Here is a 57,671-nt window from a genome sequence, read left to right on the forward strand (position 1 = left end):
GCCGACAAGTCCGTCCCCGAGGCCGCGCCCGTCTCGTAGCGCGCCTGCACAACCCGAGACACCGCCCCGCGCGGTGCTCCCCGAACGCGACGCCCTGGCCGCAATTCCCCCGCCGGCCAGGGCGTCGCTTTTTCATGTCCGGCTCCGGTACGGGACCGCTGTGCCCGGCGCCAATTGGTGCGCGATTGGCAGTGGATTGGGCGTGGATTGGGCGAGGATTGGCGAAGACTTACTGATTACCGGTAGGAGACCGCGCCTCCGAGAGAATGTCGGTGCGCGCCGGAATCGAGGTCGATTGCTTTCGGTTGCTTCCGCCCAGTTGCGTTGCGGTCTGAACCGCGCGGCGCGTATTGACCCATTCGCATAAACGGTCCAGGGCCGCTGCCCGGCGGCGGTCCGGGCCCCTCCCACCTCCCCCGGGTGGGACGAGACTGCTCAGGAGGCAGAATGACTACGACGGACAGCGCCGTCGCCGCGGTTCTCGACGAGGTGACCGGTCTGGCCGCGACGCTTCGGGAGAGCGGTCCCGAGGCCGAGGAGCGCCGTTGGATCCCGGAAGCCAATATCGAACTGCTCGACAAGGCCGGCGTGTTCCGCCTGTCGGTGCCGCGCCGCTTCGGCGGACTCGAGGCGCCGCTCGCCGACCAGATCAGGATCCTGACCGAGATTTCCCGCGCCGACACGGCGACCGGCTGGGTGGCGATGATCTGGGTGTCCAGTTCATGGGTTCCCAGCCAGTTCTCCGACCAGGCGCAGGAGGAGGTGTACGCGGGCGGCTCCGCCCGGGTCTCCACCGGCTTCACCCCCACGGGCACCCTCACCCCCACCGAGGGCGGTTACACCCTCAACGGCTCCTGGAAGTGGATCTCCGGTTCCCGGGGTGCCAACTGGGCGCTTCTGTCGGCCCTGCTCACCGGCCCGGACGGGACCCCGGCCCCGTTCGCGGCCCTGGTGCCGTTCTCCGAGCTGAGCATCGCCGACGACTGGCACACCTCGTCCGCGGCCGGCACCGGCAGCTCCACCGTCACCGCCGAGAACGTGACCGTGCCCGCCCACCGGGTGGCGTTCCTGATCGACATCCTCAACGGCGCGACCGGTGACCGTTCCAACACCGGTGCCACCGGCCGTAATTACCCGTTCATTCCCTTCTTCATGGCCCAGGGCGCCTCGGCGTACATCGGGATCGCCAAGGGTGCCTTCGACCTGTTCCTGGACCGGCTGCCGGGCCGCGGTATCACGTACACCTCGTGGACCGACCAGAGCCAGTCGCCGGTCACCCAGATCCAGGTCGCCACGGCCGCCAACAAGATCGCGGCGGCCGAGGGGCTCCAGGAGGGCTGGCTGAGCCTGATCCAGCGGCACGCCGACGCCGGCACCCAGCCGTCGGTCGAGGAGCGGGCCGCCGTGCGCGGCAAGGCGGCGTACGCCATCCAGCTCGCCAAGGAGGCCGTGGACGAGCTGTTCGAGGCCAGCGGCGCCTCGGTCATCATGCGCGATGTGCCGTTCCAGCGCTTCCACCGGGACATCCGGGGGCTCGCGCTGCACGCGCTGTTCGCGTTCAACTCCAACCAGGAAGTGCACGGGCGCTCCATTCTGGGCCTCGCCCCCGACACGCCCTTCCTGTGAGCCGCTGACCCGCGCCGCGGGCCGGTTTTCCGGCAGAACCACGTCGTCCAGGCCACCCGCCGAGCAGGCGGGCGGGTGGCCCGGACGTGCGTATCTCTGTCATGCCCACAACAAGTTTCCGATCCTCGTACATCCACGGCTGGGAAGGACTCCGCTGCTATGACCGACAAGACCGTTCTCGTCCTGGGAGGGACCGGCAAGACCGGCCGCCGTCTGGTGAGCCGGCTCCAGGAGCGCGGCGCGCACGTCCGTGCCGCGAGCAGGTCCGGCCAGGTACGTTTCGACTGGGACGACCGGAACACCTGGGAACCCGCGCTCCAGGGCGCCGACGCCGCCTATCTGGTCGACATGCAGGACAAGCCCGGCGCCTGGGACGCGGAGACCAACATCCGTGAGCTCGCCAAGTTCGCCGTGGAGTCCAAGGTGCGCCGGCTGGTGCTGCTCCAGGCGCGGGTGACCGAGCCGGTGGGCGGCAAGTCCCTGATCGCCGGCGAGGAGGCGGTCAAGGCGTCCGGCGCCGAGTGGACCGTGCTGCGCCCCAACTGGTTCAACCAGAACTTCGACGAGGGCGTCCTGCTGGACGGCGTCAAGGACGGTGAGCTGCGGCTTCCCGCGGGCGACGGTCTGGAGCCCTTCGTGGACGCGGGCGATGTCGCCGCGGTCGCCGCCGTCGCGCTCCTGGACGACGGGCACGCCGGGGAGACCTACGAGCTGAGCGGTCCGCGCGCGATCGGTCTCGGCGAGGCGGCCGACGCGATCAGCGCCGCCATCGGCCGGACCGTCCGCTATGTCCATGTCGACCACAAGGACTACGTCGACGAACTCGTCCAGTACGAGGTCCCCGCCGACTACGCCCTCTTCGTCGCCGATCTCGTCGCGCAGATCCGCGACAACAAGAACGCCGTCCCCACCGACACCGTGCGCCGGGTCCTGGGGCGTGAACCGCGCGACTTCGCCGACTTCGTGGCCGACGCGGCGGCCCGCGGCGCCTGGAACGTCTGAGCCCGGGCAGTCAGTTCCCGTCCGCGGGGTGGAATCTTTCGCATTCCACGGTATGGCGAGGGTGAGTAGGTGACTTCAAAGTGCCCTCTTCCAGGACCCTTGTGGCCGATGCATGCTGGTTTCGGTGTGACCTTCTACGGATCACCTTTCAGTTCAGGTTAATTGCTAGCGGACAGGAGCCCGCATGGCCGCCAAGGTCGACTCGTTTTCCGAGCTCGCGGACAAATTCTTCGAATACATCAAAGACATTCGCTACTGCACGATGATTACGGTGGACAAGAAGTCCCGCCCGCGTGCCCGGGTGCTGCTGCCGATCTGGGAGGTCGTGGACGGTAATCCGGTCGGCTGGCTCGCCGCCTACAAGACCCCGGTGAAGGTCGCCCACCTGGCCAACAACCCGCACACCACCTACGCGTACTGGAGCCCGCGCCAGAACGCGGTCTATGTCGACAGTGTCTCCACCTGGGCGGAGGACATGGAGACCAAGACATACGCCTGGGAGCTGTACCAGAAGGGCAGCCCGCCCGGTGTGGGATACGACCCGTACAACTTCTGGCGCGGCGGCCCCGCCGACCCGCAGTACCACGTCCTGCGGATCGACCCCTGGCGCGTACAGGTGCTCCGGGGCACCGACCTGAGCAGCCGTATCTGGACGAAGCCGGAGGACGAGAAGAGCTGACCGCTCAGGCCGCCGGGCAGGTGTGGTTCTCCAGCCGGGTCGCGGCGGCCTGATACTGCTTCTCGACGAAACCCTTGCGGTACTGGCTGCCCCACGGGTACTCCTCGCGGTGGCCGCACCGTTCGCAGACCAGTTCCGGCATGCCCTCGGGGCGGGGCTCGACGAGCTCCACCGCGTGCTTGGTGGCTCCCGGCCAGCCCGCGCCGTGCCCGGTGACACCTGTGTCGTACATGGTGGCCAGCATGCAGACCCAGCCGACGACGGCGCCCGCCAGGATGCCCGTCACCGTGAGGGCGATCCGCACGGGACCGGCGTCCGTCACGTTGATCAGGCCGGTCAGGCTGACGAGCAGAACCACGAGCCCGGCATACGCACCGGCCCGCCGGCGGGCCTGCCTGCGGCGGGTCGCCTCCACACTGTGAATGGCGTAGCGCAGCGACTGGTTGCACACCTCGCACCGGACCGTGCGGTGAAGGGCCGGGCTCCCGTCGTCCGGCCTCTTCACCACCCACTTCTGGCTCTTGTAGTCCCAGGAGACGGTGCTGTTGCCCGAGGGTCGGCCCCAGAAGTTCATCCGGTGTGAGACCGTCGCCTCCTGTCTCTGTCCGATCGCCTTCGGCATTCCGAACTCCCCCAGATCCATTGGCAGTTGGTTCAGGCTCAGGGAGGCATTTTGGACAGGCGAACGAGAGGCGGTCAAGGAGAGGCGCTCATGGCGACCCCGGGACCGTGTACGGCTTCGAACCGCTGCCCCGGCCGGCGGCTCACCCCTTGACGACCTCCGCGTACTGTCCCAGGAAACGCGGGCCGTCCTTGTCCACGCGGTACAGGAACAGCCCCCGCTCCGGTTCGAACTCCTGTGACGGGGGCCGGAATTCCACCGTTTTGGCGAGCCCGCGGTACGTGACCGACCGCAGCCCCCGGACCAGCGCGCCACGCTCCGCCGTCCGCTCCCCGTCCCCGGCGAGCCCCTCGGCGAGGAAGAACACGGCGTCGTACGCCTCCATGGCGTACCGCTCGACCCGGCGCACACGGAAGCGCTTGAGATACGACGTCACGAAGGCGTCCGCGCCCGGCAGTTCGGCCGGGTCGACATACGTCGCGCTGAACACCCACCCTTCGGCCGCGTCGCCCGCCTCGCTCAGAAACGCCTTCTCAAGCACCGGCTGAGTGGCGAGACAGATCCCCGTGAAGCCCGCCGCACGCAGGGCCCGGGCGCACCGCGCCGCGCGACGGGGCGACGTACCCCCGTACACCACGGCCTCCGCCCGCCCCGCGAGCACCGCCGCCGCGAGAGGTGCAAAATCCTCCGAGCCGGCCGGGACGGCATGTGTGCTGACCGAGCCCTGCGACGGCGGATTGGCCGCGACGTTCTTCGCCGTCATCCAGCTCCCCATCGGGGTCGCCCGGTCATCGACGACCGCTGTTCTGCGCACCGCGCCGACGTCGGTGAGATAGCGGACCAGCGGCGCCCAGAGGATGTTGTCGGCGGGCCTGAGCTGGAAGAGGACCCGATTGCCGGCCGTGGTGAAGGCATCCGTCCCCGGCGACAGCGCCAGCATCGGCAACAGAGCCTTCTCGTACACCGGCGCGGCCGACTCGGTCTCGGCGTCACCGGTCGGGCCGATGACCGCGTACACCGTCCGGTCGGCGGCGAAGGCGGCCGCAACTTCGCGTGCCCTCCTGGTGTCCCCGCGGTCGTCCCGTACCGTCAGGGCGAGGTCGAAACCCCGGTCCGCGCGCGCGTTGAACGCGTCCACCGCGAGCCGGGCGCCGCGCTCCTGCGCCGTACCGTCCGGACCGCGCCGTCCGGACAGATCCCCGTGCAGACCGATGACATAACGCGGCCGGTTGCCGGAGGGCGGTGCGGAGCCCACGGTGCCGCCGTCCCGGAGGGCGTTCCAGACGGCGAGTCCGCCGCCGACGGCGACAACTCCCGCCGCCGACCCCAGCGTCAGCAGCCGACGGCGCGAGAGGGAGGACCGCTCCGGTGCGATCTCCTGTGCGGGCGCGGTCGCGGGCGCAGGAGCGGGCAGCGGCTCGGGATCCGGCATTGTCAGCACCCGCGCGGAGTGTTCGGCGATCAGCCTCGGCAGTTCCGCGGGCAGCCAGGGCCCGTCGTCCACCGGAGCCAGCGCCCCGCGCAGTTCGTCGGCAGTCGGCCGGTCCGCCGGATCCTTCGCGAGGCACGCGGTGAGCAACTCCACGAGTACGAGCGGGACTTTGGCCAGATCCGGTGCCTCGTGAACCGTACGGAACAGTACGGCCGGCGCCGAGCCCGTACCGAACGGACGGGCGCCCGTTGCCGCATATACCAGAACACAGCCCAGCGAGAAGACATCGCTCGGCGGCCCGATGTCCGCCCGGCTCTGCGCCTGCTCCGGCGAGAGGAAGCCGGGGGAGCCGATCACCACCCCGCTCGCGGTCAGCGCGGTCGAGCCCGACGAGCGCGCGATCCCGAAGTCGATCAGCCGGGGGCCGTCCAGCGCGAGCAGGACATTGCCCGGCTTGACATCCCGGTGCACCAGACCGGCGCTGTGCACCTCCGTCAGCGCCTCGGCCAGCCGCGCGCCCAGGACCCGTACACCGCGCACCGGCAGCGGGCCATGGAGCCGGACGGCGTCGGCCAGTGAGGGCCCCGGTACGAAGGCCGTCGCCAGCCAGGGTTCGGGCGCCTCGGGAGCGGCGTCCCTGACCGGCACCAGCCAGGGCCCACCGAGCCGGGCCGCGGCCTCCGCCTCGCGCCGGAACCGTACACGGAAGTCCGCGTCGTCCGCGTACTCCGCGCGGATCACCTTCAGCGCGACCAGCGTGCCGCCCGTGGAACGCGCCAGATACACCACGCCCATACCGCCCGCCCCGAGCCGCCCGAGCAGCAGGAAACCACCGACGGACCGCGGATCGTCCCTGCGGAGCGGCTGCACCGCGCCCATGAGGTGGCGGATCCTACGCGGGGGGCGCGGGCGCGCGCCCGAGGAAGCGGAAGGCGCCGTTCTCGACCGTGTGGAAGAAGACGCCCTGCCCGGCGAACGAGCCGTCCTCCGGCTTGAACGAGAAGCGTTTGGTGACCCCTTGGTGCGTGCTCCTCCGCAGCAGTCCGACCAGCTCCTGGCGGCTGGGCCGGCCGCCCTTCTTCGCCTTCGCGGCCTTCACCAGCTCCCCGATCACCAGGTTCGCGGTGTCGTAGGCCTCGGCGGCGTAGTAGCCGGGCGGCGAACCGTACCGCTCTCGGAAGGCTGTGGTGAACGCCTTGGCCGCGGGCAGCGCGGCGGGGTCCGTGAACGACGCGGCCACCACCCAGCCGTCCGCCGCGGCCCCCGCCTCCCGGGTGAAGACCGGATCGAGCACGGCCTGCGGAGCGAGGCGCGGCTTGCTGAAGCCCGTGGCCGCCAGTTCCTTCGCGACCCGGGCGGCGCCCGCCGGATCCCCGGCGTACACGAAGGAGCCGACACCGGCACGCAGCATGTCCGCGACCACCGGCCGTAGATTCTCGGTCCCCGCGGGGACGACCCTCGGATAGAGCGGCAGTTCGTACAGCCGCAGCATGGACGCGGTGATCTGTGCCGACTCCCACGCGTACTGCTCGCCGGTACGGTCCTGGAGCACGCCGACGGGTCCGGCGGCCCCGCTCGCCGCCAGATACACGGCCAGCGGGACGGAGACGGCCGCGTCACTGGGACGGCAGTGCAGGAACGAACGGTATTCCTGCGCGGCGAGATTGAGACCGCCCGCCGAAACGCACAGCAGCGGCAGCAGCGCCTCGTCATAGCTGCCGAGCACGGCGAGGGCCGTGTCGTCGGTGGTGGGGCCGAGGACGGCCAGGACATCGCGGTCGGCGGCCATCCTCTTGGCACCCGCCGCCGCGCGCGCGGGAACACCGCCGTCGTCGGCGGTCCTCAGCGCGAGTTCGAAAGGCCTGCCGGCGCGGCGGTTGAACTGCTCGACCGCCAGCCGCGCGCCCTGCTCCTGGGCCCGTCCCGCCGCGCCGCTCCCACCCGACAGGTCCGCCTGCACACCGATCGCCCACGGGCGCGGGCCTGCCGTACGGTCGTCCTCCCCGCCGCCGCGCAGCGCGGCCCAGGTGGCGGTCCCCGCCCCCGCGGCCAGCAGGACGGCGCCGCCGGTGAGGGCGAGCAGCCGTCTGCGGCTGGGCCTCTCCTCCTGCCGCGCGGACTCCGTGGGGCCGGTGGCGTCGGACGGCTCCGCCACCGTGGGCTCGATGTCCGGCAGCGCCAGCAGCTCGGCGGACCGGTCGGCGATCAGCCGTACGACCTCCTCCGGCAGCCAGTCGACCGAACCCCTGGGAGCGTCCTCGACCAACTCCGCCGCGAGTCGCTCCGGTACGGGACGCCGCGCCGGGTCCTTGGCCAGACACGAGCGCAGCACGTCCAGCAGTCCCGGGCCGACGCCGTCCAGATCGGGTTCGTCATGAACGGTGCGGTAGAGCAGGGCGTCCGCGGTGCCCGTACCGAACGGCGGCCGTCCCGTGGCCGCGTACGCGAGAAGACAGCCGAGGGAGAAGACATCACTGGCCGGTCCCGGCGGCCCGCCGGCGGTCTGGGCCTGCTCGGGGGAGAGGAACCCCGGAGTGCCGACGACGACATCCGCCGACGTGATCACCGTGTCGTCGGCCGAGCGTGAGATCCCGAAGTCGATCAGCCGCGGGCCGTCGACGGCGAGCAGCACATTGCCGGGTTTGACATCGCGGTGGACCAGCCCCTGCGCGTGGACCTCGCGCAGTGCCTCCGCCAGCATCCGGCCCAGCACGCGCACACTGCGGACGGGCAGCGGACCGCACCGGCCGACCGCTTCGGCGAGCGACGGGCCTGGGACGAACGCGGTGGCGAGCCACGGCTCGTCCGCCTCCGGATCGGCTCCGGTGACCGCGACCGCCCACGGGCTGGACACCCGGCGGGCGGCCTGCACCTCGCGCCGGAAGCGGGTACGGAAGTCGGAGTCGGCCGCGAAGTCCGCCTGGATGACCTTGACGGCGACCAGGCCGCCGGACTCCGTACGCCCCAGATAGACCACGCCCATACCGCCCGCGCCCAGCCGGCCGAGCAGCCGGTGGCCGCCGATGGACGAGGGATCGGAGGGAAGCAGCGGGCCGGTCATCGCGGTGCCTGCAATTCGGGTGCCTGCAATTCGTCAGTCGTGCGCAGGAGCATCTCGCTGATGCCCTGGGTCAGGCCGCCGTCGATCTCGTCCCTCGTCCGCCCCTTCGACCCCTTGCCGACGACGGCCACGGTGACCTGCCCGAGGCGTGCCTGGGACCAGAAGTAGTAGTGGGGGCCGCCGAGTTCGTCGCTGTAGTACTCGCCGGACTCGGCGAGCCGGTCCTCGGCGTCGTAGTTGCTGAGATCGCCATAGGTGTTGCCCGTGGAGATCAGCCCGCTGATGCGCTCGCCCGAGCGGAGCCGCTGATCGGGACAGCGCAGCGCTTCCTCCAGCATCCCGGCCATCTCCCAGTCGGCCGCTTCGGCGTCGCGGTGGACGGTGACGACGGCGGAGACCCGGACGGGGCCCTTGCCGCCCTCGGCGGGAAGTTCGCTGGAGCGGGTCACACTGGCGAGCACGTCGGAGGGGACCGGCTGGAGCTGCCAGACGCAGTTTCCGTCCAGTACGGGCCAGGAGGCGACGGCGCTCTCGAAGGGGGTACGGGGCACATACCCGGGGCCCCACAGCCCGGGCGACCCCGCTATGGCGCGGGCCAGCCGCAACGCCTCGGCGCGGGTGCCGGGCGTACGGGCGGGATCCGGGGTGAAGCCGAGGCCGGTGGCAGAGGGACCCGGACGGGTACCACGTCCGTCTTCGGTATCCGGTCTGTCGTCGGGATCCGGGCCGGAGTCCGTCGCGCCGGCCGCCGGACTCCGCACCGGTGTCTTCACCTCCCCGGGCTCCCCACCGCCCGAGCAGGCCACCAGCAGCAGCCCTCCCGCGAGCGCTCCGTACCAACGGAGCCGCACCGCCGTACCGGCCATCACCACACTCCCCCCACAGACCCTGTGCACCCCGGTCACAGTCTGACGAGTGCTCACCCCCCGCTTCAAGGCATCCGGCGCCTCAACCTCCCCAAGTACAAAGGCAGTTCGGTCCAGGTGCCGCGACGACAGGGCCTAGCCGTCGCTCTTCGCACGCCGCCGCTTCGCCGGGAACGGCACATGGGACAGCAGGGCGGCCGCGGTGATCAGCAGGGCGAGGCCCGTGAGCATGCCGTACAGCGGCGGTCCCGGCCGGGCGATCCCCGAAGTGATCAGCAGCGCGGTCGCCGCGGCCGGCGGATGATGGGCGTTCAGCAGGACGAGCAGAAAGAGCGTCAGCCCCACCGACAGCGCCTCGGCGCTGATCTGCCGCCAGGTGTCGGTCCGCTGCTCGGCGATGGACGGATAGCGCCACAGCCCGAAGACCGCCAGGCAGAGCAGCCCGGAGGCGGCGGCACAGGTGTGTCCGAGGACGGAGCTGCGGACCTGGGCGGCCTCCGTGTGCGGGTGCGCCAGCAGGATGTACGCCGTGGGGCCGAGGGTCGTGGTGAGCAGCACCCACTCCAGCGAGCGGCCGATCGCCCCCACCACCACGAGCGCGACGGCGGCCAGGACGAACAGCCGGACTCCCGTACGCAGCCGCGCGGGCACACGGGTTGTTTGACGCACCGGCACGCGGGTTATCTCCGTACCTCCGCGGTCGCGCCGCTCAGCCCCGGTGCGCCTTCATGTCCCGGTGCGCCTTCATCAGGAACAGCCAGACCTCGCTGATCGAGGGGAAGCAGGGGACGGCGTGCCAGAGCCGTTCGACGGGGATCCGGCCGGAGACGGCGACGGTGGCGGAGTGGAGGAGTTCGCTGACGCCGGGGCCGACGAAGGTCACACCGAGCAGATGGCCCTGGTCGAGGTCGACGACCATCCGGGCCCGGCCCTGGTAGCCGTCGGCGTACAGATACGCCCCGGGGACCTCGCCGAGGTCGACATCGACCACCTGCACCCGGTGCCCCGCCTGCTCGGCCTGAGCCGCGGAGAGACCGACGGCGGCCGCCTCCGGGTCGGAGAAGAAGACCTGCGGTACGGCGTGGATGTCGGCGGTGGTGGCATGGGCGCCCCATGGCGCGGTGTCCAGCGGCTGCCCGGCGGCGCGGGCGCCGATGGCATCGCCGGCGATACGGGCCTGGTACTTCCCCTGATGGGTGAGGAGGGCATGGTGGTTGACATCGCCCATCGCGTACAGCCAGCCCGCCTCGACGCCCCGTACCCGGCAGGTCTCGTCGGTCTCCAGCCAGGCCCCGGGGGTGAGGCCCACCGTCTCCAGCCCGATGTCATCGGTGCGCGGGCTCCGGCCGGTGGCGAACAGCACCTCGTCGGCCTCCAGCCGGCCGCCGTCGCTCAGCGTCAGGGTGACCGGTCCGCCGGAGTCGGGACGGCTCAGCCCGGTGACGGAGACATTGACGCGTACGTCGACTCCCGCCTCCGTGAGCCCCTTGGCGACCACTTCGCCGACGAAGGGCTCCATCCGGGGGAGCAGGCCGGAGCGGCGGACCAGCAGCGTGACCGAGGACCCCAGGCCCTGCCAGGCGCTGGCCATCTCCACCCCGACACCTCCGGCGCCGACGATGGCGAGTCGTCCGGGCACGGTGCTGGAATCGGTGGCCTCGCGATTGGTCCAGGGCCGGGCCTCGGCGATACCGGGCAGCTCGGGCAGTACGGCGTCGCTGCCGGTGGCCACGGCCACGGCGTGCCGGGCGGTGAGAACGACGGGCGGGCCCTCGGCGGGGGTGACGGCGACCCGGCGCGGCCCGTCCAGCCGTCCGTGCCCGCGCACCAGCTCGGCGCCCATGCCCGCCAGCCGGTCGGCCTGTCCGCCGTCGTCCCAGCTCGCCACGGAACGGTCGCGGCGGCCGAACGCCCCCGGGGCACTGACCGAACCGCCGACCGCCTGCCGCGCACCGTCGACCCGGCAGGCATCCGCGACGGCGACGACCGGCCGCAGCAGGGCCTTGCTGGGGATGCACGCCCAGTACGAACACTCGCCGCCGACCAGCTCCTTCTCCACCACGGCCACACTCAGCCCGGCGGCCCGCACCCGCTCGGCGGCGGTCTGCCCGACGGGCCCCGCGCCGATGACGACGACGTCATACGTGTTCTCCGCGGAGGATCCCACTGCGTCACTCACGATCCGCTCCCGTCTTCCACGATCGGTGCCCGTCGTCCGCGTCTTCCGGCGCGTGGAGGGCACACGCCCAGACCAGAAAATACCTTTTGTGTAATTTGCTCACAGTTTTCGGCGGCACCTTACCAAGCCAGGACGACGGGGCCGCGCCTCCTGCCGGACCGGTGCGGCTCCGGCAGGACCGCGCCTGGGACGGCGGCGGCCGGAGAGAGGCAGCCCCCTCATGAACCCGTTGCTGAACCGCGTCGTCGACGCGAGCGGAGGCCTGGACCTGTGGTCCAGGACCTCGACCATCACCGCGGACGTGTCCGTCGGCGGCCCGATCTGGGCGGTCAAGGGCTGGTCGGACGCCGCCCTGCGCGATCTGACCGTCACCGTGGACATCGGACGGCAGCACACCGTCATCACACCGTTCACCACGCCCCACCGCAGTGTGGCGTTCGACAACACACGTAACACCGCGCTCGACGGTGTGTCGGCCACCGGCGCGCCGGAACGTGTGGTGCTGCGCGACACGGCCGGCGAGATCGTGCAGGAGCGCACCGACCCGCGCGCGGCCTTCGCGGGCGTGCCGCGCTCCGCACCGTGGGACGCGCTGCAACTGGGGTACTTCCTCGGCTACGCGCTGTGGAACTACTTCACCGCTCCCGCTCTCCTCCTCCGTCCCGATGTACGGACACGGGAGATCGAGCCGTGGCGCGAGGCCGGCCGGACCTGGCGCCGCCTGCGCGTGCGCTTTCCCGCCACCCTGGCCACGCACAGCCTTGAGCAGACCTTCTACTACGACGCCGACGGCCTGCAACGGCGCATGGACTACGTCAACGGTGTTTGTCAGCGCGAAGACGACCGTCTTGGCGATGTCGTCCGTTGTGCCGATACGGCGCGAGGTGTTCTCCTTCGACAGACGCGCGAAATCTCCGCCTCAGTGCGTGCCGGCCTCGGCGGTGTCCAGATCACGGTCGACCCCGTGCGGAACGACATGCTGCCCCGGTTCCAGCTCCAGGCGCTTTCCGTCCAGCAGGACTTCTAGGCTGTCCGGCTCGAAGGAGACCATGTCGTTGACCCGGCCGACCTCGGGGTACGCGTTGCGGTAGGTCCATGCCGCGCGGTGCGCGCCATCGATGTCGTAGTAGTCGCACACGCCCTTGTACGGGCAGAACGTCTGCCCTTCCACGGGGCGCAGCCGGCTTTCGTCGATGTCGGAACGCGGTACGTACCAGCGCGGCGCGAATCCCGACTCGTACAGCACCATCGGGTGCGCGGAACGGGCCACCACATCGCCTTCGGAGCGGACCTCCAGCGTGCGTGAGGTGCCGCGGATGTCGATGCGGTGGTACGCGTCGGCGGCGTGCCCCAGGATCCGGTCGTCCTCCTCGTAGAAGGCGTCCATCGCCCGCCAGGCGAAGGCGATCCGCCCCCTCAGCTCGCCCGCGTACCCCGGCGGGCCGGTCAGCTCCCAGGCCGCGCGCTCGGCGGTGCGGTCACCGGCCCGTACGGCATACCAGGCGATGTCGCCCAGCTCCTTGTGCGAGGTGATCCGGTCGCTCGCCGTCAGTGCGTCCAAGCGCACATTGCCGCGCGGGAAGTACGCCACCGGGTAGCGACCGGCCTCGTGCAGCAGGACCACGTCCTCGCTGTCGGCGATCCACTCGCCGTTGAAGAGCACCCGCATCCGCCGGCGCAGCGGCTCGGCGAACAGCAGCCGCTCGGGCAGCGGATCGGGCGTCAAGAAGTGTCCTATCCGGCCGGTGGACAGCGGGCCTTGCTGCCATGACAGTCCCATGACCGTTCCTTCCCGTCGCCGGGTCCGAGGCTGCCCCCTGTCCACGATGCACCCCGGTGAACCACCGCGCGACCCGGACTGCTCTAATGCGTATCTTGACGCTATAGCCATTAATCGTGATGGGCAAGGCGGTCATGCTGGCTGATCCATCAGTGGGTCACGCGAGTTGATGGCTCGCTGGACGCTTCGTAATCTAATGGGTACGATCCGGATGTGAGCATTAAGGTGACGGTCGAGGAGTTGCAGGCGGCGGGCTTCCCCATGGGTGGGGAGCCGCTGGTGGCGCTGGATCTTGTGGACACGGTGATGACGGTCAGGGATCCGCCGGTGGATCTGATCGGGGATCCCGCTGCCGGGGCGGTGTGGTGGGGTATTCAGGCGCGTCGTCTGCCGCCCGGTCCGGTTCCCGCTCCCGCCGCGGTGCGGCGGCTGCGGGCGGCCGTCCGTGATGTGCTCGACGCGCGGGTGGAGGGGCGTGCGGCGGACCCGGCGTCGGTGGAGGACATCAACGCGGCCGCGTCGTCGGTTCCGCGCAGCCCGCGCCTGGTCACGGCCGGGCCGGAGATGCGTGAGGAGACCCGCTGGCATGTCGAACACGGCGGGAACGCGGCGCTCGCGGCCATCGCCGGCGAGGTGATCGGACTCCTGGCCAGTCCCGGGCGGCTGGAGCTCCTGCGCAGATGCGGCAGCCCGGACTGCTCGATGCTGTTCCTCGCCGAGAACAGGCGCCGCAAGTGGTGCGTGGGCAATGTCTGCGGCAACCGCACCCGCGTCGCCCGCCACTACGGACGCACCCACCCCAGGGACACCTGACCACACCCGACCACACCCGACCGCACACAAAAGCTGCCTGAATCAACTGAATTCAGTGCAAGGCTGGGCATATAGACCTAAGTGTGTAACCGGACAGACCCATCGAACGAAAGGACCAGTCCCATGACGTATCCCGTGCACTACCGAACCGCCACCGTCAACGGCCTGGACGTGTTCTACCGGGAGGCGGGCAACCCGCAGGCACCCGCCCTGGTGCTGCTCCACGGCTTCCCGACCAGCTCGCACATGTTCCGCAATCTGATCCCGGCCCTCTCGGACCGCTACCGGATCATCGCCCCCGACCACATCGGCTTCGGCCAGTCGGCGATGCCGGGCCTGGACGAGTTCCCGTACACGTTCGACGCGCTCACCGACATCACCGCCGGGCTGCTCGACCACCTGAACGTCAACCGGTTCGCCATGTACGTACAGGACTACGGCGCCCCCGTCGGATGGGGGCTCGCCCTGCGGGACCCGCAGCGCATCACCGCGATCATCAGCCAGAACGGCAACGCCTACACCGACGGCTTCGTCAAAACCTTCTGGGACGGCCTGTTCGCCTACGCCCAGTCACCCGGCCCCCAGACCGAAGAGCCGGTGCGCGCCGCGCTGACCGCCGAGATCACGCGCTGGCAGTACGTGAACGGCGTGGCCGACCCCAGCCTTGTGAGCCCCGACAACTGGGTCCACGACCAGGCGCTGCTGGACCGGCCAGGCAACGACGAGATCCAGCTCAAGCTGTTCCGCGACTATCCCACCAACGTGGACCGCTATCCGGCCGTCCACCAGTACTTCCGTGAGTCCCAGGTCCCGCTGCTCGCCGTCTGGGGCGCGAATGACGAGATCTTCGGCCCCGACGGAGCCCGCGCGTTCCAGCGGGACCTGCCCAAGGCCGAGATCCACCTGCTCGAATCCGGGCACTTCGCCCTGGAAAGCCATCTGGAGACCATCACCGAGCACATCCGCGACTTCCTCGGCCGCGTCATCGTCTGACGGGGTCCGACGGGCCGCGTCATTCGACCCGCCCACCTGCGATCCGGCCACCTTCGATCCGCCCACCTGCGATCCGGTCACCTTTGATCCGCCCACTCAGGAGAAGCGTGATGGCGACGCTGCTTTCGGTGAATGTCGGTATGCCCAAGGACGTTTCCTGGCAAGGCAGGACCGTCCACACCGGGGCGTGGAAAGTACCTGTCCAGGGCCCCCGGATGGTGCGGCGTCTGAATATCGACGGCGACGGCCAGGGAGATCTGGAAGGGCACGGCGGGGAGTACCGGGCCGTGCTCGTATACCAACTGGATTCCTACCGGTACTGGCGAAAACAGCTCGAACGCGATGACTTGCGGTTCGGTCATTTCGGTGAGAATTTCACCGTCGACGGGCTCGCCGACGACGAGGTGTGCATCGGCGACCGCTACCGGATGGGCGAAGCCGAATTCGAGGTCACCCAGCCACGCGTCACGTGCTACCGGGTCGGAATGCGTCTCGGAGTGCCCGCCATGGCCTCCCTGCTCGTCGCCCACCACCGCCCCGGCTTCTATCTGCGCGTCATCGAAGAAGGCCGGGTCCAAGCGGGCGACGAGATCATCCGTACCCGTACCGGGCCGGGAGCGCTCAGCGTCGCCGATATCGACGCGCTGCTCTATCTGCCGGGCCGCGATCCGGCGAAGCTCCGTACCGCACGGTCCATCCCGGCCCTGAGCCCCGGCTGGCGGCAGTCCTTCGACGAACTGGCGGAAGCCGCCGATCAGGCCGAGGCCGCGGCCCAGCCGGACAAGGGGACCGCCCGGTGGCCGGGGTTCAAACCGCTGCGCGTCGCCCGCGTCGTCCCCGAGACCCCCACCGTGTCCTCGATCCACCTCGAACCCACCGACCGTCAGCCACTGCCCGCGGCGCGGCCGGGCCAGTACCTGGCGATCCGCATCACCGACGGCCCTCAGCCCGCTCCGGTACGCAGCTACTCGCTGTCCTCCGCGCCGGGAAGGAGCGACGCGGGTACGGGCAACTCGGATACGGGCGACGCGGGAAAAGGCGACGCGGGTACGGACAGCTACCGCATCAGCGTCAAGCGTGAGCCCCACGGCCTGGTGAGCACGTACCTCCACACCAAAGTGCGCCCCGGGACGCTCCTGGATGTCGCGAGCCCCCGAGGCGACTTCGTACTCGGGGAGGGCACCAGCCCCGTCGTACTGCTCTCCGCCGGCATCGGTGTCACCCCCGTGCTCGCCATGCTGTACCGACTGGCCTCCGAACGTGACCCGGGGCCCGTGTGGTGGATCCACACCGCACGGAACCGTGAACAGCACGCCTTCGCCGACGAGGCCCGCCGCCTCCTGGCCCGACTGCCCGACGCGCACCAGCACATCTTCTACACGGCACCACCCGACGAGACCCGGGCCGGGCGGCAAACACATGTCACATACGGGCACTTGACCCCCGAGGCTCTGGCCGCCCTGGGGATTCCGACCGATGCCGACGTCTATCTGTGCGGGCCGGAATCCTTCATGACCGACATCGGCAAGGCCCTGGGGGATCTCGGCTTCCCGCGTGACCGCGTCCACACCGAACTGTTCGGCGCCCGGACCCCCATCAACCCGGGCATCGCGGCCGCGGCGGCCGCAGCCGCACGCCCCCACCAGCCCCCGGGCCCGCCCGGCTCCGGCCCCCTCGTCACATTCACCCGCAGCGGCATCTCCGCGCCCTGGTCGGCGGTCTACAACTCCCTGCTGGAACTCGCCGAAGCGTGCGACATCCCCACCCGCTGGTCCTGCCGCACCGGCGTCTGCCACACCTGCGTCACTCCTCTCGTCTCCGGCGAGGTCGACTACACCACCCCACCCCTGGAACCCCCGGCCCCCGGCAACACCCTCATCTGCTGCGCCACCCCGACCACCGAGGTCCTCGTCGACCTGTGAACAAGCGCGCCGGCCTGATCAATCGCGTCGGCGACGGCGAGGACCGCCACCCGGTGCGGCCGGCCGCTCGTTCAGCGGCGGGCTGGCGTTTCATCGTCAACTTGCCGGCCCTGGTTGCCGGCTCACGCAACCCGGACGCCAGTGGTGGAATGGGCCTGAAGCCAGACCTCGGACCAGTACCGCGCCGCCGTCCACACCGATGATCGTGCCGGTGGCGTAGGTCTGCTCCATGCAGTAGAGGTAGGCGAGCGCGATCTCCTCCACCCGACCGGTGTGCCCGACCGGCGTCGTCTTCGCGGTGGCCTCGTACAGCGCGTCGCGGTCCGTCTCGCCCATGGCCGACCACAACGGGCTCTCGACCACGCCCGGACGCACGAGATTGACCCGGACCGGGGCGAGTTCGAGAGCGAGTTCGCGGGTCAGGGCCTCCATCGCGCCGCAGATACTGGCGGCCACCGCCCAGCCCGGAGCCGGACGCGGGCCCGCCGAGCCACCGGTGAGCGTTACCGACCCGTCCCGGCTCAGCCGCGGCATCGCCGCCCGCACCGCGGCCAGTACCCCGAAGTACCGGATCTCGAAGAACCGGCGGGCGGTATCCACGTCAAGATCCGCGATCGGCGCGAGCGTCAGCGCCTCTCCCGAGGTGTACACCAGGTGATCGAATGCGCCGATCCGTTCGAAAACCGCGTCGAGCGCGTCGGCGTCACGTACGTCGACCGCATGGCCGGTCGCGCCGGGCGGCAGTTCCCTCAGGGCGCGCTCCACACTCGCCTGCCGCGCGGAGACGACCACGACCTGAGCACCGCGCTCGGCCGCCGCCCGAGCGGTGGCCTGCCCGATACCCGACGTCCCGCCGATCACCACGACCCGCTGTCCGCTGACGTTCATGGCGGTGGCTCCTCTCTTCAGCTCTTCCGTAGCTCTTCGGTGTTCCGACCTCAACGATCCGTTCCGCACCCGGTCGGTGTCCAAGACCCTCCGTGACCGCTGTGATACCTTCAAGGCATCACAGATGGCCAGGAGGCATGCATGGACCTGGACCTTCGCAAGATCCGGTACTTCATGGCCGTCGCGCGGGAGCTGAACTTCGGACGCGCGGCCCGGGAACTGCACATCGCCCAGCCCGTGCTCTCGCGCCAGATCCGGGCGCTTGAGGCCGAACTCGGCGTCCAGTTGTTCATGCGCGACAGGCGCCGTACGGAACTGACCCCGGCCGGCGAGGCCCTGTACGCGGACGCGGCACCGCTGCTGGCCGGCGCCGAGGCGCTGCGCCGCCGCGTAGGACGGGCCGCCCGCGGAGCCGACAGCTTCACCGTCGCATTCATGCCCGGACTGATCGTCACCGGCGCCGTCCGCGCGCTGACGGCCGCTCACCCGCGGATGGCGGTCGACGTACTGCGGACGAGCTGGGCGGACCAGGTGGAAGTCCTGCGTGACGGGCGGGCGGACGTGAGCTGCGTACGCCTGCCGATCGACCAGCGCGGACTGAAGGTCAGGGCGTTGTTCGACGAACCCCGCGTCGCCGTGCTGCCCACCGGGCATCGCCTCGCGAGCAAGAGCGAACTGCACCTGAGCGACCTCGCCGGTGAAACACTCCTCCAGCCCCACGCCGCGGTCCCCGAATGGCAAGCGATGACCGGCGACACCGCGCCGAGTGAGCCTCCGGCCGCGCTCGCCGTCGAGGAGAAGCTGGAGCACGTCGCCGCCGAGCGCGGCGTCGTGATCCTGCCGCAGTCGGCCGCCGGCTTCTACCACCGCCCCGACGTCACCGCGATCGCGATTGCCGACATCGGCCCGAGCCGTGTCGCCCTGGCCTGGGACGCCACCCGTCGCAGCCGTCTGATCAGCGAGTTCGCCGACCTCGCGGCGACGCATCTGCGGGCTCCGTAAGACGTCCGAGGCAGGTCGATCGGCGCATCGGCGACGCATCGGCCCGACGAACGGACACAGGTCCCCTGGCCACGCGCCGACGGCACAGGCAAAGTGTGGATCTTCCGGAGCGCGATCTTGCTTCCTATGCTCTGGCCATGACTTCACAGAAGGACCAGCAGCGCCACGCGCTCGCCGAGTTGCGGGAGTTGGCTGGTCTGCCGCTGGGCGCCGGGCAGATCTTCCGGAGGGCCGACGAGGTGCTGCGCGGGGCTCTGGGGTACGACGCGGTGTGCTGGCACGGCACCGACCCCGCGACCGGTCTGGTCACCTCGGTGCTCACCGATGATCTGCGGCTGGAGGATTTCCGGCAGGCGGTGGAGCTGGAGATCTGGACCGAGGACGTTTCCCAGTTCGCCGGTCTGAGGCGCAGCGGCCGCATGGCCGAATCCCTCAGCCGGGCGACGATGGGCCGCCCGGCCACCAGCCGGCGCTTCCGCGAGCAGATAGCCCCGGCCGGGTTCGGTGACGAACTGCGGGCCCTGTTCGACGCCGCGGGCGCCTCCTGGGGCTGCGCCGCCTTCATGCGCGCCCCGGACCGGGGTGCCTACCGCCCCGGTGAGGTGGCGCTCGCCCAGCGCGCGGCCCGCGTCCTCGGTGTTGCCCTGCGGCGCAGTCAGATGCGTGCCACGGGTTCATCGGCGGGCGAGCATCCGCCGGCGGTACTGCTGCTGGACTCCCGCAACCGGGTGGTGCGCGCCGACGACCGGGCCGAGATGCTGCTCAAGGAGATCGCCGACGACGCGGTGGGTGTCTTCGCGGTACCGACCGCGGTGCTGATGGCTGTGGAGCAGGCCAGGGCGGCGAAGGCCGCGGCGGGCGTGCCGCCGCGGCTGCGGGTCCGTACACACGCGGGGGAGTGGTTCGTGCTCAGTACCTCGATCATGGGCAGCGCCGCCGACCACATGGCGGCGGTGGTGATCACTCCGGCGAGCGCGGCCGACGTCATGCCCGTGGTGTTCGCCACGTACGGTCTGACCGTCCGCGAACGCGAGGTGGCCGTACAGGTTCTGCGGGGCAGTGACACCCGGGAGATCGCCCGGGCGCTGTCCCTGACACCACTGACCGTGCAGGACCACCTCAAGTCGGTGTTCACCAAGGCGGGGGTCCGCAGCCGGCGCGACTTCGTGGCCAGCCTCGTCGCCTCGCAGGTACCGGAGATCTGGAACTGATCCCGGGCCGGCTGTTCTCCCCGGTGTCCGGGACAGCGTCGCTCCGCGACCGCCGGGATTCCGGCTCCGGTTGCCCTGCGTCGGCGGGGGGTGGGGGGCGAAGCGTCCCGGCTCCGCCCCCTCCCCCCCGTACTCCGCCCGATGCGTGCTTACGGCCCGCAGTCGATGATGGTGGTGGAGACCCAGTGATCCTCGTAGTAGACGCTGAAGGTCTGGATGCTGCAGAGGGTGATGCCCTGGAGCGACCTGATGCCGCCTCCGCCGCTGCTGCCGCCGGGGTCTCCCGGCAAGCCGCCCGGCAGGCTCACCAGGGTGCCGTCCCCGTAGGCCGTGCTGCCGTTGCCGCCGCCGGTGGAAGTGTGCGCGGGCACCGACGCGGGGGCCTTGCAGTTCGCGCCGTCACGCAGGATCTCCGCGTTCTCGGACGCCTGGGTCTTGAACTGGGCGGCGTAGGCGGTCTTCGACATCGCCTGATTCGCGAACGGCCAGGTCTCCGCCCTGACAGCGGCGATGAACAGGGTGGCGCGGGAGAACTCGGTGGTGCCCATGCTGTACATCATGTCGATCAGGACGGCTCTGCGATTCGGCAGCAGGGTGTACCAGAGGTCGGGGAAGATCTCCTCCAGCGTGGTGATCGCCGCGTTGAAGTCGGCCTCGAAGAGCGTGATGATCTGGAACGAGGTGAGGTTCTGGGTGCCGTTGCGCACCGCGGTGTAGTCGGCGCCCACGGCGGCGAGCAGGGCCGGGGCGTCCGGGCGGTCGAGGTTGAACCCGACGCCGACGGTGGGGTGGCCCTGGTCACTGATGTAGACGTGCGGGTCGCCCTTCACGCCGTTCTTGCTGTGGTGTCCGGCGACGTATGCCTTGATCTCCTCCATGGTCATCTGCGGAGGTATGGGTACCTCCGGAGCCGGGTCCGTCGGGGACGGGAACTTCGGCGGGGTGGTTCTCGGCGGGCAACCGGTCGCCGCGGCGGCGGGGGTGGTGACGACCGGCACCACGGCCAGTGCCGAGGCGGCCAGCACCACGGCCAGCAGCCGGGACAGACGCGATCTGTATCGGGACACAGCATCTCCATGCGTTCCGGGGAGCGTTCTGGGGGGATGCGTTCATGATCGGGTCCGTCGCAGCCCAGGCACCATCCCGGAAATCTGGGGGATCCCCGAGACCGGTATACAAGGCACCCGCACCCCGGAAAACACGAAGTCCGGACAGAGGCGAACCTCTATCCGGACCTGCTCACTGCTTCTGCATCACCCTGTGGGGCAACGGTTTGTGTCCGAGGGGGGACTTGAACCCCCACGCCCGATAAAGGGCACTAGCACCTCAAGCTAGCGCGTCTGCCATTCCGCCACCCGGACCAGGTGTCTGCCGGGCGGCTCGGGGCCGTTCCGACGTGGGAAACCATAGCAAACATTCGGCGGTGCCCGATCACCGCTCGATGCTGTACGGGGCCGTCGGCGGGGGCTTCGGGAGGGCGGGGTGTGTGTCGGGCACATGTCGGCCGAGGAGCGGTCTTGGGTGCCGGGGTGGTTCGCGGGAGGATGTGGGGACCACCAGCACCGACCGTGGGAGTGAGCAGCGTGACCGAGTCGAACGCGGGCAGTACCGTCTCCGGCGAGGACGAGGTCGTAGGCCTCTGCCGTGATCTGATCCGGATCGACACCAGCAACTACGGCGACCACTCGGGACCGGGGGAGCGGGCCGCCGCCGAGTATGTCGCCGAGAAGCTCGCCGAGGTGGGCCTCGAACCGCGGATCTTCGAGTCGCACAAGGGCCGTGCCTCGACCGTGGCCCGGATCGAGGGCGAGGATCCCTCCCGGCCCGCCCTGCTCATCCACGGCCACACCGATGTCGTCCCGGCCAACGCCGACGACTGGCGCCACCACCCGTTCTCGGGCGAGATCGCGGACGGCTGTGTCTGGGGCCGGGGCGCCGTCGACATGAAGGACATGGACGCGATGACCCTCGCGGTCGTACGGGAGCGGATGCGCAGCGGTCGCAAGCCCCCGCGCGACATCGTGCTGGCCTTCCTCGCCGACGAGGAGGCGGGCGGTACGTACGGGGCGCGGTATCTCGTGGACAACCACCCGGATCTCTTCGAGGGCGTCACGGAGGCGATCAGCGAGGTCGGCGGCTTCTCCTTCACCGTCAACGAGAATCTGCGGCTCTACTTGGTGGAGACCGCGCAGAAGGGCATGCACTGGATGCGCCTGACGGTCGACGGCACCGCGGGGCACGGCTCGATGACCAACAACGACAACGCCATCACCGAGCTGTGCGAGGCCGTGGGCCGGCTCGGCCGCCACCAGTGGCCGGTGAGGGTGACCAAGACCGTACGGTCGTTCCTGGACGAGCTGTCCGACGCCCTCGGCACCCCGCTCGACCCCGAGGACATGGAGGCCACGCTCGCCAAGCTCGGCGGGATCGCCAAGATGATCGGCGCGACCCTGCGCAACTCCGCGGCCCCCACCATGCTCGGCGCCGGCTACAAGGTGAATGTGATCCCCGGCCAGGCGACCGCCCATGTCGACGGCCGTTTTCTGCCCGGGTACGAGGAGGAGTTCCTGGCCGACATCGACCGGATCCTCGGCCCGCGGGTCAAGCGCGAGGACGTGCACAGCGACAAGGCCCTGGAGACCAGCTTCGACGGGAAGTTGGTGGACGCCATGCAGACCGCCCTCTCCGCCGAGGACCCGATCGCGCGGGCCGTTCCGTACATGCTCTCCGGCGGCACCGACGCCAAGTCCTTCGACGACCTCGGCATCCGCGGTTTCGGTTTCGCTCCGCTGAAGCTCCCGCCCGAGCTGGACTTCGCCGGGATGTTCCACGGTGTGGACGAGCGAGTGCCGGTGGACGGGCTGAAGTTCGGCGTCCGCGTACTCGACCGGTTCATCGACAACAGCTAGGGCCCCGCCCGGGTTTGCCCCGTTACGCAAGCCTTGCGACCGTCAACAATCGCCAGCGCGTGCGCACTTGACTGAAAAGAGTGAATCGGACCATACGCTCGTAGCCCCATTGGTTCCTCCTCGTTACACGTGTTGCGGCCCGCAGTTGGGGTCGTGTCTGTCAACTAGGAGGAAAAAAATGATCAAGAAGATCGTCGCCGCTGCGGCTGTCACCGGCGGTCTGGTGTTCGCGGGTGCAGGCATGGCCGTCGCCGACTCGGACGCCCAGGGTGCCGCCGTGAACTCGCCCGGTGTGGTGTCTGGCAACGTCATCCAGGCGCCCATCCATGTCCCGGTGAACGTGTGCGGCAACACGATCTCCGTGATCGGGCTGCTCAACCCCGCCTTCGGCAACACCTGTTTCAACAAGTGACACCGTCACTCGCACCCGTAAGGGTCTGAGCCCGAGCGGCCCCGGAGTGCGCGCCATGCACTCCGGGGCCGTTGGGCCTCCTGCCCCGGCACCGATGCCCAGGGCAGTCCCGGAAAGGCAGAAGGCAGGGATCACACAATGCGACAGGTCACGCGCAAAGGCCTGATCACCATGGCGGCCGCGGGCGGCGTGCTCGCGCTCGGCGGCGGTCACGCGCAAGCGGACTCGGGAGCCGGGGGAACCGCGGCGAAATCTCCGGGCGTGCTGTCCGGCAACAATGTGCAGGTGCCGGTGCATGTCCCGGTCAATGTGTGCGGGAACACCGTGAACGTGGTCGGGGTGCTCAACCCGGCGTTCGGCAATGGCTGCGCCAACGCGGGGGGCACGTCCCCCGGCGGCTCCGGCGCGCACGGCGGCGGCTCGCACACCCCGCCCCAGGGCAGCGGCTCCCACCAGGGCGGCTCCCACTCCAACGGCTCGCAGCAGGGCGGATCGCACCCGGGCGCCTCACACACCTCGCCCGTCGGCGGATCCCACGCGGAAGGCGGTTCGGCGAACTCTCCCGGTGTCGGCTCCGGCAACACGATCGAGGTGCCGATCGACATCCCGGTGAACGCCTGCGGGAACAGCGTCACCATCGGCGGCCTGCTCAGCCCCACCACCGGCAACGCCTGCGCCAACGAGTCGCCCGTCACCCCGCCGGCCAAGCCCGAGCGGCCCGGAAAGCCGGTCACCCCGGCCCCGCCCGGGAAGCCCATCCAGGTGCGCGCGATCCCGCCGTCTCCCAACGTTCCGGAGACGAAGACCGTCGCACAGCCCCGACCCACCGAGACGCTCGCCGAGACCGGTGCGGGCGCACTCGGGATCGCGATCCCGGTGGGCGCCGGGCTCCTGGTCGCGGGCAGCCTCATCTACCGCCGCGCCCGCGCCGCCGCGTAATCGAACGCGTACGGCCGGTACGTACGGCGGTGAGTACGGACACGGGCGGGCCTCGCCACAGCGGGGCCCGCTCCGTCGCACTCACCAGGTGGCGCGTACCTGACGGATGATGCGCCGGCGCAGCCGCACCCTGCGACTGCCGTCCCGGTGGAGGCTCAGACGGTCCAATTCCCAGTGTCCGTACTCGGCATGGTCGGTCAGCAGACGGGTCGCTTCCTTGCGGGAGACCCCGCGCGGCACGTACACGTCGACAAATTCGTATTCCGGCATCGCATCTATTGTGCGGGCAGAGGCCAGGTACGGATAGCGTCTGCACTATGTCTGATGCTGCGCAGCCCACCGCTGCCGAGGTACGCGCCGCCGCCGAGGCGGTCAAGGTCGCTCTGGACCGCCACCTCGCGGCGGTCGAACACCGCACGGGTGAGGACGACCCGGCTGTCTCCGACGCGTTCAATGCCCTGGCCGTCGCGGCCGAGGTCTATGACGAGCGGCTCTACAACCGGTACGACGAAGTCACCCCCTTCGAGATCCCGGATCCGGACGACTCGCTTCCGCCGTACAAGGGTCCCGAGGAGCCGAACGCCCTCAGCGTGCTGATCCGGCGTGATTACGCGGTGGTGGAGCCGCAGCGGCTGCTCGCCCAAGCACAGCGCATCGCCGATGTGGACAGCGACACCGGCACCGGTGGCGTGGTGGGCAGCAGTGTGCATGCCGCCCTCGGGGTGCTCTTCGGCGAGTACGAACCCGACGAGATCGCGTCCCGGCACAAGGAATTCGGGCTCGAAGAGGGCGACTCCACGCTCTGGGTGTCGGCGGCGGACGATCTGCCCGAGCCGGGGAGTGGCTGAGCGCCCCCTTCGACCAGGCCGATCCGCAGCAGGTGGTCTGCCGGTTCGATGTCAGCGCGGTCTTCGACGAGGACGATCTCGACGCTGACCTCGACGACCTGGAGGAACAGGACGCCTGACCCGGCGGCCGGCGCGGAGGACGGACCCTGGGCGCGGGTCCTGTCCTCGGAGTTCTGTCCTCGGACCGCCGGGCTCGCCGGAGGCTGGGCGGCCGACACCTGTACGCGCTGCGACCGGTGCACGTGAGCACGTGTGTACGTACTGCGATCCGCCAGCCCGGCGTACGAGGCAGGGCCCCCGGGGTTCTAGGGCTGCGCCGCCGGGGTCAGCAGGGCCTCCAGCAGCGGGCGCAGCCGGGTGGTGCGCCGCTGGGACGGGACCGTGGCCACCGCGTGCGGCAGCGCCTGGTCCACGCCGTGGACGACCGAGAGATGGCGCTCGCCCCGGCCGAACGCCGTGTACACCCAGGGCCGGCTCAGCCCCTGGGCGGCGTCGCCGGGCAGCACCACGACCGCCGCGGGCCAGCGCATCCCCGCCGCCTGATGAGCGGTGAGCGCCCAGCCGTGCCGTACGTCCTGCTCGACCCGCTCCCTCGGTACGGTGACCTCCCCGCCCTCGCAGTCGAGCCGCAGCCCGTCCTGGTCGGCCGAGGCCACTGAGCCCTGAAGCGTCCTGCCGGGCGAGGGGACATACGCGACCCGGTCTCCCGGGTCGAAGCCGCCGAACCGGCCGGGGCCCGGATTGAGCCGCTGCTTGAGCGCGGCGTTGAGCGCGCGGGTGCCGGCCGAACCGCCATGGCCCACGGTGATCACCTGTGTCTCCCCCGGGCCCGTACCGAAGGCGCGCGGCACCGACTCGGCGACGAGCTGGACCGTACGGTGCACCGCCTCGCCCGCGTCCCGCACCGGCACGATCACGACCTCCTTGCCGGGCGCCTCCACCTGGTTCAGCTCGCCGATGCCGATTCCGGAGACCAACTCGCCGACCGGTCCCGGATCGGGGGTACGGGAGGCGATCTGCGGGCAGGCGCGGGCGGCCAGCAGATCGGCGAACACCCGGCCGGGGCCCGCCGACCACAGCACTCCCGGGTCACCGCTGAGCACCAGCCGGCTCCCGTCCGGCAGGGACTCGACAAGCAGCGCGGCCGTCTCCACATCGAGCTGCGGCGCGTCCAGCACCACCAGCAGATCGAGGGCGAACCGGCCGTCCTCGTCACGCCCCGGGCCCTCCGTACCGGTCAGCAGCCCGGTTACGGTGACCGCCTCCGCGCCCAGCCTGCCGCGGCCGTTCTCGCTGTGCGCCGCGACGACGGCGCGCAGCCCGAGCGCACGCGCGGCCCCGGCCAGGGCGGCCGGTTCGACGCGGGCCGCCTCGCCGCCGGTGTGCAGGACGAGTCCGTGCCCGGCGGCCGCACGGATCAGTTCGGCCGCAGAGGGGGAGGGGGCGGCCTTCGCGGCCTCCTCCCAGGAGTCGTCGGGCCCGGTTTTGACCAGCCGAGCGAGTCCGTCGGCGAGGCTCTCCTCGGCGAGGGCGTACCGGTCGAGCCCGAGCAGGACCGGTGCTGTGGTCGGCTGTGCCGGTGCGGCGGTGTCGGCGGACTCCTGCGGCGCCGTGTCCTCGGTGCCGTCTGCCGAGTCCTCGTCGTCCTGGAAGACCAGCACGGCCCCCTCGGCGAGGGCGTGCTGCACGGCCTCGTCCGGGTCGGGCACCGCGTGCTCGGTCAGCGCGCGGTGCACCGACGACACCTCCAGCGCGGTGTGGCCCTGGAGCGCGGCCCGCTCCAGCAGCCAGCCGACCAGCGCGGCGGCCCGGCGCTCGTCGGCGGGGCCGCATGCCGCCCCGAGCAGCGCGCGGGCGAACCCGTCGGCCTGCTCGGGCCGTACGCCGGGCACCGCGAGCAGCCGCCACGGGTCCTCGCGCAGCGCGTCCGCCGCCTGCTCCCCGAGCGCGGTGGCGACCGGGCCGGCGAGCGCTTCCGGCGCACCGCCCTCGGTGAGGACGGCCCGTACGGCGGAGACGGTGCCGGGCGTGGCGCTCCGGGGCGCCGGCCGTGGTTCGGGGGCCGGCGCCCCGGCGCGTACGGGACCGGCCGCCGCGGGTGCGGGCGCGGGCGGCCTCAGCAGGGCCGGGTCGACCTGCGCGCCGCTCTCCACGGCCCGTACGGCGGCGAGCAGATCGGCGGCCTGCCCGCTCAGCTTGCCTCCGGCGGCGATGGGTCCGCCGCGCTCGGCCTTCCGCCGCTCGATCCGCTCGCGCAGCTCCCGCTGCGCCGCCAACTCGGCCGCGGCCTCGGACACCTCGCCACCGTCCGCTGCGGTACTGCTTCCGTCCGCAGTGCCGCTCCCGTCCGGGCCATCGCCGTCCCCGGCTGCCGCACCTGCCGCGCCGTCCGCTCCGGCCGTGTCCGGGCCGGCCTCGCCCTCGTCGCCGCGTGCCTCGACCGCCGCGCCGTCCGCTCCCGTACCGGCACCGCCCTCGGCATCCTCCACCGGACCGGGCACCGCCCCGCTTTCCGGCGGCCCGGGCTCCTGCGGGGATGCGGTGGCGGGGTCCGTGGTCACAGCGTGCTCCAGTCCTGGTCGGGGTAGCGGTGCACGGGCGCCGACACATCGTCGAGCGCCTGGCAGATCTCGTTGGGAAGACTAAGGCTCTCCACTGACAACGCGGCCGTGAGTTGCTGTGCGTTGCGGGCGCCGATGATCGGGGCCACCACACCGGGGCGGTCCCTGACCCAGGCCAGCGCCACCTCCAGCGCTGTTGTCGCCAGGCCGTCCGCCGCCGTCGCGACCGCGTCGACGATACGGCTCGCCGCCTCGTCCAGATACGGCTCGACGAACGGCGCCATCTGCTCCGAGGCGCCCCGCGAGTCCGGCGGGGTGGTGTGCCGGTACTTGCCCGTGAGCACCCCGCGGCCCAGGGGGGACGAGGGCAGCAGGCCGACCCCCAGATCCAGCGCCGCCGGCAGCACCTCGCGCTCCACACCGCGCTGCAACAGGGAGTACTCCATCTGGGTGCTGGCCAGCCGGGTCCGGGTCCCGGGCGCGGCGAGCTGCCAGGTGGCGGCCTTCGCGAGCTGCCACCCGCAGTAGTTCGACACCCCCGCATACCGCGCCCGGCCGCTGCTCACCGCGATGTCGAGCGCGTGGAGGGTCTCCTCCAGCGGTGTCTCGGCGTCAAAGGCGTGTATCTGCCACAGATCCACATAATCCGTCCCCAGCCGCTCCAGCGACGCGTCGAGCGCGGCCAGCAGATGTCCGCGGGACCCGTCGAAGCGCCGGTAAGGATCCGGCACACTGCCCGCCTTTGTCGCGACGACCAGATCGCGGCGCGGCACCAGCCGCTCGATCAACTGCCCGAGCAGATATTCGGACTCCCCTCCGCCGTACACATCCGCCGTGTCGACGAGCGTTCCGCCCGCCTCCCAGAAGGCCTTCAACTGATCGGCGGCGTCGTGCTCGTCGGTGTCCCGACCCCAGGTCAGGGTGCCGAGCCCGATCCGTGACACACGCAGGCCGGTACGGCCGAGATGCCTCTGCTCCATGGCTGCTGAGATTACTGGCCAGGGCCCCACGCGGAGAGAGCCTGTGGACAACCCGCCCCTGACGGAAGCCCGTATGGCGCGCTAGAGTCCCCGGCAAGGGACGTTACTCGTCAGTAGTTCGGCAGTGAGGGAGTGGCTATGCGGCTCGGCATCAACCTCGGGTACTGGGGCGCGGGGATGGACGGCGACAACCTCGCCGTCGCACAGGAGGCCGACCGCCTCGGCTACGACGTCTGCTGGGCCGCCGAGGCGTACGGTTCCGACGCCCCGACTGTGCTGAGCTGGGTCGCGGCGCGGACGGAGAGCATCGACGTCGGCTCCGCGATCCTCCAGATCCCGGCCCGTCAGCCCGCCATGACCGCCATGACCGCGGCCACCCTCGACTCCCTCTCCGGCGGCCGGTTCCGGCTCGGTCTCGGCGTGTCGGGTCCTCAGGTGTCCGAGGGCTGGTACGGCGTGAAGTTCGACAAGCCCCTCGCCCGCACCCGGGAGTATGTCGAGATCGTCCGCAGGGCCATGTCCCGTGAGCGGCTGTCGTTCGAGGGCGAGCACTGGACGCTGCCGCTGCCCGGCGGCCCGGGCAAGCCGCTGAAGCTGACCGTGCACCCGGTGCGCGAGCACATCCCGCTCTACATCGCCGCGATCGGCCCCAGGAATCTGGAGCAGACCGGCGAGATCGCCGACGGTGCCCTGCTGATCTTCCCGTCCGCCGAGCATCTCGAGGACACCGCGATCAGGCATCTCCGGGCGGGCCGCGAGAAGGCCGGACTGACCATGGACGGCTTCGACGTCTGCCCGACCGTGCCGCTCGCAGTAGGCGAGGACATCCACGCGCTGGCCGACACCTTCCGCCCGTACACCGCCCTGTACGTCGGCGGTATGGGCAGCCGCAAGCAGAACTTCTACAACCAGCTCGCGTGCCGTATGGGGTACGAGAAGGAGGCCGCCGCGATCCAGGACGCGTATCTCTCGGGCGACAAGGACGGCGCGGCGGCGGCCGTTCCGCACGAACTGATCGACTCGACGACGCTGCTCGGCCCGGTGGAGCGGATCGCGGACCGGATGCAGGCCTATGCCGCCGCCGGTGTCACCACGCTGACGCTCGCACCGGCCGGCTTCACGCTCGACGAGCGCCTCGCGGCCCTCCGCGCCGGTACGGACGCCCTGGAGCGCGCGGGTCTGGTGTCCTGACGTCCTGACTCGTACGCGCAGCGGCGTACGAGCGCGAGGCCGGTCCGGTCCGGACCGGAAGACTGCGGCCGTGGTGGGGGCTCGGGGGGTCTTCCCCGCCACGGCCGTCATGTACGACAACGCCTCGGCCCCCCACTCGGTTACGCGCTCGCCCGCCTTCGTGCTCCTTCTTTCGGCTCAGCCGAACGGCGCACCTGTTGCCTGTCGCCCCGCACCCCATTTGACTCGTTTTCTGCGGATGTCTGTATGGAGGTGGCAGTGATGCTCTCGGCCCGAAGCGTGTTCCAGGAGATCCTGGACGACGACCGTACCTTCCGGCTGTTCTGCTCCATCGCGGCCAGCGGAGAGGCACAGGGCGGGTGGGAGAACGGCCGGATCGCCGCCCTGGTGCCCGAGTCCATGCGGGATCTCGCGCCGAAGATCGCCCGGCACGGCGCCGACGAGGACAAGCACGGGCGCATTTTCCACGCCCTTCTTAAGAAGCGCGGTCTCGACCCCGTGGAGGTCCCGCGCGAGACCGACTACACGATGCTGCTGGAGCGCCGGGGCATCGGGCTGACCCACGCCAAGCTGCGCCGCGACGAGCAGCTCACCGAGGCGGACATCGTCATCTATCTCTCCCACAGCCGGATCACCGAACAGCGGGCCGCCGACCAGATGGTGATGCTGGTCAAGTACTTCGGAGACCACCCCGAGGTGGGCAGGGCCGTCAGGATGATCAGCAATGACGAGGACAACCATCTCGCCTACTGCCACGAGGAACTGCTCCGGCTGGCCCGGGAGGGCCACGCCAGGACCATCCACCGCACCCTGCGGGAGTGCGCGATGGCCGAGAGCGAGATCTACCGGCAGGTGAGCCTCGCGGTGATGGAGCGGATGGGCCGGCTCCTCGACTGGCCACCGCCCAAGGCCGCGCTGCTGGCCGCGGGGATCAACGGGATGCACGCGTACGAGCGGGTCCTCGGCCGGCACCGGATGGTCCGCCTCAGGATGCCGGAGCGCCGGGACGCCCTGGGCGGCCCCGCGACCACGGTCCCGGTCCTCTAGAGCGCCTGAGAGACCATCCCACAGACCGCCCGACGGACCGCCCGACGGACCGGCCGACGGACCGGCCCGAGTCCCGAGCGCCCGTGCCGCCGGAGCGCGCTCCTCACAGCCAGCCCCTGCGCTTGAACATCCGGTGCAGCGCCGCCACCACGACCGCCATGAACGCGATCACCGCGGGATAGCCCCACACGAACCCCAGCTCCGGCATGTACTCGAAGTTCATGCCGTAGATCCCCGCGACCAGCGTCGGCACCGCCGCCATCGCCGCCCACGCCGAGATCTTCCGCATGTCGTCGTTCTGCCGTACTCCCATCTGCGCGAGATGGGCCGCCAGGATGTCCGAGAGCAGCCGGTCCAGCCCCTCGACCTGGTCATTGGCGTGCAGGAGATGATCGTTGACATCCCGGAAGAACGGCTGCGAGTGGTCGTGGACGAAGGGCACGCCCGCGGCTGCCAGCCGGGCCATCGGCGCCGCCAGCGGCACGCTCGCCCGGCGGAACTCCAGTACCTGCCGCTTGAAGTTGTAGATCCGCGCCGCCGTCGAGGACCCGGACTCCGCCGCCCGCGACGACCGGGCACCGCCGTCGCTGCCGCTCGGCGCGAAGACGTCGGCCTCCAGTTCCTCCAGGTCGACCTGAAGCTCTGCGGCGACCTCGATGTAGTGGTCCACGACACTGTCGCTGACCGCGTACATCACCGCGGTGGGCCCGTGTTTGAGCACCTCAGGCTCCGCTTCGAGCCGCTGCCGCACGGCGCTGAGCGCCGAGCCCTCGCCGTGCCGGACCGTCACCACGAAGGAGTCGCCTATGAAGACCATGAGTTCACCGGTCGAGACCGTGTCGCCCTCCGGCTCGTACTCCACCGGCTTGAGGACCATGAACAGCGAGTCGTCGTAGACCTCCAGCTTGGGCCGCTGGTGCGCGTGGAGCGCGTCCTCCACGGCCAGCGGGTGCAGCCCGAACTCGTCGCGTACGAGGTCGAACTCGTGCGGGGTCGGATCGTGCAGGCCGATCCACAGGAAGGCGTCGCCCTCGGCGCGCGCCTGGTCGAGGGCGTCGGAGAAGTCGGCGGGCCCCTCCGTCCGGCGTCCGTCCCGGTAAATGCCGCAGTCCACGATCACGGCGGGCATTCTTCCCGCTCCCGGCCCGGACCGCATCCCTGGCCGCGCCCCGGCCGTATCCCCGGCCGTTTCACCTGGCCGTATCCCCGGCCGTGTCCTCGGGCGGCGACCGGCCGTGCCCCCGGTGCCGACCGGCCGTGCCCCGGGCGGCGACCCCCCGTACCCCGGGCGGCGACCGGTCGTGTCCTCGGGTGCCGACCGGCCGCTCGGCGCCGCACCCACCGGCATACCCTGGCGGGCATGGCCATGTTGATCCTCGTACGTCACGGACGCTCCACCGCCAACACCGCGGGCGTGCTCGCGGGCTGGACGCCGGGGGTTGCCCTCGACGAGCGCGGCGCCGAGCAGGCCGCCGCGCTGCCGGGCCGGCTGGCCGGGGTGCCGCTCGCCGCCGTCGTTACCAGCCCGCTCCAGCGCTGCCGCGAAACACTTCAGCCGCTGCTCGACGCTCGCCCCGGGCTGGCGGCGCGGACCGACGAGCGGATCGGCGAGTGCGACTACGGCGACTGGTCGGGCCGCAAGCTGGCCGAACTGGCGGACGAGCCGCTGATGACCGTCGTACAGCAGCACCCCTCCGCCGCCGCGTTCCCCGGCGGCGAATCCATGCGCGCCATGCAGACACGCGCCGTGGAGGCCGTACGGGAGTGGAACGCGCGGGTCGAGGAGGAGCACGGCGAGGACGCCGTCTTCCTGATGTGCTCCCACGGGGACATCATCAAGGCGCTCGTGGCGGACGCCCTGGGGATGCATCTGGACCTCTTCCAGCGCATCCATGTGGACCCCTGCTCGGTGACCGCCATCCGGTACACACGCCTGCGCCCCTTCCTGGTCCGGCTCGGCGACACCGGGGATCTCGCCGGACTGGCGCCTCGTGAGAACAGCGGCGGCGGCAGCGGTGTTGTGGGGGGCGGCGCGGGAGCACCGTGATCGCTCCGCGCAGTAGGGTGGACGCGCCGTCCGCGTGATCCAGGGGCCGTCCCCGGACCCCGGTTCCGCCCTCTGCTGTTGATCTGTATCCGTCACGTCATACCCGTTACGCCATATCCGTCACCGATTCCGTCACTGCCCGTCAGTGCCGGTCGATTTCCAAGGGAGCAGGACGTGTCCCGTCAGGTGTTCCTCTACGACCCGCCGGACCGCTTCGTGGCCGGTACGGTCGGGCTGCCTGGACGCCGTACGTTCTTCCTCCAGGCTTCCGCCGGGGGGCGCGTCACCAGCGTCGCCCTGGAGAAGACCCAGGTGGCCGCGCTCGCCGAGCGCATCGACGAGCTGCTCGACGAGGTCGTGCGCCGCACCGGGGGGAACGCCCCCGTACCGGTCATGGCGCCCTCCGAGATCTCCGACTCCGCCCCGCTGGACGCCCCCGTCGAGGAGGAGTTCCGGGTCGGCACCATGGCGCTGGCCTGGGACGGCGACGAGCAGCGCATGATCGTCGAGGCCCAGGCCCTCGTCGAGCTGGACGCCGACACCGAGGAGGACCTCGCGGAGGCCGAGGAGCGGCTGCTCCAGGACGAGGAGAACGGTCCGCCGATGCTCCGTGTCCGGCTCTCCGGCGCCCAGGCCAGGGCCTTCGCCAAGCGCGCCCTGGACGTGGTCAACGCGGGCCGGCCGCCGTGTCCGCTCTGCAGTCTGCCGCTCGATCCGGAAGGACATGTATGCCCGCGCCAGAACGGATACCGCCGCGGAGCGTGACCGTTGCCGATCTGCTCGCCAAGGGCGAGCTGACCGTGCGCGGGCAGATCCGTGAGGCGTCCAACGCGGTGCTCTACTGCTCCGTCTCGTACGAGGGCGAAGAGGCCCACTGCGTCTACAAGCCGGTCGCGGGGGAGCGGCCCCTGTGGGACTTCCCCGACGGCACGCTGGCCCAGCGCGAGGTCGCCGCGTACGAGGTCTCCGAGGCGACCGGCTGGGCCCTGGTGCCGCCGACCGTGCTGCGGGACGGCCCGTACGGACAGGGCATGTGCCAGCTCTGGATCGAGTCCGAGGAGGAGGGGGCGGCCCCGCCGCTGCTGGCCCTGGTCGAGGGCGAGGAGCCGGACGACGGCTGGAAGGCGGTCGGCTTCGCCGAGGTCGGCGAGGGGCGCACGGCGCTGCTCGTACACGCCGACGACGAGCGGCTGCGCCGGCTCGCGGTGCTCGACGCGGTCATCAACAACGGCGACCGCAAGGGCGGGCATCTGCTGTCCGCCGCCGGGGGGAAGCTCTACGGCATCGACCACGGTGTCACCTTCAATGTCGACGACAAGCTGCGCACCCTGCTGTGGGGCTGGGCCGGCGATCCGCTGCCCGCGGAGGTGCTTGAGGTGCTGGCGCGGCTGGAGGACGCCCTGACGGAGCAGGCGCCCCTCGCCACCCGGCTGGCCGAACTCATCACGGCGGCCGAGACCGACGCCGTACGGGCCCGGGTCCGTGAGCTGCTCCGTACCGGCCGGCACCCGGAGCCCTCGGGCCAGTGGCCGGCGATCCCCTGGCCGCCGGTCTAGGCAGGCCGCCGGTCCGGGCAAGGCCCGACCCAGGCAGGCCCCCGACCCAGGCAGAGCCCGGTTCCGTCCGGTGCGCGCATCTCCCGGGCGGCGCAAGCATGTTCCGGCCCGGGGCGCAAGAGTGCCCGGGCGGCCACGGGGGCACCTATCCGGTTCGTATCCGGAACTTCCGTCCGGTTACGCTCATGGCATGTATGCCTGGCCCGCTTCCGAGGTCCCCGCCCTGCCTGGCAGTGGCCGCGACCTCAGGATTCACGACACCTCGACCAATGGCCGAGTCACCCTCGAGCCCGGTCCCGTCGCCCGTATCTACGTCTGCGGCATCACCCCGTACGACGCGACCCACATGGGTCACGCGGCGACCTACAACGCGTTCGACCTCGTTCAGCGCGTGTGGCTCGACACGAAGCGGCAGGTTCAGTACGTCCAGAACGTGACGGATGTCGACGATCCGCTGCTGGAGCGGGCGCGGCGCGACGGCGTGGACTGGACCGGGCTCGCCGAGCGCGAGACGGCGCTCTTCCGGGAGGACATGACCGCGCTGCGGATGCTGCCGCCCCAGCACTACATCGGCGCGGTCGAGGCGATACCGGGCATCGTGCCGCTGGTGGAGCGGCTGCGTGACGCGGGTGCGGCGTACGAACTCGACGGCGACATCTACTTCTCGGTGGCGGCCGACCCGCACTTCGGCGAGGTCTCCCGGCTCGACGCCGAGGCCATGCGGCTGCTGTCGGCGGAGCGCGGCGGCGACCCCGACAGGCCGGGCAAGAAGAACCCCCTCGACCCGGTCCTCTGGCTGGCCGCCCGTCCAGGCGAGCCGAGCTGGGACGGGGGCACGCTGGGCCGGGGCAGGCCCGGCTGGCACATCGAGTGCGTGGCCATCGCCCTCGACCACCTCGGCATGGGCTTCGACGTCCAGGGCGGCGGCAGCGATCTGGCGTTCCCGCACCACGAGATGGGCGCCTCGCACGCCCAGGCGCTGACCGGCGAACACCCCTTCGCGCGCACCTATGTGCACGCCGGGATGGTCGCCCTCAACGGCGAGAAGATGTCCAAATCCAAGGGCAACCTCGTCTTCGTCTCCACGCTGCGCCGCGAGGGCGTGGACCCGGCGGCGATCCGGCTCGCGCTGCTCGCGCACCACTACCGCTCCGACTGGGAATGGACCGACGAGGTCCTCCAGGAGGCCGAGGAGCGGCTGGCGCGCTGGCGGGCCGCGGTGTCGAGACCTGACGGACCGGCGGCCGAGGGGCTGCTCGAAGAGATCCGCGAGGCGCTGGCGGACGATCTGGACGCCCCGGCGGCGCTGGCGGCGGTCGACCGCTGGGCGGCGCTCCAGGACTCCACGGGCGGTACGGACGAGGGGGCGCCCGGCGTGGTTTCCCGGGCGGTCGACGCGCTGCTGGGAGTCGCGCTCTAGAAGTGTGCTCAAGACGTGGTCCAGGAGCGGTCCAGGCGTGGTCCAGGACCGCTCCTGGCCCACGGAGCCTCCGGACCCGCGCGCCTCTGCCTCCGGCCCGGGCTTCTGCATCGGCCTCTGGACATGGGCTCTCACGGACACGGCTCTCCGGACACGGTTCGCTGCGCACGGTCTCCGGACGTACGGAGCGGGGCGGCGCCCCAGTTGGCGCCGCCCCGCTCTCTCCGCTCCGCCGCCGGGGCGGGTGACCCCTCAGTCCTCCGAGGAATCGTCCTCGCCGTCCGGCCCCGGCTGAGAACCTCCCGTACCCGGCTCCGAGCCCTGCTCCGTGTCCTTGCCCGGCTCCGCGCCACCGCGCGGCGGCCGTTGCGGCCGGCCGCGCCCGCCCGAGGCGTCCCGCAGATATGACGGGCCCTCACCGCTCTCCGTGGCATGGCCTCCCGGTGCCTGCCCGGGACCGGGACCGCCGTCGCGCCGACGCAGATAGCGTTCGAATTCCCGGGCGATGGCCTCGCCGGACGCCTCGGGAAGCTCGGCGGTGTCCCGCGCCTCCTCCAGCGACTGGACGTACTCCGCCACCTCGCTGTCCTCGGCGGCCAGTTGGTCCACCCCGAGCTGCCAGGCCCGCGCGTCCTCGGCCAGCTCGCCCAGCGGGATCCGCAGCCCGATCAGGTCCTCCAGCCGGTTCAGCAGGGCCAGTGTCGCCTTCGGGTTCGGCGGCTGCGAGACATAGTGCGGCACCGCGGCCCACAGGCTCACCGCGGGGACTCCGGCATGGGTGCAGGCCTCCTGGAGGATGCCGACGATGCCCGTCGGTCCCTCGTACCGGGTCTCCTCCAGATCCATCGTCCGGGCCAGGTCGGTGTCCGAGGTGACACCGCTGACCGGCACCGGCCGGGTGTGCGGGGTGTCACCGAGCAGCGCGCCCAGGATGACCACCATCTCCACGCCCAGCTCATGGGCGAAGCCCAGCAGCTCATTGCAGAACGACCGCCAGCGCATGGACGGTTCGATACCCCGGACCAGCACCAGGTCACGGGGTTTCTCGCCGCCGACCCGCACCACGGAGAGCCGGGTGGTCGGCCAGGTGATCTTCCGCAGGCCGCCGTCCAGATAGACCGTGGGCCGATTGACCTGGAAGTCGTAGTAGTCCTCGGCGTCGAGCGCCGCGAACACCTCGCCCTTCCACTCCCGGTCGAGATGCGCGACCGCTGTGGAGGCTGCGTCGCCCGCGTCGTTCCAGCCCTCGAACGCGGCCACCATGACCGGGTCGATCAGCTCGGGAACCCCCTCGAGCTCGATCACCCAGTGCCTCCTTCCGAAGTTCCCTTTCGTACGGACCAACCTTACGGCTTTCCGCGTGCCCGCCCGCAGCCCCGTGCACGCCCGGGTGAACTTCGGCGAACCGGGGCATAGGCCGGAGAACCGATGCTTCTTTCTGAAGATTCATCCGAGCTGTCATCGTATTTTTCGTTCTAACTCTGGACGATCGCGCCTCCCCGACGCTATACATCGGATGACCGCATCAGGTCGGATGTTCTTCTCAGGGAGCGTGCATGAGTCAGACCGTCACGGGGTTCGAGGTTCACGACATCCGTTTTCCCACCTCGGAACAGCTCGACGGCTCCGACGCCATGAACCCGGATCCCGACTACTCGGCCGCCTATGTGGTGCTGCGTACGGACGCCGGAGCGGAGGGGCACGGATTCTGCTTCACCATCGGGCGGGGCAACGAGGTCACCGCCGCCGCCATCGAGGCGCTGCGGCCCTATGTACTGGGCAGACCGGCGCCGCTCACCGCGGACGCCCTCGCCGCCCTCTACTTCGAGCTGACCCATGACTCCCAGCTCCGCTGGCTCGGCCCGGAGAAGGGCGTGATGCACATGGCCGCGGGCGCGGTCGTCAACGCCGCCTGGGACCTGGCGGCGACCGCCGCGGGCAAGCCCGTCTGGGAGTTCCTCGCCGGCATGACGCCCGAGGAACTCGTCTCGCTCGTCGACTTCCGCTATCTCACCGACGCCCTCACCCCCGACGAGGCGCTGGCCATCCTGCGCGCCGCCGAGCCGGGCCGCGCCGAACGGGCCGCCCGGCTGCGCGCCGAGGGCTACCCCGCGTACACCACCTCGCCCGGCTGGCTCGGCTACTCCGACACCAAGCTCGTCACCCTCGCCCAGCAGGCCGTCGCCGACGGATTCACGCAGATCAAGCTGAAGGTGGGCGGCGATCTGGAGGACGACATACGCCGGATGAAGCTGGCCCGCGCCGCCGTCGGGCCCGACATCCGGATCGCCGTCGACGCCAACCAGCGCTGGGACGTCGCCGACGCGGTCCGCTGGATGGCGGCCCTCGCCCCGTACGAACCGCACTGGATCGAGGAGCCCACCAGCCCCGACGACATCCTCGGCCACGCCGCCGTACGGGCCGGTCAGCCGGTCAAGGTGGCCACCGGCGAACATGTCGCCAACCGGGTCATGTTCAAGCAGCTTCTCCAGGCCGAGGCCGTGGACTACGTTCAGATCGACGCGGCCCGGGTGGCCGGCGTCAACGAGAATCTGGCGATCCTGCTGCTCGCCGCCAAGTACGGCAGACCCGTCTGCCCGCACGCCGGCGGGGTCGGGCTCTGCGAACTCGTCCAGCATCTCTCGATGTTCGACTACGTCGCGGTGTCGGGGAGCTGGGAGGACCGGGTCATCGAGTACGTCGACCACCTCCACGAGCACTTCGCCGACCCCGTGGTGATCACCTCAGGACGCTATGCCGCGCCGAGCGCGCCGGGCTTCTCCGCCCGCATGCTCCCCGGGTCGATCGCCGCGCACAGCTATCCGGAGGGGCCGGTATGGCAGGCCCGCCGCCGCACCACAGAGGAGAGCAACCGATGACGGACGTACGGGACTTCGAGGGGCTCGGCGCCCTGGTGACCGGTGGTGCCTCGGGCATCGGCGCGGCCATCGCCACGCTGCTCCTGGCCCGGGGCGCGCAGGTCGCCGTACTGGACCGCGACTGCGCGGGCGCGCCCGCCGGGACCCTGCCGCTCAAGGCGGACGTCACCGACGACGAAGCGGTACGGACCGCCGTGGACACCGCCGCCGCGGAGTTCGGCGGACTGCACACGGTGGTCTCCAACGCCGGACTCGGCGCAATCGGGACGGTCGCGGACAACCCGGACGAGGAGTGGCGGCGGGTCCTCGACATCAATGTCCTCGGCATGGTCCGCACCGCCCGGCACGCCCTGCCTCATCTGCGCCGCTCGGCACCCGAGCGGCCCGGCTGTGTCTCGATCACCCAGACCTGCTCGATCGCCGCCACCGCCGGACTGCCGCAGCGCGCCCTCTACAGCGCCAGCAAGGGCGCGGTGCTGTCACTGACCCTGGCGATGGCCGCCGACCATGTCCGCGAGGGCATCCGGGTCAACTGCGTCAACCCGGGCACCGCCGACACCCCCTGGGTGGGCCGGCTGCTCGACCAGGCCGCGGACCCCGAGGCGGAACGCGCCGCCCTCGAAGCCCGCCAGCCCACCGGACGGCTCGTCGCCGCGGCCGAGGTCGCCGCCGCCGTCGCCTATCTCGCCAGCCCCGCCGCGGCCGCCGTCACGGGGACGGCGCTCGCGGTCGACGGCGGAATGCAGGGACTGCGCCTGCGGCCCGCCAACTGAGCCGCACCTCACCAATAAGGATCGGGACATCATGCAGCGACACCGCACGGGACGCATCGCCCCGCAGAGACTTCCACTCCGGCGGCTCCGTACGACGGGAGCCTCGGCCTGCGCCGTGGTCCTCGCCGTCGCGGCGCTGGCCGGCTGCAACCGTGACCAGGGCAGCGACGCCGCGGGCGGCGGCAAGGTCGGTATCGACCTGCCGCGCAGCGACAGCGACTTCTGGAACTCGTACCAGCAGTACATCGAGAAGGGCGTCGACGGGGGCGAGGTCGAAGCGCTCCCCCTGACCAACTCGCAGAACGACATCGGAAAGCTCGTCTCCAATGTCCAGGTCTTCACCGACCAGGGCGCCAAGGCCGTCATCATGGCCCCGCAGGACACCGGCGCGATAGCCGAGACGCTCCAGACGCTGAGCGACAAGAAGATCCCCGTCATCAGCGTGGACACCCGCCCCGACAAGGGCGACGTCTACATGGTCGTACGGGCCGACAACCGCGCGTACGGCGAGAAGGCCTGCCAGTACCTGGGCGAGCAGCTCAAGGGCAAGGGCAAGGTCGTCGAGTTCCAGGGCGACCTCGCCTCCATCAACGGCCGTGACCGCTCCGAGGCGTTCAAGTCCTGCATGGACCAGAAGTTCCCCGGTATCCAGGTCTTCGAGCTGGCCACCGAGTGGAAGGGCGACGTGGCCTCCGCCAAGCTCCAGTCCACGCTGGCCGCCCACCCCGACATCAACGGCATCTACATGCAGGCCGGCGGTGTCTTCCTGCAGCCGACCCTCGCCCTGCTGGAGCAGAAGAAGCTCCTCAAGGCGCCCGGCACCCCGGGGCACATCACGATCATCTCCAACGACGGCATCCCCGAGGAACTGGACGCCATCCGCGAGGGGAAGATCGACGCCACCGTCTCCCAGCCGGCCGACCTCTACGCCAACTACGCGCTGTACTGGGCCAAGCAGGCACTCGCGGGCGTGACCCCCAAGGAAGGCCCGACCGACCACGACTCCACGATCATCAAGATCCCGAACGGCTTCGAGGACCAGCTTCCCGCGCCGCTCGTGACCAAGGAGAACGTGGACGACCCGAAGCTGTGGGCCAACCAGCTGGAGAAGAAGAGCTAGCGATGGACTCCAAGCGGCAGGAAGCTCCGGCTGCGGTACACGCGGAAGGCATCGTCAAGCGCTTCGGTCCCACCCTGGCGCTCGACGGTGTCCGGCTCACCGTACGACCGGGCGAGTCCCACGCGCTCGTGGGGCGCAACGGCGCGGGCAAGTCCACCCTGGTCAGCGTGGTCACCGGGCTGCACAGGCCGGACGCGGGCCGGGTCACCTTCGGCGGCGAACCCGCACCGGCCTTCGGCGACACCACGGCCTGGCAGTCAAAGGTCGCCTGCGTCTACCAGAAATCGATGGTGGTCCCGGACCTGACCGTCGCGGAGAATCTGTTCCTGAACCACTACGGCCTGGACCGGGCCGCCGGGGGATCCGGCGGCCGGTTCATAAGCTGGCGCGGGCTGCGCGCCCGGGCGCGGGCGCTGCTCGCGGAGTACGGAGTCGATGTGGACCCCAACGCCCGCGCCAAGGATCTCCCGGTCGAGCAGCGGCAGTTCGTCGAGATCGCGCGGGCGCTGTCCTTCGGCGCCCGGCTGATCATCCTCGACGAGCCCACCGCGCAGCTCGACGCCCGCGGTATCCAGCGGCTCTTCGACAAGCTGCGGGAACTGCGGAGCCAGGGAGTGGCGTTCCTCTTCATCTCCCACCATCTCCAGGAGGTGTACGACCTGTGCACCGCCGTCACCGTCTACCGTGACGCCCGTCATGTGCTGACGGCCCCGGTCGCCGAGCTGTCGAAGGCGGATCTGGTGTCGGCGATGACCGGGGAGTCCGCGGGCACGGCCGTGGCTTGGCACGCCGCGCGCAGGACCGCGCCGGACGCGGAGACCGCGCCGGTACTGGAGGCCGAAGGCCTGGCTCTGGACGGCGAGTTCGAGCCCCTGGACCTCGCCGTACGGCCGGGCGAGGTGCTCGGTCTCGCGGGTTCCGCGGCCAGTGGCAACACCGCGCTCGGCGAGACGCTGGTGGGGATGCGCGCGCCGACGGCGGGGCGGATCGCCGTACGCGGGCGCACGGTCAAGCCCGGCAGCGTCCCGCACGCGCTGGACGCCGGCATCGGCTACATCCCGGAGGAGCGGCACCGCCAGGGCCTCGTGCTGGACCGCAGCGTCGCCGAGAACGCCACGCTCACGGTCACCGACCAGCTCGGCCCCTGGGGGACCGTACTGCCGTCGCGGACCCGGGAGTTCGCCCAGGGCATGATCGATTCGCTGGACATCAAGACCCAGGGCCCGGAGCAGCCCGTCTCGGGGCTGTCCGGCGGCAATCAGCAGAAGGTCGTCGTCGCCCGTGCCCTGGCGCGCGGGCCGAGCGCGCTGGTCGCCCTGCGGCCCACCGCGGGCGTCGATGTGAAGTCGAAGGACTCGCTGCTCGGCGTGGTGCGCAGGGTGGCGGACGAGGGCAGCGCGGCCGTGATCATCTCGGACGAGCTGGACGATCTGCGGGTGTGCGACCGGGTGCTCGCCCTGTTCCACGGCCGCGTGGTGGCGTCGTTCGGAAGCGGGTGGACCGACGGGGAACTCGTCGCCGCCATGGAAGGTGTGGGAGAGCGGGAATGACCGGGACGATACGACCGCCGGTGGCGGAACAGACGGCCGTGGGAGCCAAGGCACCGGGACGGCTCCAGCTCATCCGGTGGAGCGACTTCTCACTGGTGCCGGTGATCCTGGTGCTGATGGTGATCGGCTTCATCGTCTCGCCGGTCTTCCTCACCTCCAGCAATCTGATCAGTGTCGTCCAGCAGTCCTCGGAACTGAGCCTGCTGGTCCTCGGCCAGGCGCTGATCCTGATCTGCGGCCGGATGGACCTGTCGCTGGAGTCGACGATCGGTATCGCGCCGGTCGTCGCGATGTGGCTGGTGCTGCCCACGGAGGGCGGCCGGTTCGCCGGACTCGGTCTGCTGCCGGTCTGGATGGCCATCCCCGCCTGTCTGCTGGTCGGTCTGGCCATCGGGGCGATCAACGGCTTCCTGATGCTCAAGCTGCGGGTCAACGGTTTCATCGCGACCCTCGGCATGCTCACCATGCTGCGCGGTCTGCACATCGGTATCACCGAGGGCAAGTCGATCACCGATGTCCCGGAGTCCTTCCGGTACCTGGGCAAGACCGACTGGCTGGGGGCCCCGGCCGCGGTCTGGATCTGTCTGGCGCTGTTCGCGATCGGCGGCGCGGCGCTCGCCTGGCTGCGGCACGGACGGTCGCTGTACGCCATCGGCGGCAACCCGGAGGCGGCCCGCGCCGCCGGTATCCGGGTGGACCGGGTCACCTGGATCGTGCTGGCCATCGGCGGGCTGCTGGCGGCCTTCGCGGGCATCCTCTACACCGGCCACTACGGGTCGGTCGCCGCGACCCAGGGCAATGGCTGGATCTTCCAGGTCTTCGCCGCGGCCGTCATCGGCGGGATCAGCCTCAAGGGCGGGCGCGGCACGCTGTTCGGGGCGCTGACGGGCGTGCTGACCCTTCAGCTCGTGGTGAATGTGATGACGCTCGGGGGAGTGCCCGCGCTCTGGAACCAGTTCCTCAACGGCGCGATCATCATCGTCGCGCTGATGATCTCGCGCTTCGCGAGCGGTGAGAAGCAGGACTGACCGTACGTACGCGGCGCCGCCTTCGGCCCCTGGGACCTGGTGGTCCCAGGGGCCTTCGGCCTCTCAGAGGGTCGACCTCAGCCACATCTCCACGCTCGCGATGTGCACGGTCGCCCAGGACCTGGCCGCTTCGGCGTCCCGGTCCCTGAGCGCCGCCAGGATCGCCCGGTGCTCGTGGAGCGTACGGCTGACCGCGTCCTCCTGGGTCAGCCCGCGCCAGATCCTGGCCCGGGTGGTCGGTCCCGAGAGCCCGTCCAGCAGCGAGCAGAGCACCGAGTTCCCCGACGACTGCACGATGCCCCGGTGGAACTCCAGATCCGCCGCGACGAGCTGCTCCACCGAGGGCCATGCCCCGAGCTCGTCCAACTGCGCGTCCAGGACGTCCAGTTCGGCCGCGGTGATCCGCGCGCTCGCCATCGCGGTGGCGGCCGGCTCCAGGATCCTGCGTACGGCGAGGAACTCCAGCACGGTGTCGTCCCGGTGGAAGTCCACCACGAAGCTGAGCGCCTCCAGCAGGAGTTGGGGGTCGAGGCTGGTGACATACGTGCCGTCACCCTGCCGTACGTCGAGGATGCGGATCAGCGAGAGCGCCCGTACCGCCTCGCGCAGCGAGTTGCGCGACAGCCCCAGATCGGCGGCGAGTTCGCTCTCCTTCGGGAGGCGGTCTCCCGGCCGCAGCGCACCGGAGACGATCATCCCCTTGATCTTCTCGATGGCCTCGTCGGTGACTGCCATGGCGACCTCCATACATCCGATGTATCGGCCTTCATTATGCGTCCCGGAAGCCGGAGAAGGGGCGCTCCGGAAAAGGAGCGCCCCTCGATTTCGTACACCTGTCATGCCGTACGGATGTGCCGTCGGGCCGGAATGCCGCTGCGTATCGCGCGGATGTGCGGATTGTGCCGTCGCCCGTGGGCGCGGCGCCGGCCCGGGTCAGCCGTCGCCGTCGCCGTCGTCCCGGGCCGGGTCAGCCGTCGCTCTCGTCGAGCCAGCCCATGGTGCGGTCCACGGCCTTGAGCCAGTACGTGTACTCGCGGTCGCGGGTCGCCGCGTCCATCCTCGGCGTCCACTCGGCGGCCCTGCGCCAGTTGGCGCGCAGCGCGTCGGTGTCCGGCCAGAAGCCCACCGCCAGACCGGCGGCATAGGCGGCGCCGAGGCAGGTGGTCTCGGAGACCATCGGGCGCACCACCGGCGCGTCCAGGACATCGGAGAGCGTCTGCATCAGCAGATTGTTGCCCGTCATTCCGCCGTCGACCTTGAGCGCGGTCAGCTCCACCCCCGAGTCCTTGGACATGGCGTCGCTGATCTCCCGGGTCTGCCAGGCCGTCGCCTCCAGCACCGCGCGGGCCAGGTGCGCTTTGGTGACATAGCCGGTCAGCCCGGCGATCACCCCGCGGGCGTCCGCGCGCCAGTGCGGCGCGAACAGACCGGAGAAGGCGGGTACGAAGTACGCGCCGCCGTTGTCGTCGACCGAGGCCGCCAGGGCCTCGATCTCGGCCGCGGAGCCGATCAGCCCCAGTTGGTCGCGCATCCACTGCACCAGCGCGCCCGTGACGGCGATGGCCCCCTCCAGGGCGTACACCGCGGGCTCGTCACCGATCCGGTAGCCGACGGTCGTCAGCAGCCCGCTGTACGAATTGACGGGCTTGGAGCCGGTGTTCATCAGCATGAAAGTGCCGGTGCCATAGGTCGACTTGGCCTCTCCCACGGCGTAACAGGCCTGCCCGAAGAGCGCCGCCTGCTGGTCACCGAGCGCCGAGGCGACCGGCACACCGTCCAGGACACCGCCCTTGGCCGTGCCGTACACCTCGGACGAGGACCGGATCTTCGGGAGGACCGCGGCCGGCACCCCCATGGAGGAGAGGATCTTGGGATCCCATTCGAGGGTGCGCAGATTCATCAGCATCGTGCGGGAGGCGTTGGTGACATCCGTGACATGCGCGCCGCCGTGGACCCCGCCGGTCAGATTCCAGATCACCCAGGAGTCCATCGTGCCGAAGAGGATCTCCCCGCGCTCGGCGCGCTCACGCAGGCCCGCGACATTGTCCAGCAGCCAGCGCACCTTCGGGCCCGCGAAGTAGCTCGACAGCGGCAGGCCGGTCTCGCGCCGGAACCGGTCCTGGCCGACATTGCGGCCCAGCTCCCGGCAGAGCGCGTCGGTACGGGTGTCCTGCCAAACGATGGCGTTGTGGACCGGTACGCCGGTGTTCCGGTCCCAGAGCAGGGTCGTCTCGCGCTGGTTGGTGATCCCGATCGCCCGGACATCGGCGGAGGTGATGCCCGCCTTCCGCACCGCGCCCGCCACGACCTCCCGCACGTTGGCCCAGATCTCGACCGCGTCGTGCTCCACCCACCCCGGCTTCGGGAAGATCTGCTCGTGCTCCTTCTGGTCGACGGCGACGATCCGGCCGTCCCGGTCGAACACGATGCAGCGGCTCGATGTGGTGCCCTGGTCGATGGCCGCGATGAACGGCCCGGCCGCGCGGGCGGTGCCGATGGTGGTTGCGTCGCTCACGGTGTCCGCTCCTGCTCGGTGCGCGGGATCCGCTCCCGGAACCCCGTCCCCCTCCGATGATCCGCCATCCGCCCCCGAACCGCCCGGTACCGGCGCCGTCGCACACCGCGGATCTCGTCCGCTCGCCGAGATCCACCACCACGAAGGGGCCCGCCCGGCTAGGCTGGCCGGGTGCGTCTTCGATCAGAGGGCGCAAAGCCGACAGCCGTCGCATCCCCGGGAGTACTTTCATGGCCTCGTCGCCGACCCCGTCCACCGACAGCCGGACCCGTATCGAAGCCCTCCGTGAGGCGCTCGCCACCCGAGTGGTGGTGGCCGACGGCGCGATGGGCACGATGCTCCAGGCGCAGGATCCGACGTTGGAGGACTTCCAGGACCTGGAGGGCTGCAACGAGATCCTGAATGTGACACGCCCGGACATCGTCCGGTCCGTCCACGAGGCGTATTTCTCGGTCGGTGTGGACTGCGTGGAGACGAACACCTTCGGTACGAATTTCGCGGCCCTCTCCGAGTACGACATCCCCGAGCGGGTCTTCGAGCTGGCCGAGTCGGGCGCGAGCATCGCCCGCGCGGCCGCGGACGGGTTCACCGCCTCCACCGGGCAGCAGCGCTGGGTGCTGGGCTCCATGGGCCCGGGCACCAAGCTCCCGACGCTGGGGCACGTCCCGTACCTCACTCTGCGCGACGCCTACCAGCAGAACGCCGAGGGCCTGATCGCCGGCGGCGCCGACGCGCTGCTGGTGGAGACCACCCAGGACCTGCTCCAGACGAAGGCCGCCGTCCTCGGCGCCCGCCGCGCGCTGGCCGCCACCGGCACCGACCTGCCGGTCATCTGCTCCGTGACGGTCGAGACGACCGGCACCATGCTGCTCGGCTCGGAGATCGGCGCGGCGCTGACCGCGCTGGAGCCGCTGGGCATCGACATGATCGGCCTGAACTGCGCGACGGGCCCGGCGGAGATGAGCGAGCACCTGCGCTATCTGGCCAGGCACTCCCGTATCCCGCTCTCCTGCATGCCGAACGCGGGCCTGCCGGTCCTCGGCAAGGACGGCGCGCACTACCCGCTGTCGGCCGGTGAGCTGGCGGACGCGCAGGAGACCTTCGTACGGGAGTACGGGCTCTCCCTGGTGGGCGGCTGCTGCGGTACGACGCCGGAGCATCTGCGCCAGGTCGTCGAGCGGGTACGGGGCACGGCACTGACGGAGCGCGAGCCGCACCCCGAGCCGGGCGCCGCCTCCCTCTACCAGACCGTGCCGTTCCGGCAGGACGCCTCGTACCTCGCGATCGGTGAGCGGACCAACGCCAACGGCTCGAAGAAGTTCCGTGAGGCCATGCTGGACGGCCGCTGGGACGACTGTGTGGAGATGGCCCGCGACCAGATCCGCGAAGGCGCGCATCTCCTGGACCTCTGTGTGGACTATGTCGGCCGGGACGGTGTCGCCGACATGGCCGAGCTGGCGGGCCGCTTCGCCACCGCTTCCACCCTGCCGATCGTGCTGGACTCGACCGAGCTGAAGGTGATCGAGGCCGGTCTTGAGAAGCTGGGCGGCCGCGCGGTGATCAACTCGGTGAACTACGAGGACGGGGACGGCCCGGAGTCACGGTTCGCGAAGGTCACCGCGCTGGCGGTGGAGCACGGCGCGGCGCTGATCGCGCTGACCATCGACGAGGAGGGCCAGGCCCGTACCGTCGAGCACAAGGTCGCCATCGCCGAGCGCCTGATCACCGACCTCACCACCAACTGGGGCGTCCATGAGTCGGACATCCTCGTCGACTGCCTCACCTTCACCATCTGCACCGGCCAGGAGGAGTCCCGGGGCGACGGCATCGCCACCATCGAGGCGATCCGCGAGCTGAAGCGCCGCCACCCCGAGGTGCAGACCACCCTCGGACTGTCGAACATCTCCTTCGGCCTCAACCCGGCCGCCCGCGTGGTGCTGAACTCGGTCTTCCTGGACGAGTGCGTCAAGGCGGGGCTCGACTCGGCGATCGTGCACGCCTCGAAGATCCTCCCGATCGCCCGCCTGGACGAGGAGCAGGTCAAGGTCGCGCACGATCTGATCTACGACCGGCGCAGCGAGGGGTACGACCCGCTTCAGAAGCTGATGGAGCTGTTCGAGGGCGTCAACACCAAGTCGATGAAGGACGGCCGGGCCGAGGAACTGCTCGCGCTGCCGCTGGACGAGCGTCTTCAGCGGCGGATCATTGACGGCGAGAAGAACGGCCTGGAGACGGATCTCACCGAGGCGCTGGAGAGCCGCCCGGCCCTGGACATCGTCAACGACACGCTGCTGGAGGGCATGAAGGTCGTCGGCGAGCTGTTCGGCTCCGGCCAGATGCAGCTTCCCTTCGTGCTCCAGTCCGCCGAGGTCATGAAGACCGCGGTGGCGTTCCTCGAACCGCACATGGAGAAGACCGACGCCGAGGGCAAGGGCACGATCGTGCTGGCCACCGTCCGCGGGGACGTCCACGACATCGGCAAGAACCTGGTCGACATCATCCTCTCCAACAACGGCTACAACGTGGTGAATCTGGGGATCAAGCAGCCCGTCTCCGCGATCCTGGAGGCCGCTGAGGAGCACAAGGCGGACGTCATCGGGATGTCCGGTCTGCTGGTGAAGTCGACCGTGATCATGAAGGAGAACCTGGAGGAGCTGAACCAGCGCAAGCTGGCCGCCGACTACCCGGTCATCCTCGGCGGTGCCGCCCTCACCCGCGCCTATGTCGAGCAGGACCTGCACGAGATCTACGAGGGCGAGGTCCGCTACGCGCGCGACGCGTTCGAGGGCCTGCGGCTGATGGACGCCCTGATCGCGGTCAAGCGCGGGGTGCCCGGCGCGGTCCTGCCCGAGCTGAAGCAGCGCCGGGTCAGGGCGACGGCCGGCACGGTGGTCGAGGAGCGCCCCGAGCAGGGCGCGGTCCGCTCGGACGTCGCCGTGGACAATCCCGTACCCGCCCCGCCGTTCTGGGGCAGCCGGGTCGTCAAGGGCATCCAGCTCAAGGAGTACGCCTCCTGGCTGGACGAGGGTGCCCTCTTCAAGGGGCAGTGGGGCCTCAAGGAAGCCCGCAAGGGCGGCCCCAGCTACGAGGAGCTGGTGGAGAGCGAGGGCAGGCCCCATCTGCGCGGCTGGCTCGACCAGATGCACACGCAGAACCTGCTCGAAGCCGCCGTCGTCTACGGCTACTTCCCGTGTGTCTCCAAGGGCGACGACCTGATCATCCTCAACGACGACGGCTCCGAGCGGACCCGCTTCACCTTCCCGCGCCAGCGCCGTGGCCGCCGGCTCTGCCTCGCGGACTTCTTCCGTCCCGAGGAGTCGGGCGAGACCGATGTGGTGGGCCTCCAGGTCGTCACCGTCGGCTCGAAGATCGGTGAGCGGACTGCCGAGCTGTTCGAGTCCGACGCCTACCGCGACTACCTCGAACTGCACGGCCTCTCCGTCCAGCTCGCCGAGGCCCTCGCCGAGTACTGGCACGCCCGGGTCCGCTCCGAGCTGGGCTTCGCCGGTGAGGACCCGGCCGAGGTCGAGGACATGTTCGCCCTGAAGTACCGGGGCGCCCGCTTCTCGCTGGGCTACGGCGCGTGCCCCGACCTGGAGGACCGGGCCAAGATCGCCGCGCTGCTGGAGCCCGAGCGGATCGGCGTCCAGCTCTCGGAGGAGTTCCAGCTCCACCCCGAGCAGTCCACCGACGCCATCGTCATCCACCACCCCGAGGCCAAGTACTTCAACGCACGCTGACGCGCGCCGGGCCCCGGGCCGCAACGGGTTCGCCGATCCCGGTCGGCGCGGAGCCCGGACGAGTCGTACACTTATCGGTCCAGTGCAGGCCGGTCGCCTGTCCCGGCGGGGTACCCCCGCGGGAAAGGTGACCGGCCTTCTCGTCCCTCATGGAGGTGTGCCGGATGACCAGTACGGTCCCCGCGTCCTTGACCCGTACGGCCGAAGGGTCGGCCCTCGACGCAGTCCTGCTCGACATGGACGGCACCCTCGTCGACACCGAGGGATTCTGGTGGGACGCCGAGGTGGAGGTCTTCAAAGCCCTCGGACACGTCCTCGACGAGACATGGCGCGATGTGGTGGTGGGAGGCCCCATGACCCGCAGCGCGACCTTCCTGATCGAGGCCACCGGCGCCGCCATCACCCTCGCCGAACTGACCGTACTGCTCAACGACACCTTCGAGGACCGCATCGGGCGCGGCGTACCGCTGATGCCCGGCGCGACGCGCCTGCTCACCGAGCTGGCCGCGCACGAGGTGCCCACCGCCCTGGTCTCCGCCTCGCACCGGCGCATCATCGACCGTGTCCTGGCCTCCCTCGGGCCCGAGTACTTCTCGCTCACCGTCGCGGGCGACGAGGTGCCCCGTACCAAACCCCACCCCGACCCCTATCTGCTGGCCGCCCGCGGTCTGGGCGCCGATCCCGCGCGCTGCGCGGTCATCGAGGACACCGCCACCGGGGTCGCCGCCGCCGAGGCCGCAGGCTGCCGGGTCGTGGCCGTACCGTCCGTCGCGCCGATCGCGCCCGCCGCGGGACGGATCGTGGTCGGTTCGCTCGAAGAGGTCGATCTGGTATTTCTGCGCGGGATGATGACGCAAGGACACTGATCCGCGTACAGAGCGTCGCACCGGAATACGGACGGACGGAAACTCTGGGCATTGGCACGGATATTTTCCGTTACCCTCGCGGCGGGCAATCCCCGTCCCGTTAAACGGTTCCCGGAGTGAGCTTTATCACTTGCTCTCTCGTCGACAGGTGTCGGCGGGGCTGCTCCACGGCCGCCGGGACCGGGTCCCCCTGTGCCCTTGTGTCCGGATTGGTGGAGGCGTGTACGAAACATTCCGGTGCTCGTATATCCACACGCCGCTATTGCCGATCACTGTGTGATTACGTTTCAGATCAGGCCCGTTCCGGCAATACCGGAGCCTCAGACTAATCTCGTCGCGAGCACTTCGCCGCATCAACGACGTGTCCCGACGACCCACCAAGTCGCCATGCACACAGGACCGATCGCCCTGTATCCCGGCCCGATCGCACTGCCCCGAACGGGTGGGCGCGGCGGAGTCTCCGATAGCACCGCTGTATCTCAGTGCCGGATGAGGGAGTACGTCCAGGATGAACCGCAAGACTTTGGCGCTGTCGGCCGTGATCGGCCTGCTTGCGCCCGTGCTCGCCGGTTGCGGCGGCTCGGACGGTGGGTCCGACGGCGGTGATGCCATTGTCGTGGGCACCACGGATCAGTACATCGCCACACCGGAGGGCCCCGCCCCGCTGGACCCGGCCTTCGCGTACGACACCGGCTCCTGGAACGTGCTCCGTCAGACCATCCAGACGCTGATGCATGTGCCGCGCGGCGGCGGAGCGCCGGTGCCCGAGGCCGCCTCGCGGTGCGGATTCACCGACCGGGAGAACGAGAGCTACCGCTGCACGCTGCGCGAGGGCCTCAAGTTCTCCAGCGGCGACCCCCTCACCGTCGAGGACGTGAAGTACTCCATCCAGCGCGTCCTGGACATCAAGGACCCCAGCGGTGTCTCCGGTCTGCTGAGCAATATCGACACCATGGAGACCAACGGCGACTCCGAGATTGTCTTCCATCTCAAGTCGCCCGACGCGACCTTCCCGTACAAGCTCTCCACCCCGCCGGCCGGCATCATCAGCCGCAAGTCGTACGACCCCAAGAAGCTCCGTGAGGGCTTCGGTGTCGACGGCTCGGGTCCGTACACCTTCAAGGCCGAGGTCAAGAACGACACCGTCGTCAAGGCGATCTTCACCAAGAACCCCGAGTACAAGGGCGATCTCAGCCTCCAGAACAACAAGGTCGAACTGGTGCCCTTCAAGGACGCCGACGACATGGGTACGGCGCTCGACTCCGGCGACATCGATGTGATGACCCGTGCCATGACGCCCGAGCAGGTCCAGGGGATGATCGACAACCCCAAGGAGAACATCCAGCTCACCGAGATGCCCGGCCTGGAGATCCGCTACCTCGCCTTCAACACCGATGCCCCGGTGGCGAAGGAGAAGGCGGTACGCCAGGCGATGGCGTACACCATCGACCGCGGCCAGCTCGTCACCAAGGTGTACGGCGCGATGGCCGAGCCGCTGTACTCGCCGATCCCGTCGAGCGTCGCGACGCACACCAACTCGTTCTTCAACAAGTACGGTGACGCGAATCCGGCGAAGGCCGCGCAGGTGCTGGAGGACGCCGGTATCAGCACCCCGGTGAAGCTCACGCTGGACTACACCACCGACCACTACGGTGAAGCCACGGTCAAGGAGTTCGAGACCCTCCGGGAGCAGCTCAACAGCAGCAAGCTCTTCGACGTCACGATCAAGGGCGAGGAGTGGAGCGTCTTCCGGCCGAACCAGACCAAGCGGGAGTACGCGATCTACGGCATGGGCTGGTTCCCGGACTTCCCGGACCCGGACACCTATGTCGGGCCGTTCTTCGACAAGGACAACTTCCTCAACACCCCGTACAACAACCCCAAGCTGCGGAACCAGCTCATCCCGCAGTCGCGCCGCGAGGCCGACCGCAGCGCCGCCTCGAAGACCTTCGCGGAGATCCAGGACATCGTCGCCGACGAGGTGCCGGTGCTGCCGCTGTGGCAGGGCAAGCAGTACGTGGCCGCGCGCGACGACATCGCGCGGGTCGAGTGGGCGGTCAACTCGTCGGCGGAGCTGCAGCTCTGGGAGCTGCGCCGGGGTACGAGCGCGCCTTCCGACTGACCGGGGAGCGAGCGGGCAGTGACGTGAAGAGGCCGGCCGGGGCGTGCCCCGGCCGGCCTCGGCCGTTCCGCAGTAAGGCGGTTACCGCAGTAAGGCCCTTACTCCTCGAAGCGCGCTGTCTGCTACTGCGCGCCGGGGCGGACCAGCCCGCTCTCGTACGCGTACACCGCCGCCTGCACCCGGTCACGCAGCCCCAGCTTGGTCAGCACATGCCCCACATGCGTCTTGACGGTGGTCTCGCTGACGAAGAGATCCGCGGCGATCTCCGCGTTCGACAACCCGCGCGCCACCAGCTTGAGCACCTCGACCTCGCGCTCGGTGAGGGTGTGCAGGGTGTCGGGCACCGGCTCCTCGCCGGACGGAAGATGATCCGCGTACTTGTCGAGCAGCCGGCGTGTGATGCTCGGCGCCAGCATCGCCTCGCCCGCCGCGACCACCCGGATCGCCTGCACCAGTTCATTGGCGGGGGCGTCCTTGAGCAGAAAACCGCTGGCCCCGGCGCGCAGCGCCTCCACCACGTACTCGTCGAGATCGAAGGTCGTCAGGACCAGCACTTTCGCCGGACCGTCCCGGCCGGGGCCGGTGATCTGACGGGTCGCCTCCACCCCGTCCATCCGCGGCATCCGGATGTCCATCAGCACCACATCGGGCTGGAGCGCGCGGACCTGGTCGATGGCCTGGAGGCCGTCCCCGGCCTCGCCGACGACCGCGATGTCCTGCTCGGCCTCCAGGATCATCCGGAAGCCGGTGCGCAGCAGCGGCTGGTCATCGACCAGTAGGACGCGGACAGTCACAGGGAACTCCTTCACTAGACCGGCCCCATTCTGCCCTGACCGCCCCCACCGCGAGTCCGACGGGCGCGAACCGCCGGACTCGCCCTAAGCGGTCTCGGGCGCCGGGTCCGGCGGCCGTACGCTCAGCGGATACACCGGCGGCGTACCGCCGAATTCCGGACAGAAGGCCTGGTGGTCGCACCAGCCGCAGAGCTTGGTCGGCCGCGGCCGCCAGTCGCCCGTCTCGGTGGCCTCCCTGATCGCGTCCCACAGGGCCAGCAGCTTGCGCTCCACCCGCTTCAGATCCGCCTCCACCGGGTCGTACGTCACGACCTCGCCGCTGCCCAGATAGACGAGCTGGAGCCTGCGCGGCAGCACCCGCTTGAGCCGCCACACCACCAGCGCGTAGAAGGTCATCTGGAACAGCGCCCCCTCCGCGTACTCGGGCCTTGGCGCCTTGCCCGTCTTGTAGTCGACGATCCGCACCTCGCCCGTCGGCGCCACATCGACCCGGTCGATCACCCCGCGCAACCGCAGCCCCGACTCCAGCTCCGTCTCGACGAACATCTCCCGCTCGGCGGGCTCCAGCCGCGTCGGATCCTCCAGCGAGAACCAGCGCTCCACCAACTCCTCCGCCTGGGCAAGCCAGCGCGCCAGCCGCTCGCCCGACCCGCTCTCCCCGTCCTGCGCGAACAGTTCGCCCAGCTCGGGACGGGACTTCAGCAGCCGGTCCCACTGCCCGGGAATCAGCGCCTTGGCACGCGGCGCCGTACGCTCCACGGCCGGGGCGTCGAAGAGCCGCTCCAGCACGGCGTGCACGAGCGTGCCGCGCGTGGCCGCCTCACTGGGCTTCTCCGGCAGCTTGTCGATCACCCGGAACCGGTACAGCAGCGGGCACTGCATGAAGTCGCTCGCACGCGAGGGCGACAGCGAGGCGGGCGTCGGCGCGGCGGGCGTCGGCGCCGAGGACGCGGGGCTCGTACTCATGACGCAAACCCTATGGCCCGGCACTGACAGCTAGGGCCTCTCGTTTGGGTCTGGCTGGGCTCGCGTGCCCTGGTGCCGCGCCTCGCGGCGTTGTCGTCAGTCACCAGGGCTCCGCCATGGCTCCCTCCTCCGCCTTGCGATCCACGGCACCAGACCCCGCTCCCTGATCCAGCCAGACCCAAACGAAAGACCCTGGACCCCGTCCTGTGGGACCCCGCCCAGCCGAATACCATCGACCACGGAGCCTCTCGCACTGGCATGATCGAGCGGGCGACGCTGCCGCGAACTGGACGCTGCCGCGAACGAAGGGAACTCGTGAAAGAGGACGACGAGAGCGGCGAGAACGCGCGGCCGCGGCCCGGCGACGGGGACACGGGTCCCGACGGGAAGCCGGTGAAGCGCGAGGACCCGGGCGGGGGCATCCTCATGGGGCGCCCCTTCGGCGTGCCCGTCTATGTTGCCCCGAGCTGGTTTTTGGTGGCCGCGCTGATCACCTGGATTTTCGGCGGCCAGCTCGAACGGGTCCTGCCGGAACTGGGCGGCCTGCGCTATCTGGTCTCCCTGTTCTTCGCGGTCGCCTTCTACGCGTCCGTACTCGTCCATGAACTCGCCCACACCGTCGCCGCGCTGCGCTACAAGCTGCCGGTGCGCCGTATCCAGCTCCAGTTCTTCGGCGGAGTCTCGGAGATCGAGAAGGAATCCGAGACTCCGGGCCGTGAATTCGTGCTGGCCTTCGTGGGACCGCTCCTCTCCCTGATCCTCGCGGGCCTTTTCTACGTCGGCCTGCTCGTCGTCGAGCCCGGTACGGTCCCCGGGGTCCTGCTCGCCGGCCTGATGGTCTCCAATCTGATCGTCGCCGTCTTCAATCTGCTGCCCGGCCTCCCGCTGGACGGCGGCCGGATGCTGCGTGCGGTCGTCTGGAAGATCACCGGTAAGCCCATGAGCGGCACCGTCGCCGCCGCCTGGGTCGGCCGCGGCCTCGCCGTCGCGGTCCTCATCGGCCTTCCGCTGCTCACCCAGACCGGAGCGCTCGGTACATCCGCGTCGCAGGTCAGCGGGATGGAGACGGTCACCGACGCGCTGCTCGCGGCCATTCTCGCCGCGATCATCTGGACCGGCGCGGGCAACAGCCTGCGGATGGCCAGGCTCCGCGAACACCTCCCCGAACTCCAGGCGCGCGCCCTCACCCGCCGCGCGGTGCCCGTCGAGTCGAGCACGCCACTGTCCGAGGCGCTGCGCCGCGCCAACGAGGCGGGCGCCCGCGCGCTGGTCATCGTCGACGGCCATGGCGATCCGATCGGCCTGGTACGGGAGTCGGCGATCGTCGGAGTCCCGCAGCACCGCCGCCCCTGGGTCGCGGTGAGCGGACTCGCGCAGGACCTCACGGAGGGTATGAAGGTGCCCGCGGAACTGGCGGGAGAGGCGCTCCTGGACCGCCTGAGGGCCAATCCGGCGACGGAGTACCTGGTGCTGGAGGAGTCCGGCGCGATCTACGGAGTCCTCTCGACGGCCGACGTCGAGCGAGCCTTCGTATCCGCGATGGCCCGCCCGCAGTAACCTCCCGAACCGCGCGCTTCCCGTACGGCCGCCCGACGAATGAGCCGAAGGGCGCCGCGGTGACGTCGTCCGGGCTCACCACGGCCGCCCGGCGAGTGAGCCGAAGGGCGCCGGGCGCTGTCGAAAAGGAGAGCGCGCGCAGGCCCCGAGGTACGAGGGGGCGAGCACGGTCGACCGTCGACAGGGTCTTGAGGCGCCCGGAGGCGAACGAGCCCTTAAAAAGAAGCACTAAGGTGGGAGGCATGTCCGAACCGACCGGTGCCGCCCGCCGACGCGGGCCCTTCAAGGTCGGGGACCAGGTCCAGCTCACCGACCCCAAGGGACGCCACTACACGTTCACGCTCGAAGCCGGGAAGAACTTCCACACCCACAAAGGGTCCTTCCCGCACGACGAGCTGATCGGTGCTCCCGAGGGCAGTGTTGTCCGTACCACGGGAAACGTCGCCTACCTCGCGCTGCGCCCCCTGCTCCCCGACTATGTCCTGTCCATGCCCCGCGGCGCCGCCGTGGTCTACCCGAAGGACGCCGGCCAGATCCTGGCCTTCGCCGACATCTTCCCCGGCGCGCGCGTCGTCGAGGCGGGTGTGGGCTCCGGCTCGCTCAGCAGCTTCCTGCTGCGTGTCATCGGCGACCAGGGCATGCTGCACTCCTACGAGCGCCGCCAGGACTTCGCCGAGATCGCCCAGCAGAACGTGGAGCGCTACTTCGGCGAACCGCACCCGGCCTGGCAGCTCACCGTGGGCGACCTTCAGGACAACCTGTCGGACACGGATGTCGACCGCGTGATTCTGGACATGCTCGCCCCCTGGGAGTGCATCGAGGCAGTCTCCAAGGCCCTTGTCCCCGGTGGCATCCTCTGCGCCTATGTCGCGACGACCACCCAGCTCGCCCGCACCGTCGAGACGATCCGGGAGTTCGGCACGTTCAACGAGCCGGCCGCCTGGGAGTCGATGATCCGCAACTGGCATGTCGAGGGCCTGGCCGTACGCCCCGACCACCGCATGATCGGCCACACCGGCTTCCTCGTGACCGCCCGCAGGCTCGCGGACGGTGTGGAGCCGCCCCTGCGCCGCCGCAGGCCCGCCAAGGGTGCGTACGGGGACGACTACGACGGTCCGGGAAGCGGCAGCGGCTCCCGGGACTGACCCGCGCCGACCCCACTTCCGTACGAGCCCGTACGACCTGAAGCCACAACCCCGGGCACAGCCTCCAACGGCATCCCACAGCCTCCAACTACGACAACGCGGCCGCCCAGTTCCCCCACCGGAGAGGGGAACTGGGCGGCCGCGGCTTTACGTTGGGCTTACGGACCCCACTGTTCCGCCTCCCTGTGACGTGTGGCACGATGCTGTCTCCCTCCCACCGTTGGCCACTTCCCACCGGTCACTCGCCGGCACCCCTCACAGGAGACACTCCGCGTGCAGATCTCCGATGTCCCGGACCTCGCGCACACCCGGCCCCACCCCATGCACTGGCTCGCGACGGCCACCGCGATGGCCGGTGTCGTGGCCCTGGCGGGCCTGTTGCAGCCCGGCCCCGCCACCGCCTCCCAGGACGGCTCCAAGCCCCCGAAGGCCACCGCGCCGGACGCCGCCCCGCTGCCCGCGCCCGATCCGGCCGCGGTGGACTACCCGCTGGAATGCGGGGGAGCGGACACCGTCGTGGCACGCCAGGCCTCCGGCGACATCGACGGGGACCGGAATCCCGAGACCGTGGCCGCGGTCCGCTGCGCCGCGGGCTCAGGAACCCCGCCCCAGGGCGTATATGTGCTGACC

48 protein-coding genes, 1 tRNA gene and 1 pseudogene (2 of these 50 running past the window's edge) are annotated in these 57,671 nt (G+C 70.5%); 31 read left to right on the plus strand and 19 right to left on the minus strand.

What is annotated here, in order from left to right:
• From KQY30_RS29070 to KQY30_RS29085, 4 genes are all read left to right on the plus strand, one after another.
• Positions 1-39, plus strand: the end of a protein-coding gene (locus KQY30_RS29070) for an MFS transporter (RefSeq protein ID WP_217311386.1). The gene continues 1,365 nt to the left of window position 1, outside the view; only the last 39 of its 1,404 coding nucleotides appear in the window; its start codon lies beyond the left edge, outside the window; the stop codon is at positions 37-39.
• 408 nt (positions 40-447) lie between these two features.
• The gene (locus tag KQY30_RS29075) at positions 448-1,626 is read left to right on the plus strand and encodes an acyl-CoA dehydrogenase family protein (protein WP_217309440.1); all 1,179 of its coding nucleotides are present in this window, start codon (positions 448-450) and stop codon (positions 1,624-1,626) included.
• Between the two features lie 159 nt (positions 1,627-1,785).
• Positions 1,786-2,628: an NAD(P)H-binding protein gene (locus tag KQY30_RS29080; protein WP_217309441.1), complete on the plus strand. Its 843-nt coding sequence runs from the start codon at positions 1,786-1,788 to the stop codon at positions 2,626-2,628.
• A 184-nt stretch (positions 2,629-2,812) separates the two neighbouring features.
• A complete protein-coding gene (locus KQY30_RS29085) occupies positions 2,813-3,307 on the plus strand; it encodes a pyridoxamine 5'-phosphate oxidase family protein (protein WP_217309442.1) in 495 nt (164 codons plus the stop codon).
• A 4-nt stretch (positions 3,308-3,311) separates the two neighbouring features.
• Here the strand turns inward: KQY30_RS29085 and KQY30_RS29090 are convergent, their stop codons facing one another.
• The 6 genes from KQY30_RS29090 to KQY30_RS29115 form a co-directional block, all read right to left on the minus strand.
• Positions 3,312-3,929: a hypothetical protein gene (locus KQY30_RS29090; RefSeq protein WP_217309443.1), complete on the minus strand. Its 618-nt coding sequence runs from the start codon at positions 3,927-3,929 to the stop codon at positions 3,312-3,314.
• Positions 3,930-4,071: 142 nt separating this feature from the next.
• Positions 4,072-6,240 carry a bifunctional serine/threonine-protein kinase/ABC transporter substrate-binding protein gene (locus KQY30_RS29095; protein WP_367997449.1) on the minus strand — a complete coding sequence of 723 codons (2,169 nt, stop codon included), beginning with the start codon at positions 6,238-6,240 and terminating at the stop codon, positions 4,072-4,074.
• A gap of 13 nt (positions 6,241-6,253) precedes the next feature.
• A complete protein-coding gene (locus KQY30_RS29100; RefSeq protein WP_217309445.1) occupies positions 6,254-8,422 on the minus strand; it encodes a bifunctional serine/threonine-protein kinase/ABC transporter substrate-binding protein in 2,169 nt (722 codons plus the stop codon).
• The gene (locus KQY30_RS29105; RefSeq protein WP_217309446.1) at positions 8,419-9,288 is read right to left on the minus strand and encodes a hypothetical protein; all 870 of its coding nucleotides are present in this window, start codon (positions 9,286-9,288) and stop codon (positions 8,419-8,421) included. Before KQY30_RS29105 ends, KQY30_RS29100 begins: the two co-directional genes overlap by 4 nt.
• A 135-nt stretch (positions 9,289-9,423) precedes the next feature.
• Entirely contained in the window at positions 9,424-9,957 is a 534-nt protein-coding gene (locus tag KQY30_RS29110) for an HPP family protein (protein ID WP_217309448.1), read from the minus strand.
• Between the two features lie 40 nt (positions 9,958-9,997).
• The gene (locus tag KQY30_RS29115; RefSeq protein ID WP_217309450.1) at positions 9,998-11,467 is read right to left on the minus strand and encodes an NAD(P)/FAD-dependent oxidoreductase; all 1,470 of its coding nucleotides are present in this window, start codon (positions 11,465-11,467) and stop codon (positions 9,998-10,000) included.
• Positions 11,468-11,687: 220 nt separating this feature from the next.
• On the opposite strand from KQY30_RS29115, the gene KQY30_RS29120 reads away from it, so the two are divergent.
• A complete protein-coding gene (locus tag KQY30_RS29120) occupies positions 11,688-12,494 on the plus strand; it encodes a hypothetical protein (RefSeq protein ID WP_217309452.1) in 807 nt (268 codons plus the stop codon).
• Here the strand turns inward: KQY30_RS29120 and KQY30_RS29125 are convergent.
• On the minus strand, positions 12,387-13,247 hold the full coding sequence (locus KQY30_RS29125) for a DUF427 domain-containing protein (RefSeq protein WP_217309453.1): 861 nt from the start codon (positions 13,245-13,247) through the stop codon (positions 12,387-12,389). The genes KQY30_RS29120 and KQY30_RS29125 overlap by 108 nt on opposite strands.
• Positions 13,248-13,460: 213 nt before the next feature.
• Between KQY30_RS29125 and KQY30_RS29130 the strand changes: the two genes are divergently transcribed.
• The 3 genes from KQY30_RS29130 (at position 13,461) to KQY30_RS29140 (ending at position 16,975) form a co-directional block, all read left to right on the plus strand.
• Positions 13,461-14,060, plus strand: a complete 600-nt coding sequence (locus KQY30_RS29130) for an ABATE domain-containing protein (protein ID WP_217309455.1) — start codon at positions 13,461-13,463, stop codon at positions 14,058-14,060.
• Positions 14,061-14,183: 123 nt separating this feature from the next.
• Complete coding sequence (locus KQY30_RS29135) at positions 14,184-15,053, plus strand: alpha/beta fold hydrolase (protein WP_217309457.1); 870 nt, start codon at positions 14,184-14,186, stop codon at positions 15,051-15,053.
• 110 nt (positions 15,054-15,163) lie between these two features.
• Positions 15,164-16,975 carry an MOSC and FAD-binding oxidoreductase domain-containing protein gene (locus tag KQY30_RS29140; RefSeq protein ID WP_217309459.1) on the plus strand — a complete coding sequence of 604 codons (1,812 nt, stop codon included), beginning with the start codon at positions 15,164-15,166 and terminating at the stop codon, positions 16,973-16,975.
• 96 nt (positions 16,976-17,071) lie between these two features.
• Here KQY30_RS29140 and KQY30_RS29145 read toward each other — a convergent pair whose 3' ends face one another.
• The gene (locus tag KQY30_RS29145) at positions 17,072-17,863 is read right to left on the minus strand and encodes an SDR family oxidoreductase (protein WP_217309460.1); all 792 of its coding nucleotides are present in this window, start codon (positions 17,861-17,863) and stop codon (positions 17,072-17,074) included.
• Between the two features lie 141 nt (positions 17,864-18,004).
• On the opposite strand from KQY30_RS29145, the gene KQY30_RS29150 reads away from it, so the two are divergent.
• Complete coding sequence (locus KQY30_RS29150) at positions 18,005-18,865, plus strand: LysR family transcriptional regulator (RefSeq protein ID WP_217309461.1); 861 nt, start codon at positions 18,005-18,007, stop codon at positions 18,863-18,865.
• 137 nt (positions 18,866-19,002) lie between these two features.
• A complete protein-coding gene (locus KQY30_RS29155) occupies positions 19,003-20,076 on the plus strand; it encodes a helix-turn-helix transcriptional regulator (RefSeq protein ID WP_217309462.1) in 1,074 nt (357 codons plus the stop codon).
• Positions 20,077-20,225: 149 nt separating this feature from the next.
• On the opposite strand, the gene KQY30_RS29160 is transcribed toward KQY30_RS29155, so the two are convergent.
• Positions 20,226-21,143, minus strand: coding sequence for a hypothetical protein (locus KQY30_RS29160; protein WP_217309463.1), 918 nt, complete (start codon positions 21,141-21,143; stop codon positions 20,226-20,228).
• Between the two features lie 209 nt (positions 21,144-21,352).
• Positions 21,353-21,437: transfer RNA gene (locus tag KQY30_RS29165), tRNA-Leu, on the minus strand.
• A gap of 222 nt (positions 21,438-21,659) precedes the next feature.
• Here KQY30_RS29165 and KQY30_RS29170 point away from each other — a divergent pair.
• From KQY30_RS29170 to KQY30_RS29180, 3 genes are all read left to right on the plus strand, one after another.
• Positions 21,660-22,985: a M20/M25/M40 family metallo-hydrolase gene (locus KQY30_RS29170; protein ID WP_217309465.1), complete on the plus strand. Its 1,326-nt coding sequence runs from the start codon at positions 21,660-21,662 to the stop codon at positions 22,983-22,985.
• A 178-nt stretch (positions 22,986-23,163) separates the two neighbouring features.
• Positions 23,164-23,397, plus strand: a complete 234-nt coding sequence (locus KQY30_RS29175; RefSeq protein ID WP_217309467.1) for a chaplin — start codon at positions 23,164-23,166, stop codon at positions 23,395-23,397.
• 138 nt (positions 23,398-23,535) lie between these two features.
• Positions 23,536-24,336, plus strand: a complete 801-nt coding sequence (locus KQY30_RS29180; protein WP_217309469.1) for a chaplin — start codon at positions 23,536-23,538, stop codon at positions 24,334-24,336.
• Positions 24,337-24,417: 81 nt separating this feature from the next.
• On the opposite strand, the gene KQY30_RS29185 is transcribed toward KQY30_RS29180, so the two are convergent.
• The gene (locus tag KQY30_RS29185) at positions 24,418-24,606 is read right to left on the minus strand and encodes a DUF5703 family protein (RefSeq protein WP_005319466.1); all 189 of its coding nucleotides are present in this window, start codon (positions 24,604-24,606) and stop codon (positions 24,418-24,420) included.
• Positions 24,607-24,653: 47 nt separating this feature from the next.
• Between KQY30_RS29185 and KQY30_RS29190 the strand changes: the two are divergent.
• Positions 24,654-25,303 (plus strand): annotated as a pseudogene (locus tag KQY30_RS29190) (hypothetical protein).
• 186 nt (positions 25,304-25,489) lie between these two features.
• Here the strand turns inward: KQY30_RS29190 and KQY30_RS29195 are convergent.
• Both KQY30_RS29195 and KQY30_RS29200 read right to left on the minus strand, forming a co-directional pair.
• Positions 25,490-27,745 carry an ATP-dependent RecD-like DNA helicase gene (locus tag KQY30_RS29195; RefSeq protein WP_217309470.1) on the minus strand — a complete coding sequence of 752 codons (2,256 nt, stop codon included), beginning with the start codon at positions 27,743-27,745 and terminating at the stop codon, positions 25,490-25,492.
• Positions 27,742-28,725, minus strand: a complete 984-nt coding sequence (locus KQY30_RS29200; RefSeq protein ID WP_046503788.1) for an aldo/keto reductase — start codon at positions 28,723-28,725, stop codon at positions 27,742-27,744. Before KQY30_RS29200 ends, KQY30_RS29195 begins: the two co-directional genes overlap by 4 nt.
• Before the next feature lie 138 nt (positions 28,726-28,863).
• Here KQY30_RS29200 and KQY30_RS29205 point away from each other — a divergent pair, with 138 nt between their 5' ends.
• Entirely contained in the window at positions 28,864-29,916 is a 1,053-nt protein-coding gene (locus KQY30_RS29205; protein WP_217309472.1) for an LLM class F420-dependent oxidoreductase, read from the plus strand.
• A 261-nt stretch (positions 29,917-30,177) separates the two neighbouring features.
• Entirely contained in the window at positions 30,178-30,963 is a 786-nt protein-coding gene (locus KQY30_RS29210) for a ferritin-like domain-containing protein (protein ID WP_217309473.1), read from the plus strand.
• Positions 30,964-31,066: 103 nt separating this feature from the next.
• On the opposite strand, the gene corA is transcribed toward KQY30_RS29210, so the two are convergent.
• Positions 31,067-32,092: a magnesium/cobalt transporter CorA gene (corA, locus tag KQY30_RS29215; protein WP_217309475.1), complete on the minus strand. Its 1,026-nt coding sequence runs from the start codon at positions 32,090-32,092 to the stop codon at positions 31,067-31,069.
• A gap of 231 nt (positions 32,093-32,323) precedes the next feature.
• Here corA and KQY30_RS29220 point away from each other — a divergent pair, with 231 nt between their 5' ends.
• The 4 genes from KQY30_RS29220 (at position 32,324) to mshC (ending at position 35,986) form a co-directional block, all read left to right on the plus strand.
• Entirely contained in the window at positions 32,324-33,010 is a 687-nt protein-coding gene (locus KQY30_RS29220) for a histidine phosphatase family protein (RefSeq protein WP_217309477.1), read from the plus strand.
• A 174-nt stretch (positions 33,011-33,184) separates the two neighbouring features.
• The gene (locus KQY30_RS29225) at positions 33,185-33,775 is read left to right on the plus strand and encodes a DUF3090 domain-containing protein (RefSeq protein ID WP_046498749.1); all 591 of its coding nucleotides are present in this window, start codon (positions 33,185-33,187) and stop codon (positions 33,773-33,775) included.
• Positions 33,739-34,566 carry an SCO1664 family protein gene (locus KQY30_RS29230; protein ID WP_217309478.1) on the plus strand — a complete coding sequence of 276 codons (828 nt, stop codon included), beginning with the start codon at positions 33,739-33,741 and terminating at the stop codon, positions 34,564-34,566. The genes KQY30_RS29225 and KQY30_RS29230 overlap by 37 nt, the downstream gene beginning before the upstream one ends.
• A gap of 190 nt (positions 34,567-34,756) precedes the next feature.
• Entirely contained in the window at positions 34,757-35,986 is a 1,230-nt protein-coding gene (gene mshC / locus KQY30_RS29235) for a cysteine--1-D-myo-inosityl 2-amino-2-deoxy-alpha-D-glucopyranoside ligase (RefSeq protein WP_217309480.1), read from the plus strand.
• Positions 35,987-36,238: 252 nt separating this feature from the next.
• Here mshC and KQY30_RS29240 read toward each other — a convergent pair whose 3' ends face one another.
• Positions 36,239-37,291: a PAC2 family protein gene (locus tag KQY30_RS29240; protein ID WP_217309481.1), complete on the minus strand. Its 1,053-nt coding sequence runs from the start codon at positions 37,289-37,291 to the stop codon at positions 36,239-36,241.
• A 251-nt stretch (positions 37,292-37,542) separates the two neighbouring features.
• Here KQY30_RS29240 and KQY30_RS29245 point away from each other — a divergent pair, with 251 nt between their 5' ends.
• Genes KQY30_RS29245 through KQY30_RS29265 form a run of 5 tightly spaced genes read left to right on the plus strand, consistent with a single transcriptional unit; the run spans position 37,543 to position 43,336 of the window.
• A complete protein-coding gene (locus KQY30_RS29245; protein ID WP_217309483.1) occupies positions 37,543-38,865 on the plus strand; it encodes an enolase C-terminal domain-like protein in 1,323 nt (440 codons plus the stop codon).
• Positions 38,862-39,638: an SDR family NAD(P)-dependent oxidoreductase gene (locus KQY30_RS29250; RefSeq protein ID WP_217309485.1), complete on the plus strand. Its 777-nt coding sequence runs from the start codon at positions 38,862-38,864 to the stop codon at positions 39,636-39,638. The genes KQY30_RS29245 and KQY30_RS29250 overlap by 4 nt, the downstream gene beginning before the upstream one ends.
• A gap of 31 nt (positions 39,639-39,669) precedes the next feature.
• Positions 39,670-40,758, plus strand: a complete 1,089-nt coding sequence (locus tag KQY30_RS29255) for a sugar ABC transporter substrate-binding protein (RefSeq protein WP_217309486.1) — start codon at positions 39,670-39,672, stop codon at positions 40,756-40,758.
• A 2-nt stretch (positions 40,759-40,760) separates the two neighbouring features.
• Positions 40,761-42,308, plus strand: coding sequence for a sugar ABC transporter ATP-binding protein (locus KQY30_RS29260; protein ID WP_217309487.1), 1,548 nt, complete (start codon positions 40,761-40,763; stop codon positions 42,306-42,308).
• Positions 42,305-43,336 (plus strand): ABC transporter permease, encoded by a 1,032-nt coding sequence (locus KQY30_RS29265; RefSeq protein WP_217309488.1) that lies wholly within the window; start codon positions 42,305-42,307, stop codon positions 43,334-43,336. The genes KQY30_RS29260 and KQY30_RS29265 overlap by 4 nt, the downstream gene beginning before the upstream one ends.
• A gap of 63 nt (positions 43,337-43,399) precedes the next feature.
• Here KQY30_RS29265 and KQY30_RS29270 read toward each other — a convergent pair whose 3' ends face one another.
• Both KQY30_RS29270 and glpK read right to left on the minus strand, forming a co-directional pair.
• On the minus strand, positions 43,400-44,071 hold the full coding sequence (locus KQY30_RS29270; RefSeq protein ID WP_046498853.1) for a FadR/GntR family transcriptional regulator: 672 nt from the start codon (positions 44,069-44,071) through the stop codon (positions 43,400-43,402).
• A 232-nt stretch (positions 44,072-44,303) separates the two neighbouring features.
• On the minus strand, positions 44,304-45,851 hold the full coding sequence (gene glpK / locus KQY30_RS29275; RefSeq protein WP_217309489.1) for a glycerol kinase GlpK: 1,548 nt from the start codon (positions 45,849-45,851) through the stop codon (positions 44,304-44,306).
• Positions 45,852-46,081: 230 nt separating this feature from the next.
• Here glpK and metH point away from each other — a divergent pair, with 230 nt between their 5' ends.
• The 3 genes from metH (at position 46,082) to KQY30_RS29290 (ending at position 52,579) form a co-directional block, all read left to right on the plus strand.
• The gene (gene metH, locus KQY30_RS29280; protein ID WP_217309490.1) at positions 46,082-49,591 is read left to right on the plus strand and encodes a methionine synthase; all 3,510 of its coding nucleotides are present in this window, start codon (positions 46,082-46,084) and stop codon (positions 49,589-49,591) included.
• A 164-nt stretch (positions 49,592-49,755) separates the two neighbouring features.
• Positions 49,756-50,457 (plus strand): HAD family phosphatase, encoded by a 702-nt coding sequence (locus KQY30_RS29285; protein ID WP_217309491.1) that lies wholly within the window; start codon positions 49,756-49,758, stop codon positions 50,455-50,457.
• A gap of 508 nt (positions 50,458-50,965) precedes the next feature.
• On the plus strand, positions 50,966-52,579 hold the full coding sequence (locus tag KQY30_RS29290) for an ABC transporter substrate-binding protein (RefSeq protein WP_217309492.1): 1,614 nt from the start codon (positions 50,966-50,968) through the stop codon (positions 52,577-52,579).
• Between the two features lie 122 nt (positions 52,580-52,701).
• Here KQY30_RS29290 and KQY30_RS29295 read toward each other — a convergent pair whose 3' ends face one another.
• Positions 52,702-53,373 (minus strand): response regulator transcription factor, encoded by a 672-nt coding sequence (locus KQY30_RS29295; protein WP_046498782.1) that lies wholly within the window; start codon positions 53,371-53,373, stop codon positions 52,702-52,704.
• Positions 53,374-53,457: 84 nt separating this feature from the next.
• Positions 53,458-54,339, minus strand: coding sequence for a RecB family exonuclease (locus KQY30_RS29300; protein ID WP_217309493.1), 882 nt, complete (start codon positions 54,337-54,339; stop codon positions 53,458-53,460).
• Between the two features lie 315 nt (positions 54,340-54,654).
• Between KQY30_RS29300 and KQY30_RS29305 the strand changes: the two genes are divergently transcribed.
• The 3 genes from KQY30_RS29305 to KQY30_RS29315 form a co-directional block, all read left to right on the plus strand.
• On the plus strand, positions 54,655-55,896 hold the full coding sequence (locus tag KQY30_RS29305; RefSeq protein ID WP_254407365.1) for a site-2 protease family protein: 1,242 nt from the start codon (positions 54,655-54,657) through the stop codon (positions 55,894-55,896).
• A gap of 242 nt (positions 55,897-56,138) precedes the next feature.
• Positions 56,139-57,041, plus strand: a complete 903-nt coding sequence (locus tag KQY30_RS29310) for a tRNA (adenine-N1)-methyltransferase (RefSeq protein ID WP_046498790.1) — start codon at positions 56,139-56,141, stop codon at positions 57,039-57,041.
• 273 nt (positions 57,042-57,314) lie between these two features.
• A protein-coding gene (locus KQY30_RS29315; RefSeq protein WP_217309497.1) for a hypothetical protein crosses the window boundary here: on the plus strand, positions 57,315-57,671 show its 5' portion. 216 nt of this gene lie beyond the right edge of the window; 357 of the gene's 573 nt are visible here — the first part of the coding sequence; the start codon lies at positions 57,315-57,317; its stop codon lies off the right edge, out of view.

This window comes from Streptomyces sp. GMY02 (assembly GCF_019056675.1).
Classification (GTDB): domain Bacteria; phylum Actinomycetota; class Actinomycetes; order Streptomycetales; family Streptomycetaceae; genus Streptomyces; species Streptomyces odonnellii.

Coding starts and splice junctions, on each gene's coding strand:
- KQY30_RS29205 (WP_217309472.1), top strand. CDS start 28,864: ATGCGGCTCGGCATCAACCTCGGGTACTGGGGCGCGGGGATGGACGGC.
- metH (WP_217309490.1), top strand. CDS start 46,082: ATGGCCTCGTCGCCGACCCCGTCCACCGACAGCCGGACCCGTATCGAA.
- KQY30_RS29085 (WP_217309442.1), top strand. CDS start 2,813: ATGGCCGCCAAGGTCGACTCGTTTTCCGAGCTCGCGGACAAATTCTTC.
- KQY30_RS29075 (WP_217309440.1), top strand. CDS start 448: ATGACTACGACGGACAGCGCCGTCGCCGCGGTTCTCGACGAGGTGACC.
- KQY30_RS29260 (WP_217309487.1), top strand. CDS start 40,761: ATGGACTCCAAGCGGCAGGAAGCTCCGGCTGCGGTACACGCGGAAGGC.
- KQY30_RS29175 (WP_217309467.1), top strand. CDS start 23,164: ATGATCAAGAAGATCGTCGCCGCTGCGGCTGTCACCGGCGGTCTGGTG.
- KQY30_RS29155 (WP_217309462.1), top strand. CDS start 19,003: ATGACTTCACAGAAGGACCAGCAGCGCCACGCGCTCGCCGAGTTGCGG.
- KQY30_RS29180 (WP_217309469.1), top strand. CDS start 23,536: ATGCGACAGGTCACGCGCAAAGGCCTGATCACCATGGCGGCCGCGGGC.
- KQY30_RS29255 (WP_217309486.1), top strand. CDS start 39,670: ATGCAGCGACACCGCACGGGACGCATCGCCCCGCAGAGACTTCCACTC.
- KQY30_RS29090 (WP_217309443.1), bottom strand. CDS start 3,929: ATGCCGAAGGCGATCGGACAGAGACAGGAGGCGACGGTCTCACACCGG.
- KQY30_RS29100 (WP_217309445.1), bottom strand. CDS start 8,422: ATGACCGGCCCGCTGCTTCCCTCCGATCCCTCGTCCATCGGCGGCCAC.
- KQY30_RS29125 (WP_217309453.1), bottom strand. CDS start 13,247: ATGGGACTGTCATGGCAGCAAGGCCCGCTGTCCACCGGCCGGATAGGA.
- KQY30_RS29185 (WP_005319466.1), bottom strand. CDS start 24,606: ATGCCGGAATACGAATTTGTCGACGTGTACGTGCCGCGCGGGGTCTCC.
- KQY30_RS29150 (WP_217309461.1), top strand. CDS start 18,005: ATGGACCTGGACCTTCGCAAGATCCGGTACTTCATGGCCGTCGCGCGG.
- KQY30_RS29200 (WP_046503788.1), bottom strand. CDS start 28,725: ATGGAGCAGAGGCATCTCGGCCGTACCGGCCTGCGTGTGTCACGGATC.
- KQY30_RS29250 (WP_217309485.1), top strand. CDS start 38,862: ATGACGGACGTACGGGACTTCGAGGGGCTCGGCGCCCTGGTGACCGGT.
- KQY30_RS29145 (WP_217309460.1), bottom strand. CDS start 17,863: ATGAACGTCAGCGGACAGCGGGTCGTGGTGATCGGCGGGACGTCGGGT.
- KQY30_RS29135 (WP_217309457.1), top strand. CDS start 14,184: ATGACGTATCCCGTGCACTACCGAACCGCCACCGTCAACGGCCTGGAC.
- KQY30_RS29220 (WP_217309477.1), top strand. CDS start 32,324: ATGGCCATGTTGATCCTCGTACGTCACGGACGCTCCACCGCCAACACC.
- KQY30_RS29245 (WP_217309483.1), top strand. CDS start 37,543: ATGAGTCAGACCGTCACGGGGTTCGAGGTTCACGACATCCGTTTTCCC.
- KQY30_RS29265 (WP_217309488.1), top strand. CDS start 42,305: ATGACCGGGACGATACGACCGCCGGTGGCGGAACAGACGGCCGTGGGA.
- KQY30_RS29080 (WP_217309441.1), top strand. CDS start 1,786: ATGACCGACAAGACCGTTCTCGTCCTGGGAGGGACCGGCAAGACCGGC.
- corA (WP_217309475.1), bottom strand. CDS start 32,092: ATGCCCGCCGTGATCGTGGACTGCGGCATTTACCGGGACGGACGCCGG.
- KQY30_RS29300 (WP_217309493.1), bottom strand. CDS start 54,339: ATGAGTACGAGCCCCGCGTCCTCGGCGCCGACGCCCGCCGCGCCGACG.
- KQY30_RS29230 (WP_217309478.1), top strand. CDS start 33,739: ATGCCCGCGCCAGAACGGATACCGCCGCGGAGCGTGACCGTTGCCGAT.
- KQY30_RS29105 (WP_217309446.1), bottom strand. CDS start 9,288: ATGGCCGGTACGGCGGTGCGGCTCCGTTGGTACGGAGCGCTCGCGGGA.
- KQY30_RS29140 (WP_217309459.1), top strand. CDS start 15,164: ATGGCGACGCTGCTTTCGGTGAATGTCGGTATGCCCAAGGACGTTTCC.
- KQY30_RS29210 (WP_217309473.1), top strand. CDS start 30,178: ATGCTCTCGGCCCGAAGCGTGTTCCAGGAGATCCTGGACGACGACCGT.
- KQY30_RS29120 (WP_217309452.1), top strand. CDS start 11,688: ATGAACCCGTTGCTGAACCGCGTCGTCGACGCGAGCGGAGGCCTGGAC.
- KQY30_RS29095 (WP_367997449.1), bottom strand. CDS start 6,240: ATGGGCGCGGTGCAGCCGCTCCGCAGGGACGATCCGCGGTCCGTCGGT.
- KQY30_RS29270 (WP_046498853.1), bottom strand. CDS start 44,071: ATGGCAGTCACCGACGAGGCCATCGAGAAGATCAAGGGGATGATCGTC.
- KQY30_RS29290 (WP_217309492.1), top strand. CDS start 50,966: ATGAACCGCAAGACTTTGGCGCTGTCGGCCGTGATCGGCCTGCTTGCG.
- KQY30_RS29285 (WP_217309491.1), top strand. CDS start 49,756: ATGACCAGTACGGTCCCCGCGTCCTTGACCCGTACGGCCGAAGGGTCG.
- mshC (WP_217309480.1), top strand. CDS start 34,757: ATGTATGCCTGGCCCGCTTCCGAGGTCCCCGCCCTGCCTGGCAGTGGC.
- KQY30_RS29310 (WP_046498790.1), top strand. CDS start 56,139: ATGTCCGAACCGACCGGTGCCGCCCGCCGACGCGGGCCCTTCAAGGTC.